This is a genomic window from Pseudomonas mosselii, assembly GCF_003205295.1.
GTDB classification, from domain to species: Bacteria; Pseudomonadota; Gammaproteobacteria; order Pseudomonadales; family Pseudomonadaceae; genus Aquipseudomonas; species Aquipseudomonas mosselii_B.
Map to the genome: position 1 here is coordinate 1 of NZ_QJRP01000022.1, position 57,671 is coordinate 57,671.

Below are 57,671 nucleotides of genomic sequence, written 5' to 3' on the forward strand. Positions count from 1 at the left end.
TCGACTGGTGGCTGGAGCAGCCGCTGCAAGTGAGCTTCCTGCCGACACCGGTCGCCGAGCAGGCACTGCGCCGCGAACGCCAGCACCCGACCCTGCGCACGCTGCTGGTCGGCGGTGATCGCCTGCGCCAGTTCGACCGCGATCCGGGCTTTGCGCTGGTCAACAACTATGGCCCGACCGAGACCACCGTGGTGGCGACGTCGGGGCAACTGCAACCGGGCGGCGCGCTGCATATCGGCAAGCCGACCGCCAACACCCGCGTCTATGTACTCGACGAGCAACGCCAACCCGTGCCGGTGGGGGTGACCGGCGAGCTGTACATCGGTGGCGCGCAGGTCGCCCGCGGTTACTTCAACCGTCCCGAACTGACCGCCGAGCGCTTCCTCGACAATCCGTTCAACAGCGGCCGGATGTACCGCACGGGCGATCTGGTGCGCTGGAGTGCCGACGGCACGCTGGACTATCAGGGCCGCAATGACGACCAGGTGAAGATCCGTGGCGTGCGGGTCGAGTTGGGCGAGATCGAAGCCGCGCTGAAGGCCCAGCCGGGTATCGCGGACGCCGTGGTGCTGGTGCGTGACGAGCGTCTGCTGGCCTGGTTCACCGAAGCTGCCGTGGTCGATCTCGACACCTTGCGCCAAGGCTTGCAAGCCAGCCTTCCGGGCCATTTGATGCCGCAAGCCTTCGTCCGCCTGGACGAGCTACCACTGACCAGCCACGGCAAACTGGACCGCAAGGCGCTGCCGGACCCTGATCCTGCAGCCCTGGCACGCCAGGCCTATGTCGCTCCAATCGGCGCGGCCGAGGAGGCCATGGCCGCGATCTGGGCTGAAGTCCTGGGCATCGAACAGGTCGGTCGCCACGACAACTTCTTCGAACTCGGTGGTCACTCGCTGCTGGCGGTGAGCCTCACCGCGCGCCTGCGTCAGGCCGGCCTGCAAGCCGACGTGCGCACTCTGTTCGGTCAGCCGACGGTAGCGGCACTGGCGGCGACCCTGGGCCATGGCCGCCAGGTCGAGGTCCCGGCCAACCGGATCCCGGCCGGCTGCACCCAGATCACCCCGGACATGCTGCCGCTGGTGGACCTTGAACCGGCCGCCATCGAGCGCATCGTCGCCACGGTGCCGGGCGGCGCGGCCAACGTGCAGGACATCTACCCGCTGGCGCCGTTGCAGGAAGGTATTCTCTACCACCACCTCAGCTCGCCGGAGCACGACCCCTATGTGCTGCAATCGCGCATGGCCTTCGCCAGCCGTGACCGGCTGCACGCCTTCGTCGATGCCCTGGGCAAGGTCATCGCCCGTCATGACGTGCTGCGTACTTCAGTGCTGTGGGACGGCCTGCCGCAGGCATTGCAGGTAGTCTGGCGCCAGGCTGGGCTGGCGCTGTTCGAGGTGGCCGATGAGACTGCGGTGCCCCATGCACTGGCCCTCGACCGGGCGCCGCTGGTGCGCTTGGACCACTGGCCGGACGCGCAGGGCGCCGGACGGCATGCCGTGCTGCAGTTCCACCATATAGTCCTCGACCATACCGCGCTGGAGGTGCTCGGCCGGGAACTGGTCGGCTATCTGCAAGGTGCGCCGGTGCCCGCCGAACAAGGCGCGGCGTACCGCAACTACGTGGCCCAGGCGCGGCTGGGCGTCAGCCAGGCCGAGCACGAGGCGTTCTTCCGCGAGCAGTTGGGCGATATCGACGAGCCGACCCTGCCGTTCGGCCTGGGTGATGTGCAGGTCGATGGGCTCGGTATCGAAGAGGCTCAACTGTGGCTGGACGAACCCCTGGCCAGCCGTCTGCGCCAGCAGGCCCGGCAGCTGGGTATCAGCGCCGCCAGCCTGTTCCACTTGGCCTACGCCCGCTTGCTGGCCGCCGCCAGTGGCCGTGACAGCGTGGTATTCGGCACCGTGCTGCTCGGTCGCCTGGAAGGCGGAGCTGGAGCGGACCAGGCGCTGGGCATGTTCATCAACACCTTGCCTCTGCGCCTGGACCTTGCAGGCACCAACCTGCAGGACGCCGTGCGTCAGACCCAGCAGCGCCTGAGCGCCTTGCTCGCCCACGAGCATGCCTCGCTGGCTCTGGCCCAACGCTGCAGTGGCGTGCCGGCCCCGGCGCCGCTGTTCAGCGCCATGCTCAACTACCGCCACGGCAGCCAGGCGGACGAGGACCAGCGCCAGGCCCTACAAGGCATTGAGACCCTCGACAGCAACGAGCGCAGCAACTATCCGCTGAGCCTGAGCGTGGACGATATCGGCGAACGCTTCCGACTGGTTGCCCTGGCCCCGGCGGCGGTCGGTGCCGCGCGTGTTTGCGAGCAGATGCACCGGGTGCTGGAGGCCGTGGCCGAGGCCTTGGCCCATCAGCCACGGCAAGCGCTGCTGCAACTGCCAGTGCTGTCGGCCGAGGAACGCGACCAGTTGGTGCACGACTTCAACCGCACGGCGCAGCCCCACGACCTGAACCGGACCCTCCAGGAATTGTTCGAGGCCCAAGTCTTGCGTAGGCCTGAGGCCGTTGCGCTCAGCGCCGAGCACGGTGAACTCAGCTACGAGCAGCTCAACGCCCAGGCCAACCGCCTGGCCCATCAACTGATCGCGCTGGGCGTGCGGCCCGACGATCGGGTGGCGATCTGTGTCGAGCGCGGTCTGTCGCTGGTGGTCGGCCTGCTGGCGATCCTCAAGGCCGGTGGCGCCTATGTGCCGCTCGACCCGGATTACCCGGTCGAACGGATCCGCCACATGCTGGTCGACAGCCAGCCACGGGCGGTTCTGGTGCAGGCGGCCACCCGGGCGCTGATGGGGGATCTACCCCTGACGCAAGTCGACCTCGACCAGCTGGACTGGACCCGTCAGCCGAGCCACAACCCGCAGGTGCCGGGCCTTACCGCCGCCAACCTGGCCTATGTGATCTACACCTCCGGTTCCACCGGGCTGCCCAAGGGGGTGATGGTCGAGCACCGCAACGTGGTCAACCTGGTGCACTGGAGCGCCGGGCTGTTCCCGGGCGAGGGCGCGTTGCTGCACAAGACCCCGGTGAGCTTCGACGCCTCGGTGTGGGAGCTGTTCTGGCCGCTGTGCAGCGGCGTGCGCCTGGTGTTGGCGCGTCCGGACGGCCAGCGCGACCCGCAGTACCTGGCCGAGCTGATCCGCCAGCAACAGGTCGGCGTGGTGCAGTTCGTGCCGGCGCTGCTGCAGCAGTTCCTCGAACACGACGCCAGCGCGGCCTGCGCCAGCCTCAGCGATATCGTCTGCGGCGGTGGCGAGCTGTCCGAGGCCTTGGTGCGCCAGGTGCGCGAGCGCCTGCCACGGGCAAGGCTGCACAACGTCTACGGCCCCACCGAAACCACGGTCGATTGCAGCGTCTGCACCTTGCACCCGCAGGATCCGTTGACATTGGGCGCAATGCCGATTGGCCGGCCGATCGACAACACCCGCCTGTACGTGCTCGACGGCCACGACCAACCCGTGCCGCTGGGCGTTGCCGGTCAGCTGCATATCGGCGGCGCCGGGGTGGCGCGTGGCTACCTGGGGTTGCCGGAGCAACAGGCCGAACGCTTCATCGCCAGCCCGTTCGCCGACGGCGAGCGGCTGTACCGCAGCGGCGATCTGGTACGCCAGGCCGCCGACGGCAGCCTGATGTTCCTCGGCCGCACCGACCACCAGATCAAGCTGCGCGGCCTGCGCATCGAGCCGGGCGAGATCGAGGCCTGTCTCACTCGGATACCTGGGGTGCGCGACGCCGTGGTGCTGGTGCACGACGCCCAGCCGGCCGGCCCGCGCCTGGTGGCCTATGTCACCGGCGCCGCGCCGCCCGCCGAGGTTCTGCGCGAGGCGCTGCTGGGGCAACTGCCCGAGTACATGGTACCGGCGCTGTTCATGGCCCTCGACGCCTTGCCGCTGACCCCCAATGGCAAGCTGGACCGCAAGGCGCTGCCGCAGCCGGACCTGCCGGCGCGGGCCTACGAGGCGCCGCAAGGCGATACCGAGCAGCTGTTGGCGCGTATCTGGGGCGAGCTGCTGGGCGTGGAGCAGGTAGGCCGCCACGACAACTTCTTCGAACTGGGCGGCCACTCGCTGCTGGCCGTGACCCTCACCTCGCGCTTGCGCGAGGCGGGCCTGGAAGCCGACGTGCGCAGCCTGTTCGAACACCCGACGCTGGCAGACTATGCCGCCATCACAGACAGAATGGAGATCGTCCTGTGAGCATCAACGAACTACTGGCGACCCTGGCCGCCAACAATGTCCAGCTGGCCCTCAAGGATGGCCAGCTGGTGGTCCAGGGCAATCGCCAGGCCCTGAGCGACGCCGCGCTGGTGGCGCGGCTGCGCGAGCACAAGCCGGCGCTGCTGGGGATGCTCGAACGTGGCGAGTACGTGGCGGCGCGCCAGGGCAGCGTCGAGGTACCGGAAAACCGCATCCCCGCCGGCTGCGCGCGGATCACCCCGGCCATGCTCAGCCTGGTCGAGCTCGACCAGGCCAGCATCGACCAACTGGTCGAAGGCGTGCCCGGCGGCGCGGCCAATGTGCAGGACATCTACCCGCTGGTGCCGTTGCAGCAAGGCATGCTGTTCCACCATGCCAGCGCCGGCGACCACGATCCCTACGTGATGCAGGCGCGCTTCGTGTTCGCCAGCAGCGCCCGGGTCGAGGCCTTCGCCCAGGCCCTGCAAGGGGTGATCGACCGTCACGACATCCTGCGCACCTCGGTGCACTGGAAGGCCCTGGAGACGCCGGTGCAGGTGGTCTGGCGCCAGGCCCGCCTGCGGGTCACCCAGCTTGCCGAGGGCCAGCTGCCGGACAGCGGCTTCGACCTGACCCAGGCACCGTTGATCCGTCTGCAATGCCAGGCGGCGCAGGCGGACGGGCAGGTCCACGCGACCTTGCAGTTCCACCACGTGGCCATGGACCACAGCGCCCTGGAAGTGGTGCGCCACGAGATGCTCGCCTTCCTGCTCGGCGAAAGCGCCCGGCTGGGCCGTCCGCTGCCGTTCCGCAATCATGTGGCCCAGGCCCTGCTGGGCGTCGGCGAGGCCGAGCACGAGGCGTTTTTCCGCGACATGCTCGGCGGTGTGGACGCGCCGACCCTGGCCTATGGCCTGGCCGATGTGCAGGGGGATGGCGCGGCGCTGAACGAGCACGCGCTGGACCTCGACCTGGCGCTGTGCCGCGAGCTGCGCGCCCAGGCCCGCAGCCAGGGGGTGAGCGTCGCCAGCCTGTTCCACCTGGCCTGGGCGCGGGTGCTGGGCGGCCTGACCGGGCGCGACCAGGTGGTGTTCGGCACCGTGCTGATGGGCCGTCTGCAAGGCGCCGAAGCCACCGACCGGGCGCTGGGCATCTTCATCAATACCTTGCCGCTGCGGGTGGACCTGGACGACGCTGACCTGGCCAGCGCGATCAAGGCCACCCACCAGCGCCTGAGCACGCTGATGCGCCATGAGCACGCGCCCCTGGCCCTGGCCCAGCGCTGCAGCGGCGTGGCGGCGCCGACGCCGCTGTTCAATGCCTTGCTCAACTACCGCCACAGCGCGGCCTCGGGGTCCGAAGCGGTGCTGCGCGCCGGCTGGGCCGGGATCGAGATCGTGCACGCCGCCGAGGCCACCAACTACCCCTTGACCCTGAGCGTCGACGACTTCGGCGAAGCGTTCCGCCTGACCCTGCTGGCCAGCCCCGAGGTGCCGGCACGGCGCGTCTGCGCCTACCTGGAGCAGACCCTGCGCAGCCTGCTCGCGGCGACGCCCACCGCTGAAGTCAGGGCGTTGCCGATGGTGCCTGCCGACGAGCGTGAGGAGCTTCTGGAAACCTTCAACCAGACCCCGGGCATCGAACAGCCGCACGGTCCGTTGCATCGGCGTATCGAGGCCGTGGCCCAGGCCCATCCCCACGCCCTGGCCGCCACTGCCAATGACCATTCGCTGACTTATCAGCAACTGAACCAGCGCGGCAATGCCCTGGCTCACCACCTGATCGGCCTCGGCGTGCGCCCCGATGACCGCGTGGCAGTGTTCGCCCGCCGTGGCCTGGACACGCTGATTGGCCTGGTCGCGGTGCTCAAGGCCGGCGCCGGCTACGTGCCGGTGGACCCGGCCCATCCGGACGAGCGTGTGCGCTACCTGCTCGACGACAGCGCGCCAGTGGCCGTGCTGACCCAACAAGCGTTGCGCGGCCGCCTGGATGGGATCACGGTGCCCGTGCTGGCGCTCGATCAGCCTGACTGGCCGCAGCGGCTGGATGATCCAGCCGTCGCCGACCTGGGACCAGAACACCTGGCCTACGTGATCTACACCTCGGGCTCCACCGGGCAGCCCAAGGGGGTGATGGTCGAGCACCGCACCCTGAACAACCTGGTGGACTGGCACTGCCGGGCCTTCGACCTGTGCCTGGGCCGGCACACTTCAAGCCTGGCCGGTTTCGGCTTCGACGCCATGGCCTGGGAGGTCTGGCCGGCGTTGTGCGCCGGGGCCACCTTGCACCTGGCACCCGCCAGCGAGGGCCACGAGGACCTCGATGCGCTGCTGGCCTGGTGGCGCGCCCAGCCACTGGATGTCAGCTTCCTGCCGACGCCGGTGGCCGAATACGCCTTCAGCCATCAGCTCGGGCACCCGACCCTGCGCACCCTGCTGATCGGCGGCGATCGCCTGCGCCAGTTCAACCGCACCCAGACCTTCGCCGTGGTCAACAACTACGGCCCGACCGAGACCACCGTGGTGGCCAGCTCCGGAGTAGTGGAGGCGGGGGGCGCGCTGCACATCGGCGGCCCTGTGGACAATGCCCGCCTGTACGTGCTCGACGCCGGGTTGCAGCCGGTGCCATTGGGCGTGGCGGGCGAGCTGTACATCGGCGGCGTCGGGGTCGCCCGTGGCTACCTTGGCCGCCCGCAGCTGACCGCCGAGCGCTTCCTCGATGATCCGTTCGCGGCAACGCCGGGCGCGCGCATGTACCGTACCGGCGACCTGGTGCGCTGGCTGGCCGACGGCACCCTCGATTACCTGGGGCGCAACGACGACCAGGTGAAGATCCGTGGGGTGCGTATCGAACTGGGCGAGATCGAGAACCGGCTGAACAGCCTGCCGGGCATCGGCGAGGCCGTGGTGGTGGCCCGCGAGGACCAGCCTGGCCAGCCGCGCCTGGTGGCCTACTTCACCGCGCAAGCCGGCCTCGAGGCACCCTTGCCCGAGGTCCTGCGCACGCAACTGCTGGCCCATCTGCCGGAGTACATGGTGCCGGTGGCCTTCGTCGCCCTGCAGGCGCTGCCGCTGACCGCCAACGGCAAGCTCGACCGCCGCGCCTTGCCGGCGCCTGAGCGTTCGGCGCTGTTCGAGCGTGGCTACGTGGCCCCCGAGGGCGAACTGGAAACTGCCCTGGCCCAGCTGTGGGCCGAACTGCTGCAGGTGGAGCAGGTTGGCCGGCATGACCATTTCTTCGCCCTGGGTGGCCATTCGTTGCTGGCCATGCGCATGGTGTCCCAGGTGCGCCTGCGCCTTGGCGTCGAGCTGACCCTGGCCGAGCTGTTCGCCAACCCCGAACTGGCCGCCGTGGCCCAGGTGCTGGCGAGCGCCGGGCACAGCGCGCTGCCGGCCATCGTCGCGGTGCCCCGCGAGCAGCCCCTGCCGTTGTCGTTCGCCCAGCAGCGTCTGTGGTTCCTGGCCCAGCTGGAGGGCGGCAGCCAGGCCTACAACGTGCCGCTGGCCCTGGGCCTGCGTGGCTCGGTGGATGCCGACGCGCTGGAGCGTGCCCTGCTGTGCATCGTCGCGCGCCACGAAGGCCTGCGCAGCCGCTTCGTACCCGCAGGCGACAGCGCCGAGGTGCACGTCGCCGCCACGCCGCTACCGGGCTGGCTGCGGCGCCTGAGCCTGGCGCCCGATGACCTGGCCGCGCACCTGCAGGCCGAGGCCACCGCGCCGTTCGACCTGGTCGAAGGACCACTGTTGCGCGCCAGCCTGCTGCGCCTGGAGGATCAGCACCATGTGCTGCTGCTGACCCTGCACCATATCGTCGCCGACGGCTGGTCCCTCGGCGTGCTGACCCGTGAGCTGGGCGCGCTGTACCCGGCCATGTGCCAGGGCCTGGACGATCCGTTGCCGGCCCTGGCCATCCAGTACGGCGACTATGCCGTGTGGCAGCGACGCTGGCTGGCCGGTGAGCAACTGCAACGCCAGGCCGACTACTGGCGCCAGGCCCTGGATGGCGCGCCGACCCTGCTGAGCCTGCCGAGTGACCGGCCACGACCGCCACGCCAGGACTTCAGCGGCGCCAGCCTGGCGCTGCAGCTGGATGCGCGCCTGGGGGCCGGCCTGCGGGCCCTGGCCCAGCGGCATCAGGCAACTCTGTACATGGTGCTGCTCAGTGCCTGGGCCGCGACCCTGGCGCGCCTGTCCGGGCAGACAGAGGTGGTGGTCGGCTGCCCGGTGGCCGGACGCGGCCATGCCGAGCTGGAGCCGCTGGTGGGGTTGTTCGTCAACACCCTGGCGCTGCGCATCGACACGTCGGGTGCGCCGAGCAGCGAGCGCCTGCTGGTCCAGGTCAAGGCCCGCCTGCTCGATGCCCAGGCGCATCAGGACCTGCCGTTCGAGCAGGTGGTAGAGATCGTCCGCCCGGCGCGCAGCCTCGGCCATACGCCGTTGTTCCAGACCACCCTCAACTGGCTGGCCACCGAGGGCGCCGCGCCGAGCCTGGCGGGATTGCGCCTGGAGGGCGTGGCCCAGGCCAGCCAGGTGGCCAAGTTCGACCTGTCGCTGAGCATGGGCGAGCAGGGCGAGGCGTTGGTCGGCAGCCTCGAGTACGCCACGGCGCTGTTCGATGAAAGCACCGTGCGCCGTTTCGCCGGTTACTTCGAGCGCCTGCTGCGGGCCATGGTCGCCAACGACCAGGCGCCCCTGGCCGAGGTCGAACTGGTCGGTGACTTCGAACGCCGGCGTCTGCTGCATACCTTCAACGGCAGCACCCGGGCATTCCCGGCCGACCAGACCCTGCCGACCCTGATCGAGGCCCAGGTGGCCCGTGCCCCGCAGGCGCCGGCCGCCGTGGCCGGCGATGCACGCCTGAGCTATGGCGAACTGAACCAGCGCGCCAACGCCTTGGCCCATCACCTGATCGAACGCGGCGTGGGGCCGGACGACCGGGTGGCGGTGGTCGCCCGGCGCGGCCTGGACACCCTGGTGGCGCTGCTGGCGGTGCTCAAGGCCGGTGGTGCCTATGTACCCGTGGACCCGGCGCATCCGGATGAGCGCCTGCGCTACCTGCTCGAGGACAGCGCCCCCGTGGTGGTCCTGGCCCAGCAGGCGCTGCTGGCGCGCCTGGACGGGCTGACCGTGCCTGTGCTGGCCCTGGACCGGCCGGACTGGCCGGCGCGCACGGACAATCCCGAGCTGCCCGGCCTGCTGGCCAGCCACCTGGCCTACGTGATCTACACCTCCGGCTCCACCGGGCAGCCCAAGGGCGTGATGGTCGAGCACCGTACCCTTGCCAACCTGGTGCACTGGCACTGCAAGGCCTTCGAGCTGGGCGCCGGCGAGCACACCGCCAGCGTCGCCGGCTTCGGCTTCGACGCCATGGCCTGGGAGCTCTGGCCGGCCCTGTGCGCCGGCGCGGTGCTGCACCTGCCGCCGGCCGAGCTGGGCAACGAGCAGCTCGACGGGCTGCTGGCCTGGTGGCTGGAGCAACCGCTGAAGGTGGCCTTCCTGCCGACACCGGTCGCCGAATATGCCTTCACCCAGGGGCTGCGCCATCCGACCCTGCGCACCCTGCTGATCGGTGGCGACCGTCTGCGCCAGTTCACCGGCGACCCGGGCTGTGTGGTGGTCAACAACTATGGCCCCACCGAAGCCACGGTGGTGGCCACCTCCGGCCTGGTGTTGCCGGGCGGCGCGCTGGACATCGGCCGGCCGATCGCCAACGCCCGTGTCTACCTGCTGGACGAGGCACGGCAACTGGTGCCTTTCGGCGTGACCGGCGAGCTCTACGTGGGCGGTGCTGGCGTGGCGCGCGGCTACCTGAACCGGGCGCAACTGACGGCCGAGCGCTTCCTCGACGACCCGTTCAGCGAGCAGCCCGGCGCACGCATGTACCGCACCGGCGACCTGGCTCGCTGGAACGCCGACGGTACCCTGGACTACCTGGGCCGCAACGACGACCAGGTGAAGGTGCGCGGCCTGCGCATCGAGCTGGGCGAGATCGAGGCGCAGTTGCTGGCCTTGCCTGGCGTCGCCGAAGCGCTGGTGCTGGCCCGCGAGGACCAACCCGGCCAGCCGCGGCTGGTGGCCTACTACATTGCCAGCACCGAGGCGCAGCCGGTCGGCGCCCTGCGTGCCGCCCTGCAACAGCGTCTGCCGGCTTACATGGTACCTGCCGCGCTGGTGCGCCTGGATGCCTGGCCATTGACCGCCAACGGCAAGGTCGACCGTCGGGCGCTGCCGTTGCCCAAGCGCGAGGCATTGGCCAGTCAGGCCCACGAGGCCGCCGAGGGCGTGCTGGAAACGGCCCTGGCCGAGCTCTGGTGCGAGCTGCTGCAGCTGCAGCGGGTAGGGCGTCAGGACCGCTTCTTCGAACTGGGCGGCCATTCGCTGCTGGCCATGCGCATGGTCGGACAGGTGCGTGCACGACTCGGCCGGGAGTTGTCGCTGGGCGAGCTGTTCGGCGATGACCGCCTGCTGGCGGTGGCGGCGACCCTGGCCGAGCGCGGCGGTGAGGTGCTGCCGGTCATCGAACCGACGCCCCGTGGCCAGTCCCTGCCGCTGTCGTTTGCCCAGCAGCGCCTGTGGTTCCTGGCGCAGATGGACGATGCCAGCGCCGCTTACCATATACCCCTGGGCCTGGCCATGCGCGGCCCGCTGGACCGTGCGGCGCTGGAGCGGGCACTGGCGCGCATCATCGAGCGTCACGAAAGCCTGCGCAGCCACTTCACCCAGGAAGGCGCCGAGGCGCGGGTGCGGGTGGCCCCAGGGCGTGGCGGTTTCGCCCTGGCCTGGCACGACCTGCGCGGTGCCGCGCAGCAGCTGCCCGAACTGATGCAGGCCGAGGCGCTGCTGCCCTTCGACCTGGCGCACCAGTTGCCGGTGCGTGGCCGCCTGCTGTGCCTGGAGGCGGAGCATCATGTGCTGCTGCTGACCTTGCACCATATCGTCGCCGACGGCTGGTCGATGGGTGTGTTCACCCAGGAGCTGGCGGCGCTGTACCAGGCCTTCAGCGAAGGGCGCGACGACCCGCTGCCGGCGCTGGCGATCCAGTATGGCGACTATGCCCTGTGGCAGCGCCGCTGGCTGGCCGGCGACGCGCTGCAGCGCCAGGGCGAATACTGGCAACAGGCACTGGCCGGCGCGCCGGTGCTGCTGACCCTGCCCACCGACCGGCCGCGGCCGGCCCGCCAGGACTATCAGGGTGACCGGGTCGAGATACGTTTGGACCGGCGTCTGAGCGAAGACCTCAGGGCGCTGTGCCTGCGCCATGGCGTCACCCCGTTCATGCTGTTCGGCGCCGCCTGGGCGGTGCTGCTGGCGCGCCTGTCCGGCCAGGCCGAGGTGGTGATCGGCACGCCGGTGGCCAACCGTCGGCAGGCCGAGGTCGAAGGGTTGATCGGGCTGTTCGTCAACTCCCTGGCCCTGCGCATCGATACCGCCGGGCTACCCGATGTCGGCGCGCTGCTGGCCCGGGTCAAGGCCTGCGTCAGCCAGGCCCAGGACCATCAGGACCTGCCGTTCGAACAGGTGGTGGAACTGCTGCACCCGCCGCGCAGCCTGGCCCATACCCCGCTGTACCAGGTGTCGCTGGCCTGGAACGGCGTGCCGGGCGAGGCCTTGCAACTGGGCGACCTGCAACTGGAGGCGCTGGGCGGCGCGCAGATCTTCGCCAAGTTCGACCTGACCCTGAGCCTGGGCGAGACCGCCGACGGCTACGGCGGCGCCCTGGAGTTCGCCACGGCGCTGTTCGACCGAGCGACCATCGAACGCCATGTCGGCTACCTGGAGCAACTGCTGTGGGCGATGGCCGGCAGCGACCAGGCGGTGCCGGCGAAGGTCGAGCTGCTGGGCGCCGCCGAGCGTCGCCAGGAGCTGGTGACCTGCAATGCCAGCGAATTGGTCGGTGGCCTGCAGCAACCGGTGCAGGCGTTGTTCGAGGCGCAGGTGGCGCGTACGCCGCAGGCGTTGGCGGTGCAGGCCGAGGACGGCCAGATGAGCTACCGGCAACTGAACGAGGCGGCCAACCGCCTGGCCCATCAACTGATCGCCCAGGGCGTGGTCGCCGACAGCCGGGTCGCGGTGTGCCTGGCCCGTGGGCCGCAGCTGCTGGTGGGGCTGCTGGCGGTGCTCAAGGCCGGCGGCGCCTACGTGCCGCTGGACCCGGGCTACCCCGACGAGCGCCTGGCCTACATGCTTGCCGACAGCGCGCCGCTGGCGTTGCTGGTGGATGCCGGCAGCCGCGGGCGCTTCATCGACAGTGCCGTGCCACGCCTGGACCTTGGCCAGCCGACCTGGACCGGCCAGTCGCCGGACAATCCGCAGGTGAGCGGCCTGGGTGCCCGCCACCTGGCCTACGTGATCTACACCTCCGGCTCCACCGGCACGCCGAAAGGGGTGATGGTCGAGCACCGCAGCCTGTGCAACCTGGTGCATTGGAGCTCGCGGCTGATCGCCCCGACCGTCGAGGGCGCGCTGCTGCACAAGACCCCGGTGAGCTTCGACGCCTCGGTGTGGGAATTGTTCTGGCCGCTGTGCGCCGGCCTGCGCCTGGTGCTGGCGCGTCCGGACGGCCAGCGCGATCCGGCCTATCTGGCGGCGCTGATCCAGCGCCAGCAGGTCAGCGTGGTGCAGTTCGTGCCGGCACTGCTGCAGCAATTCCTCGCCCTTGAGGCCAGCGCGGCCTGCGACAGCCTCACTGATATCGTCTGCGGCGGCGGCGAGCTGACCACGACGTTGCTGCAACAGGTGCGCGAGCGCATGCCGCAGGTGCGGCTGCACAACGTCTATGGCCCGACCGAGGCCACCGTCGATTGCAGCGTCTGGACCCTGGAACCCTGGCAGCCGCTGCCTGAAAGTGCGCCACCGATCGGCCGGCCGATCGCCAATACCCGGCTGTACGTGCTCGATCGCAATGGCCTGCCGGTGCCCCGTGGCGTGGTGGGCGAGCTGCACATCGGCGGCGTCGGCGTGGCCCGTGGCTACCTGGGCCTGCCGGAACTGGACGCCGAGCGCTTCGGCGACAGCCCGTTCGTGGTCGGCGAGCGCCTGTACCGCAGCGGTGATCTGGTGCGCCGCCGCGCCGACGGCGAGCTGGAGTTCCTCGGCCGCGACGACTTCCAGGTCAAGCTGCATGGCCTGCGCATCGAACTGGGCGAGATCGAGGCCTGCCTGGCCAGTCATCCCGCCATACGTGAAGTGGCGGTGCTCCTTCGTGGCGAGCGGCTGGTCGCCTGGTTCACCGCCCATGACGATGCGCCTGGGATCGAGTCACTACGCCGGCATGCCCTGGCGCAGTTGCCGGACTACATGGTGCCGTCGGCCTATGTGGCGATGCCGGCCATGCCGCTGACCGCCAATGGCAAGCTCGACCGCCAGGCGCTGCCCGAGCCCGGCGCCGAGGCCGTGCTCAGTCGTGCCTACGAGGCGCCGCAAGGGGAAGCCGAAACCCATCTGGCGGCGCTGTGGGCCGAGCTGCTGAACGTGCCGAGGGTAGGGCGCCAGGACCACTTCTTCGAACTGGGTGGCCACTCGCTGCTGGCGGTGACCCTGATCGCCCGTCTGCGTGCCGAGGGCCTGGAGGCGGATATCCGCGTGCTGTTCGCCGAGCCGACCCTGGCCGCCCTGGCCGCGACCCTGGGCCAGCATGGCGGGACCCGGGTGCCGGCCAACCGTATTGGCGCCGACTGCCGCCGCATCACACCGGACCTGCTGGCGCTGGTGGCGCTGGAGCAGGCGGCCATCGACCGCATCGTCGCCCAGGTCCCGGGCGGCGCCGCCAACGTGCAGGACATCTACCCGCTGGGGCCGTTGCAGGCGGGGATTCTCTACCACCACCTGGCCAGCGAGGGGGATGATCCGTACCTGTTGCAGGCGCGTTTCGCCGTGGCCGACCGCGCGCGGCTGGAGGCGCTGCAGCGGGCCTTGGACCAGGTGATCGCCCGTCACGATATCCTGCGTTCCTCGCTGTACTGGGACGGCCTCGCCGAACCCGTGCAGGTGGTGTGGCGCCAGGCATCGCTGCCGGTACAGGAGGTGGCGCCGGGGGCGCCGCAGGTCTTGCGCCTGGACCTGACCCGCGCACCCATGCTGCGCTTGCTGCACAGCCAGGACCCGGCCAGCGGGCGCATCACCGCGACCCTGCTGTTCCACCACCTGGTCATGGACCACGTGGCCCAGGATGTGCTGCGCGCCGAACTGCAGGCCTGCCTGCTCGGCGAGCAGCGCCAGTTGCCCGCGCCGGTGCCGTACCGCAACTACATCGCCCAGGTGCTGCAAGGCGCGGGCGAGGCCGAGCACGAGGCGTTCTTCCGTGAACAGCTGGGCGACATCGACGAGCCGACCTTGCCCTATGGCCCGCATCCGCGGGCTCATCAGGGCGCCGAGGCCGAAGCCCGGATACTGCTGGACGACGGCCTGGCGCGGCACCTGCGCGAGCAGGCGCGGCTGCTGGGCGTCAGCGCCGCCAGCCTGATGCACCTGGCCTGGGGGATGGTGCTGGGGCAGTTGTCGGGGCGCGACAGCGTGGTGTTCGGCACCGTGCTGCTCGGTCGCCTGCAGGGTGGCGAAGGCGTGGAGCGCGCCTTGGGCGTGTTCATCAACACCTTGCCGCTGCGCCTGGAGGTGGGCCGCCTGCCGGTGCGCGAGGCGCTGCTCGACACCCACCGCCGGCTCACCGGGCTGCTTGTGCACGAGCATGCGCAACTGGCCCTGGCCCAGCGTTGCAGCGCGCTGCCGGCCGGCGCGCCGCTGTTCAGCGCCTTGCTCAACTACCGACACAGTGCCACGGCCCTGGTCCGTGACAGCGCGGCCGGGCGCGCCTGGGAAGGCATCGAGCTGCTGCATGCCGAGGAACGCAGCAACTACCCGCTGGCCCTGAGCATCGACGATCTGGGCGAAGGCTTCGGCCTGACCGCGCAGTGTGCGCCGGGCCTGGATGCGCGACGCCTGTGCGGCTATCTGCAGCAGGCCCTGGAAAACCTGGTCGAGGCCCTGACTCAGGATCCCGAACGAGGCCTGGAACGGCTGGATATCGTGCCGGCCGGGGAACGCCAGCGGTTGCTGGTGGGCTTTAACGCCACGCAACGTGATTACCCGCGAGCGTTGCCGGTGCAGCGCCTGTTCGAGCAGCAGGTGGCGCGGCACCCGCTGGCGCTGGCGGCGCGCCACGATGAACGCCAGCTCACCTATGGCGAGCTCAACGAGCAGGCCAACCGCCTGGCCCATTGGCTGATCGGCGAGGGCGTGGCGGCAGGCGATCCGGTGGCGATCCTGCTGCCGCGTTCGTTGCCCTTGCTGGTGGCGCAGCTGGCCGTGCTCAAGTGCGCGGCCATCTATGTGCCGCTGGACATCAACGCCCCGGCCGAACGCCAGGCGTTCATGGTCCAGGACTGCCAGGCCGTGGCGCTGCTGACCCTCGGCAGCCTGGCGGCGGAATGCGAGGCGCGGCGCATCGACCTGGACTGCCTGGCCCTCGACGACCAGCCGGCGCACAACCCGAACCTTGCGCAGGACGCCGACGCGGTGGCCTATGTGATGTACACCTCGGGCTCCACCGGCACGCCGAAGGGGGTGCGGGTGACCCACCGCGGCATCACCCGGCTGGTGCTGAACAACGGCTATGCCGACTTCGATGCCAGCGACCGTTTCGCCTTCGTCTCCAACCCGGCGTTCGATGCCGCCACCCTGGATGTCTGGGGCGGCCTGCTCAACGGTGGCCAGGTGCTGGTGATCGATCACCAGACCCTGGTCGAGCCAACGCAGTTCGCCACCGCGTTGCGCCAGGGTGGCGCCAGCGTGATGTTCGTCACCACGGCGCTGTTCAACCAGTATGTGCAGCTGATCCCCGAGGCCCTGGCCGGGCTGCGGGTCCTGCTGTGCGGCGGCGAGCGCGGCGAGCCCGCCAGCTTCCGGGCGTTGCTGGCGCGGGCGCCGAACCTGCGCCTGGTGCACTGCTACGGGCCCACCGAGACCACCACCTTTGCCACCGCCTGCACCGTGCGGGCCGTGGCCGACGGCGCCGAGCATGTGCCGATCGGCGGCCCGATCGGCAACACCACGGCCTATGTCCTCGATGCGCACGGGCGGCTGTTGCCCGAAGGCGTGACCGGCGAGCTGTACATTGGCGGCGACGGCGTAGCGCTGGGCTACCTGAATCGCCCGCAACTGACCGCCGAGCGTTTCCTGGACGACCCGTTCGGTGCTGGGCCTGGCGCGAGGTTGTACCGCACCGGCGACCTGGCCCGCTGGCGTGATGACGGCCAGCTGGAGTGCCTGGGGCGCACCGACGACCAGGTGAAGGTCCGTGGTTTCCGTATCGAGCTGGGCGAGATCGAGCAGCACCTGGCCCAGTGCCCGGGCGTGGACGAGGTCGTGGTCATGGCCCAGCGCCTGGAGCAGGGACCGCTGCGCCTGGTGGCCTGGTACACCCGTACCGACGCGGCCCTCGACGGCGTGGCGTTGCGCGGTTTCCTGCGCGAACGGCTGCCGGAGTACATGCTGCCAGCGGCGTTCGTCGCGCTCGAGGCGTTACCGTTGACCAACAATGGCAAGGTCGACCGCCGGGCGCTGCCGCTGCCGGGCGCGCAGGACCTGGCCGTGACGCTGTTCGAGGCTGCGGCCACGCCCGTGGAGCAGGCGTTGGCCGCGCTGTGGGCGCAGGTGCTGGAGGTCGAGCGGGTGGGGCGGCATGACAGCTTCTTCGAACTGGGCGGGCATTCGCTGTCGGCGATCCGCCTGGTGGGCGAGATGCGCCAGGCCGGCCTGCACACGACCCTGGCGGAGCTGTTCCAGCACCCGACCATCGCCACCCTGGCACCGCGCCTGGGCGACGGTGCGCACGAGGACGAAGGCCTGGTCACGGTGCGCGCCGCGGGCAGCCAGCCTGGACTGTTCCTGATCCACGAGTTCAGTGGCCTGGACCTGTACTTCCCGGTCCTGGGACGGCATATCGAAGGTGATTTCCCCGTCTACGGCCTGGCTGGCGTCGCCCCCGGGGAAGCGCAGCTGAACACCATGGAGTGCCTGGCGGCACGCCTGGTAGGGCGGATCCGCGCTGTGCAGCCGCACGGGCCGTATCGGCTGGCCGGCTGGTCGTTCGGCGGCGTGCTGGCCTACGAGGTGGCCGCGCAGTTGCTGGGCGCGGACGAGCCGGTGGCCTTCGTCGGCCTGATCGACACCTACGTGCCGCGCCTGAGCGACCAGGGCAAGGCACGTTGGCAAGGGCCGCACCTGCTACAAGGGCAGCTGTTGTTGCATTGCCGGGTGCACTGGCAGGCGCAGGGCGAGGCGGGGGCCGCGCAGTTGGCCGAGATCGAGGCATTGCAGCCCGGGGCGTTGACGTTCGAAGCACTGCTTGCCCACTGCCGTGATCGCCAGCTGCTGGTGCCCGGCCTGGTCCAGGCCAGCGACGGGCAATTGCGCCACTTCTTCGAGCGTCACCTGGCCCATGGGCATGCCCTGGCCCACTACCGGCTGGCACCGTTGCCGGTGCCGCTGCACCTGTTCGTGGCCGAGCAGCGCAGCGCCGGCATCGTCACCGACAGCCCGACCCTGGGCTGGGCCGAGGCCTTGCCGGGGCAGGCGTTGCATTGCCTGAGCGTGCCGGGTGATCACCAGAGCATGGTGCAGGATCCGCAAGCGGCGGTGCTGGGCCAGGCCATCGCGCAGGCGTTGCAGACCGCACCTGGTGGCGTTCGGCCGACACACCAGCCGCTGCTGGCGATCCAGAGCGGCACGCCGTCCCATGTCCCGGTGTTCTGCGTGCCGGGGGCCGGCGACAGCGTGACCAGCTTTATCGGCCTGGCCGAGGCGCTGGGGCCGGATTGGCCGGTGCATGGCCTGCAGGCCCGGGGCCTGGCCGCGGGCGAGGTGCCGCACAGCACAGTGGAGGCCGCCGCCGACTGCCATGTCCGGGCCATCGAGGCGCTGTACCCCGAGGGCCCGTTGAACCTGGTCGGGCATTCGTTCGGTGGCTGGGTGGCCCACGCCATGGCGGCACGCTTGCAGGCCAAAGGGCGCGAAGTGCGCTCCCTGACCCTGGTCGACAGCGAGGCGCCGGGCGCAGGGGGCAGTTGCGGCAAGCCGTACACCTTTACCCAGGCCCTGCAGCGGCTGATCGAGTCGCTGCAACTGTCCACCGGCAAGTCGTTGGGCATCGAACCTGCGGCCTTTGCCGAAGCCGACGATCAGGAGCAACTGCGCCAGTTGCACGCGGCCATGGTGCGGGTCGGCCTGATGCCGTCACGCTCTTCGGCGCAGGCACTCGAGGGCGTGGTGCGGACCTTCGCCACGGCCCTGCGCACGGTGTACCGTCCCGAGGGTGGGTTCAACGGCCTGGCGCGGCTGGTGCTGGTGGCTGATCCGAGTCTGGACGTCGCCGGCAACCAGCGCGAGCAGCAGGCCATGGAGGAGGGCTGGCGCGATTGGCTGCCGCAACTGGAGGTGTGGCAGGGGCCGGGTAACCATTTCAGCATCCTCAAGGTGCCGGATGTGTTCAGCCTGGCGGCGTGGTGGCATGACGGGCAGGCCCTGCATCACGGCAGGGTGAAGCAGTAACACCGTCGTGGGCGCGGGGCATGCCCGCGCCCACGGGACCTCATCGGATTCTGGAAGAACGGTTTTATGGAAAAGACGAAGTTTCGCAAGATCACCCTTGGGGTCGCCGCAGTCCTGGTCGCCGGCATCGTGCTGTACGCGGTGCAGGCCCCGGCCAAGCCGCCGCAGTACATCACCGCCACGGTCGAGCGTGGCGACATCGAGAACGCGGTGCTGGCCACCGGCACCCTGGAGGGCATCCGCCAGGTGGATGTCGGCGCCCAGGTCTCCGGGCAGCTCAAGTCGCTGAAGGTCAAGCTCGGCGACAAGGTCAGCGAGGGCCAGTGGCTGGCCGAGATCGACCCGCTGGTGCCGAAGAACACCCTGCGCCAGGCCGAGGTCGACGAGGAGAAACTACAGGCTGAGCGGCGCTCGGTGCAGGCCAAGCTCAAGCAGGCGAAGCGGGTCTACGAGCGTTACGAGGTGCTGCAGGACGACGAGTCGATCTCGCGCCAGGACTTCGAGAGCGCCGAGTCCGAGTTCGAGGTGCAGCAGGCCAACCTGCGCTCGCTGGACGCGCAGATCAAGAGCGCCCAGGTACAGATCGACACCGCCAGGGTCAACCTCGGCTACACCCGCATCGTCGCGCCGATCAATGGTCATGTGGTGGGCATCGTCACCCAGGAAGGCCAGACGGTGATCTCCAACCAGCTGGCGCCGGTGATCCTCAAGCTGGCCGACCTCGACACCATGACCATCAAGGCCCAGGTGTCCGAGGCCGACGTGATCCACATCAGCCCCGGCCAGCAGGTGTATTTCACCATCCTTGGCGACGACCAGCGCTACTACGCCAAGCTGCGCGGCACCGAGCCTGCGCCGCAGAACTACCTGGAAAGCAGCGACAAGAGCAGTGGTGCGGCCAAGCAGGCCAGTGCGGTGTTCTACAACGCGCTGTTCGAGGTGCCCAACCCCGAGCACCGCCTGCGCATCTCGATGACCGCCCAGGTGCGCATCGTCCTCGACACCGCCCAAGGCGTGCTCACCGTGCCGGTGGCGGCGCTGGGGCCGCGCGACGCCGACGGCAGTTTCCCGGTACGGGTGATCGACGGCAAGGGCTTCGCCCAGGTGCGCAAGGTCCAGGCGGGGATCAACAACAACGTCAAGGTGCAGGTCAAGGACGGCCTGGCCGAAGGCGACCGGGTGGTGATCGGCGAGCCGGTGTCGGGCGAGGCGGGGGCGTGAGCATGAACATGACCGTCGAGCTTTCACCGCACCTGGCGCGGCCCGCGGACCAGCAGCAAGCGCTGCTGCGCCTGCAAGGGGTCAGCCGCAGCTTCATGGCCGGCGACCGCGAGTTCCTGGCGCTCAAGGGCATCGACCTGGAGATTCATGCTGGCGAGCTGGTGGCGATCATCGGCGCCTCGGGCTCGGGCAAGTCGACCCTGATGAACATCCTCGGCTGCCTGGACCATGCCAGCGCGGGCAGCTACCAGGTCAGCGGCCAGGAAACCCGCGACCTGAACGACGACGCCCTGGCCGCGCTGCGCCGCGACCATTTCGGCTTCATCTTCCAGCGCTACCACCTGTTGCCGCACCTGGATGCCCTGCGCAATGTGGAAATTCCGGCGGTGTATGCCGGCGTGCCCCAGGCCGGGCGCCATGCCCGCGCCCGCGAACTGCTCGGCCGGCTGGGCCTGGCCAGCCACCTGGCGCACCGCCCGAGCCAGCTGTCCGGCGGCCAGCAGCAGCGGGTGAGCATCTGCCGGGCGCTGATGAACGGCGGCGAGGTGATCCTTGCCGACGAACCCACCGGCGCGCTCGACACCGCCAGCGGCAAGGAGGTGATGAATATCCTGCTGGAGCTGCACGGCGCCGGGCACACGGTGATCCTGGTGACCCACGACCCCAAGGTCGCCGCCCATGCCGAGCGGATCATCGAGGTCAGCGACGGGCAGATCGTCAGCGACCGCCGCACCCGGCCCGAAGCGCCGACGCCGGCCGCCGGGGCCACACCGGCCCGCGAGCAGGCGCCGCGGCGGCTGGTGGCCAGCCTGGGGTTGTTCCGCGAGGCCTTCAAGATGGCCTGGATCGCCCTGGTCTCGCACCGCATGCGCACCTTGCTGACGATGCTCGGGATCATCATCGGCATCACCTCGGTGGTTTCGATCTCGGCCATCGGCGAAGGCGCCAAGGGCTACGTGCTCAAGGACATCCAGGCGATCGGCAGCAACACCATCGACATCTACTCAGGCACCAGTTTCGGCGACAGCCGGGCGAAAGCCATCGAAACCCTGATGCCGGCGGATGTGACGGCGCTCAACGAGCTCTACTACGTCGACAGCGCCACCCCGGTGATCGGCCAGAGTTCGCTGGTGCGTTACCGCAACATCGACGCCGACGTGCAGCTCAACGGCGTCAGCGAGCAGTACTTCCAGGTACGCAACATCCCGCTGGCGTCGGGGATCGTGTTCAGCGCCGACGATGCCCGGCGTCAGGCCCAGGTGGTAGTGATCGACCACAACACGCGCAAGCGCCTGTTCGGCGACGGGGTCAACCCGCTGGGGCAGGTGATCCTGGTTGGCAAGCTGCCTTGCACGGTGATCGGTGTGACCGCCGAGAACAAGAACCTGTTCGTCGCCGGCAACTCGCTGAACGTGTGGATGCCCTATGAGACCGCCGCCGGGCGCGTGCTTGGCCAGCGCCATCTGGACAGCATCAGCGTGCGGATCAAGGACGGCATGCCGAGCAAGCGGGTCGAGGAAGAGGTCAACAAGCTGATGCTGCAGCGGCATGGGACCAAGGATTTCTTCACCAACAACCTCGACAGCATCATGCAGACCGTGCAGAAGACCAGCCGCTCGCTGACCCTGCTGTTATCGCTGATCGCGGTGATCTCGCTGGTGGTGGGGGGGATCGGGGTGATGAACATCATGCTGGTGTCGGTTACCGAGCGGACCCGGGAGATCGGCATTCGCATGGCGGTGGGGGCGCGGCAGTCCGATATCCGCCAGCAGTTCCTGGTGGAGGCGGTGATGGTCTGCCTGATCGGTGGGGTGATCGGGATCGGTCTGTCCTATGGGATCGGTTATCTGTTCGCGTTGTTCGTCAAGCAGTGGGAAATGGTGTTTTCGCTGGGGTCGATCATCACGGCGTTCGTGTGTTCGACGCTGATCGGGATCGTGTTCGGCTTCGTGCCGGCGAGGAACGCGGCGCGGCTGGACCCCATCGAGGCGTTGGCGCGGGATTAGACGGCCTTGCCCCTGGCGCACGGCAATGGTTCATCATGTCGCATATGGCATTCGTGCGTTTCTCGTGCACACTGTGTAAGGCCATGTTGTCAGTGGCGTAATCCATGGTACGAGGGACGCAATGAGCGGACGTTGTCTGGGCCTGTCTGTGTTGTTGTCGTTCGCCTTGGCGGTGGTGCCCAAGCTCGCCGGTGCCGCTGACGCCTGCCAGCACCTCACCGCCACCGGCAACCCGGACTATCCACCCTACCTCTGGCGTGATCCGCATGACCCTGAACGGCTGATAGGCGCCAACGCCGACCTGCTCAAGCAGGTGGCCAAGGAGCTTGGACTGGTGGTGGATGTGGTGTATGTCGGGCCTTGGTCCAGAGCCCAGGAAGAGGTGAATACCGGGCGTATCGACATGCTCGCGGGGTATTTTCGCACCCAGGCTCGGGAGCAACTGGTGGATTTCGTCAGCCCGCCGTTCCTGTTCAACTCCAGCGTCGTCTGGGTACGCAAGGGCGAGGGCTTCGCCTACCGCGACTGGTCCGACCTCAAGGGGCGACGCGGCGGGACGCTGGTCAACAACAGCCACGGCCAGGCCTTCGACGACTATGCCCGGGCGCAGCTCAACCTCGAGGCCGTGCCCAGCGTCACCCAGGCCTTTCAGAAGCTGCTGCTCAAGCGCAGCGAGTATGTGATCTTCGAACACTACCCCGGGCTGGCCCTGGCCCGCACGCTGGGCAAGGAACAGGCGCTTGAAGTGCTCGAACCGCCGGTCTCCAGCGAGGGGTTGTACCTGGCGGTGTCGCACAAGTCCGGCTGCAACAAACCGGCGTTGCGCGACCAGCTGGCGCGCAAGATGAAGGCGCTGGCCGCAGGCCCCTTGCCCGAGCAACTGGTGGCCGAAAATCTGCAACGCTGGCAACGCCAGCAGGCCGGCCAATAGGCTTTGCGTCATTTGCGCGCTTGCGGTCCAGTGCCTTTGATCTAAGGCGTGGCAGCCGATGGCCTATGCTGTTGCGGCGAACCACATCCCTGTTTCCCTAGCGAAGGTGTTCATTCATGAGCAAGCCTACTGTCGTACTGGTACACGGTTTCTGGGGCGGGGCCGCCCATTGGGGCAAGGTGATCGTCGAGCTGGCGCGCAGGGGCATCACGCATGTCCGCGCCGTGGAGCTGCCGCTGACCTCACTGGCGGATGACGCCGAGCGCACGCGCAAGATGGTGGCGCAGGTCGGCGGGCCGGTGCTGCTGGTCGGCCACTCCTATGGCGGAGCGGTGATCACCCAGGCGGGCAACCAGGCCAATGTAACGGGGCTGGTCTACATCGCGGCCTTCGCACCCGATGCGGGCGAAAGCCCAGGCGCACTGACCCAGCAGCATCCCCCGCTGGCGGCTCCGAACCTGGCGCCGGACAGCGACGGCTACCTGTGGATCAAGGCCGACAAGTTCCATGAGAGCTTCTGCCAGGACCTGTCGGCGGACGAGGCGCTGGTCATGGCGGTGACGCAGAAGGCGCCGCTTGCGAGCACCTTTGGCGACACCATCGTTGATCCGGCGTGGAAGCACAAACCGTCGTGGTACCAGGTCTCCAGCCAGGATCACATGATCGCACCGGCCAACCAGCAGATGATGTCGGCGCGGTTGCAGGCGCGCAAGGTCATCACCCTGGATGCCAGTCACGCGTCGCTGGCCTCCCGGGCCAAGGAAGTCGCCGCGTTGATCGAGGAGGCGCTGGGCTAGCTCAGCCCTTGCACCTGGCCACGACCACCTGGCAGGTGTGCGGCGTGCCGCCCGACCTGCCAGCGTAGCGCACGCAGCTGTCCAGCGACTTCTTGCTGGCCATGGCGAGGGTGGGGCCGAAGGCCAGGCCACCCTCGCCGCTGCTGGGCAGGGCCTTGGCATAGCAAGCGGAGCCTTGTGCTGCGTAGCGGGTGGTGGCGTGTTTGCTCGAACAGCCTGCGCTCAGGGACAGTGAGGCGGCAAGCAGGGTGAGCAGCACTGCCTGCCTGGGGCGGGTGGCCATGGCGAGCTCCTGGGGCGGCGTGGTTTCAGGGTGTGGGCCTGTTTAGATTAGCTGGAGTCGCTTCGCTTGGCGTGGGTTTCGTCATGACGCTGTCGCGGGGCAAGCCCGCTCCCACGCTATCTTCCAGGTCATTCAGGCATGTTTCACAGCGTGGGAGCGGGCTTGCCCCGCGATGAGGTCCGAGACGACCAATGGCAATATGCCTTCAATTACTGGGCAATGCGCTCTAGCCCAGTCCCTGCGGCGCCTCCGGTCAATCATTGGATCCACTCAGACCCGCGAAAACCCCGTGCGTTTCGCCAAAGCTTGAGTACAATTATCGGCTTTTCCCGGGCCGTTCTTCGGCCTGCTCCTGGAAGTGCGAATGCTGATCGGTAGTTACTCCTCCTCGCTGGTGTTGATCTCGCTGTGCGTGGCCATCCTTGCCTCCTATACGGCCCTGGACCTCACCGGGCGCATTGCCACGGCCAAGGGGCGGGCGGTGTACTTGTGGATGGGCGGCGGGGCGTTCGCCATGGGCATCGGTATCTGGTCGATGCACTTCATCGGCATGCTGGCGTTCAGCTTGCCGATCGAACTGGGTTATGACACCACACTTACGGTCCTGTCGCTGCTGATCGCGGTGGCCTCCTCGGGCTTTGCCCTGTGGTTGGTGAGCCAGCCGAAACTGCCGTGGCTGCAGTTGGTATTCGGCGCCTTGATCATGGGCACCGGCATTGCCTGCATGCATTACATGGGCATGGCCGCACTGCGCATGCAGCCGGGTATCGACTACGATCCGACGCTGTTTGGCGCATCGCTGGCCATCGCGGTGGGTGCCTCGGCGGCGGCGTTGTGGATCGCCTTCCGCCTGCGCCAGCACACCCCCTATGTGCGCCAGATCCGCGGCGTCGCGGCGGTGGTGATGGGCATCGCCATCGTCGGCATGCACTATACCGGCATGGCCGCGGCCAACTTCCCGGCGGGCAGCTTCTGTGGCGCGCTGACCACGGGCCTGGCTGGCGACGGCCTGGACTACCTGGTGCTGATCACCACCCTGGCGGTGCTGGCGGTGGCCCTGCTGACCTCGGTGCTGGATGCCCGCCTGGAGGCGCGCACGGCGGAGCTGGCACGTTCGCTGACCCTGGCCAACCAGGAACTGACCCAACTGGCCCTGCACGACACCCTGACCGGATTGCCCAACCGCACGCTGCTGGCCGACCGTATCGACCAGGCCATGGGCCGGGTGGCGGAGCAGGGCGGCTGCTTCGCCCTGATGTTCATCGACCTGGACGGTTTCAAGCCGGTCAACGATGCCTTTGGCCACCATGTCGGCGACCTGCTGCTCAAGGCCGTGGCGGCGCGTCTGCGCGGCCACCTGCACAGCCAGGACACCCTGGCGCGGATCGGCGGCGACGAGTTCGTGCTGTTGGTGGAGCTGGACGAGCCGGACGACGCCATGAACGTCGCGGTCAAGCAGGTCAACCTGATGGCCAGGCCGTTCCGCGTGGCCGAGCACGACCTGCAACTGTCGGCAAGCCTGGGCATCGTGTTGTACCCGGGCAACGGGCTGGACCAGCACGAGCTGCTGCGCAACGCCGACGCGGCCATGTACCACGCCAAGAGCGCCGGTAAGAACGGCTACAGCTTCTTCGACGCCTCGATGAACAGCAACGCGCGCCAGCAACTGCAATTGCTGCAGGATCTGCGCACGGCCCTGGAGCACCAGCAGTTCCGTCTGCACTACCAGCCCAAGTTCGACGCCGTGCAGCGCCAACCTATCGGTGCCGAGGCCCTGCTGCGCTGGGAGCATCCGCAACATGGCCTGATGCTGCCGGACCGCTTCATCGGCCTGGCCGAGAAGACCGGCCTGATCATTCCGATCGGCGAGTGGGTGCTGGGCGAAGCCTGCCGGCAAATGCGCCAGTGGCTGGATGAGGGCAACGACGGCTGGCGCATCGCGGTCAACCTGTCGGCCATCCAGTTCTGCCATGCCGGGCTGGTCGACAGCGTGGCCCAGGCGCTGAACGAGAACGGCCTGCCGGCCAACCGCCTGACCCTGGAAATCACCGAGACTACCGCCATGCGCGATGCCGACGCCAGCCTGCATGTGCTGCAGCGTCTGTCGGACATGGGCGTAGACCTGTCGATCGACGATTTCGGTACCGGGTATTCCAGCCTGATGTACCTCAAGCGCCTTCCGGCCAACGAGCTGAAGATCGACCGCGGCTTCGTGCGCGACCTGGAGCAGGACAGCGACGATGCGGCGATCGTCTCGGCCATCGTCGCCCTGGGCCAGGCGCTGGGCTTGCGGATTGTCGCCGAAGGGGTGGAAACCGACCGCCAGCAGGACTTCCTGACACGTCTGGGGTGCGACTCGCTGCAGGGCTACCTGCTTGGCCAGCCGGTGCCGCCCGAACAATTCATGAAGGGATTGCAGGTGTTGAAGGCACGCCAGGAACAGGCAAGCTAGACGGCGCTGCGCATGGGGCTGGTCAGCAGGTCGAAGGTTTCCATCTCGGCCTCCACCGCCTCGATGATCCGCTCGACATCGGCGGCGGGCATGATGGTGGCGCAGGGAATGCCGGCGATCGCCAGCAGGGTTTCGCCAGTGGCCCGGTCGAACAGCCGGGCAACCATGCTGCGCGGGGCGTCCATGCTGGCCTCGAAGCCCAGCGGATGGAAATGCCAGCGCATCACCTGGCAGGCGTTGGGGAACGTCATCTTGTTCATGCCAGCCTCCTTGTTCGGATCCTGAACGCGGTGATTCCGTAGCAATAGCACTGTGGCCGTCCTGGCCTGTCGGGACTCTAACCATAGCACCTGCCATGGCAGTATTCGCTGGAAAATATGGCAGATGTACTAATACATGACGCCAGTCACAGTCCTGTAACGATGAACGGTGGGTGTTCATTGGCTGGGGCAAACGTTTTCCCCGCAGGTGGGCGGCTGGCAGCGATGGTCGCTCTGCTATGGTTACCGGCAGTGCTTTTCGGACCAGCGGTGCCGGCCGGCAGACAGGGAGACAGTCATGCGTTATTCCACGCTCACCCAACGTATCGCCGGTCACGCGGTCACCGCCTGGGACATTCACTACCAGGCGCTGGAACAACGCCGGCAGGGGCGCGAAATTTTCCTGCTGTCGGTGGGCGACCCCGACTTCGACACCCCGGCCCCGGTGGTCGAGGCTGCTGTGGCCAGCCTGCGGCGCGGCGATACGCATTACAGCGATGTGCGCGGCAGCCTCGCCCTGCGTGAAGCCGTGGTGCGCCATAGCCTACTGCCTCTGGACCCCGCGCAGGTAGTGGTGACCGCTGGAGCGCAGTGTGGTCTGTTTGCGACCTTCCAGTGCCTGTTCGAACCTGGCGACGAGGTGATCGTCGCCGACCCCATGTATGTGACCTACCACGGAGTGTTCGGCGCCTGCGGTGCCGTGCCCATACAGGTCGCGACAAGAGCGGAGCAGGGGTTTCGCCTGGACCCTGCGGCGGTGGCCAGGGCGATCACCCCTCGCACCCGGGGCCTGTTGCTCAACAGTCCGCACAACCCGACGGGCGCTGCGATCGCCCTGGCCGACCTGGAGTGCCTGGCGCGGTTATGCCGGGCGCACGACCTGTGGCTGATCTGCGACGACGTCTACCAGTCGCTGCTGTACGACGGCGAGGCGCCAAATCCGCTGGATTTGCCGGGTATGGCCGAGCGCTGTGTGTCGATCGGTAGCCTGTCCAAGTCCCATGCCATGAGCGGCTGGCGCGTCGGTTGGGTGATCGGCCCGCCGCTGTTCGCCCGGCACCTCGGTACCTTGGTCATGAACATGCTGTTCGGCCTGCCGGAGTTCGTCATGCATGCGGCCTGCGTGGCCCTGGACCAGACCAGGGATGACGTGCGGCGGATGCGCGAGATATACCGGCAGCGACGGGACAGGGTGTGCGCGGTGCTGGAAGGCTGTCCCGGCATTCTCGTCCATCGGCCGGTCGGGGGGATGTTCGTGATGCTCGACATCCGTGGCACCGGGCTTGGCGCCCAGGCGTTCGCCCAGCACCTGCTGGACGAGGAGGGCGTGGCGTTGTTGCCGGGGGATGGTTTCGGGCCGAGCGCGGCGGGGCATCTGCGCCTAGGGCTGGTGCTGGAGGCCGCTGTGCTGGAGCAGGTGTGCCGACGCATCGCCGCTTGCGCGCTGCGGGTGCTAGCCGAGCAGCCCGGCGGCGATGTTGATGGTGAAGCCGAGGATCGCCGTGTTGAACACGAAACCTACCAGTGAGTGGGCCAGCACCACCCTGCGCATGGCCCGCCCGGCAACGCCGATGTCCGAGGTCTGCACGGCGACGTTGATGGTGAACGAGAAGTAGTGGAAGTCCCAGTAGTCCGGGTTGCGCTCGCCATCGGCGAAACGCAGGGGCGGCTCATGGCGGTCGCCGGTGTAGAACAGCCGGGCGTAGTGCAGGCTGAAGATGCAGCCGATCAATAGCCATGACCCGGCCACCGTCAGCCCGGTGTACAGGTAGTGCAGGGCCAGTGCGCCGCCCTCCAGGCCGCGGCTGGACACCAGTTGCAGGGTGACGGCGGCCAGGCTGGCGATGGCCGAGACACAGACGGTGATCAGCACCAGGCCGGCGTTTTCATCCTCGATGCGGGCGACCTTGCGTACCCGCTCGGCATTGGCCCGCAGGCTCAGCCACAAGGCCATCGCCAGGTACAGCCAGACGCCGAGGTTCCAGCCGGCGAGGATATGCTGCACGGTGTCGCCGGCGGGAATCAGCCAGCCGCCGAGCAGGCCGGCCAGGGTGGCGACGCTCAGACGGGGATGGGTGCGGGTGAGGTGGTGAAAGGCCATGCGGTCCCTTGGCGGATGGGCGTGGGTTGAACTGTAGACCAGATGTGGCCCTATCGCGGGGCAAGCCCGCTCCCACGCAACTCATTCAATGCGCGCAGCCCATACAGGTCGTTCAGCCCGGCATGCCATCCACCCGTGCCCGCAACAGGATCGGCAGGTAGTGCCAGAGGAACAGCAGCAGCGCCGCGCTGCCGAACAGCACCGACAACCCCAACCCCAGGGGCGTGAACGGTGTCACAGCGACCCGGGCCAGCGCCGCCAGCTGGATCAGCGCGAACGCCCAGCCAATGCTGCGCGGCACCGCCAGCGGCCGCCCGGTATGCCCCAGGCTGACCCGGGCCATCATCGCCACGATCAGCCCGGTCATGGCGCCGACCGTCAGGGCGTGGGCGGCCAGGCTCGGATTGATCGCCACCCCGGCATGCCACAGGGCCAGGCCCAGGCAGGCCGGGATCAGCCACGCGTAGGCCAGGTGCAGCGACCACAGCAGCGGCACCCGCCACAGGCCTCGGTCATGCCACAGTGCCAGGCGCACGCCGTGCAGCACCGCCAGGGCGGCGAACAGTGCGGCCATCAGTGGTTGCGGCGCATCGTTGAGGCCAAGTACGTAGGTAAGTGGCAGCGCCACGCTGCCCAGCAGGCAGGTGCGGTCCAGCCATGGGCGGGCTGGTGCCGGGCTCATGTTGCCCAGGCCGCGCCGGGTGAAGAATGGAATCACCCGGCCGCCGATCACGCTCATCATCGCCGCCACCAGCCACAGCCCGGCCAGCACGCCGCGCCGTTGCCACAGCTCGCTGCCCTGCAGCCAACCTGCCAGGGTCAGCCACTGGCAGGCGGCGATCAGCAGCACCAGGGCGACGATGGGGTAGTTGTTGCGCAACCGTCGCTGGATGATCGGTCGCGCCAGGGCCAGCGCCACCAGGGGCAGGAAGGCGCCTTCGATCAGCACCAGCAGCCAGGCCGGCAAGGGCAGGAACCAACCGAGCCGGCCCAGCAGCCAGAGCAGGAACAGCCCCTGCAGCGGCCGGCCGCTCAGGCCCGGGATGCCGCTCCAGTTCTGCACGGCGGTGAGCAGGAATCCGGCGACGATGGCCACGGCGAAGCCGAACAGCATTTCATGGCGATGCCAGGCGAGCATGCCGCCGGCCGGGTCGAGTTCGAGCGCGCCGGTCAGCACGCCAGCCCACAGCAGCAGGGCGAGCAGGGCGAACAGGCTGCCGCCGAGGAAGAACGGACGAAAACCCAGGGCCCAGAGGGCCTGGCGGGGGCGAGCGGTGATCGGCTGGACGAGCATGGCGGGGACCTTGGTTCGATCGGAGCGGTTGAATGGGGTACCATCACGAACCATGCCAGCGTTCAAAGGCCTTGAATATCAAGGTGATGGCACCGCGTGAAGTCATTATGACTCTTTTTGCTTGTAGTCTTTTTGACCTTTATCAGGGTTTAAATGACTCGCTTTACGCCGCCTTGCGCTCGCCGCGCATTCGGCTTCGCTACAGGATCCCCGCTGTGACCGACCTCCTGCGCAATCCGCTGTTGCAGTACCTCGCCCGACTGGCCCCGTCCAGCCAGCTGACCATGCGCTACATCCTGCAGGACGCCGCCGACCGCCTGGGCTTTGCCGATGGTGATATCGCCGACGTACCCTGGCACCGCCTCGAGCCCGGCCATGTGATTGCCCTGGTCGCGGCGCTGCGCGCCGATGGGTACGCGCCCAATACCTCGTCGCTTTACGTCAATGCGGTGCGCGGGGTGATGAACGAGGCCTGGCGCCAGGGGCTGATCGACCACGAGCAACTGCTGATGATCCGCGAGGTCAAGCCGGCCGGCGGCAGCCGCCTGCCGCCGGGGCGCAACCTGCGGCGCAACCTGATCCGCGAACTGATGGATGTGTGCGCCGCCGACCCGCGGCCACAAGGCGTGCGCGACGCGGCGATCCTGGCGTTGCTCTACGGCACCGGCATGCGCAAGTCGGAATCGGTGGACGTCGACCTGGACCAGGTGGACTTCCAGGAGCGCAGCGTGCAGGTGCTGGCCAAGGGTAACCGTCAGCTGGTCAAGTACGCCCCGGGCTGGGCCTTCGACAAGCTGCAGGCCTGGCTCGACCTGCGCCGCCAGCACCTGCCCGCCGGCGAGCGCGACGACAGCTTCCTGTTCAACCGCATCCGCCGCGGCAGCCATATCACCCGTGCGCGCATCACCAAGCACGCGATCTACTACATCGCCCGCCAGCGCGGAGCGCAGGTGGGGGCCAAGATCATGCCCCATGATTTTCGCCGGGCGTTCATCACCCGGGTGATCGAGGAGCACGATCTGTCGATCGCGCAGAAGCTCGCCCACCATGCCAACATCCAGACCACGGCGAGCTATGACCGGCGCGATGACAACGAGCGGCGGCGGGCAGTGGAGCGGTTCGACTACTGACCAGGACCGAGTCCGTCAGTACACCTCGGCATAGCGCAACACCCGCCCACGTCCCTGTTGCTTGGCTGCATACAATGCACGGTCGCCCATCGACAGCAGCCGCGACAGCTCACCTTGCGCCGCCGGCCGGCTGACGATGCCTATGCTCACGCCCAGCAGCCCCGGCTCCAGCAGCTCGAGCCCTGCGAATCCGGCGCAGATCCGCTGCGCCACCCGTTCGGCCTCGAGCTCGCTGGCGCCGCGCAGCAGGCAGGCGAATTCCTCACCGCCAATGCGCGCAAACAGGTCGTCCCGGCGCAGGTGGCGAGCGGTTTCGCGGGCGAACGCCAACAGGACCTCGTCCCCGACGGGGTGGCCGAAGCGGTCGTTGATCCGCTTGAAGTGGTCCAGGTCGCACAGCAGCAACGCCACCGGCAACTGGCTTGCCGCGCCGTGATCCAGCAACTGAGCGCCGCGCTCCATGAATGCCCGACGGTTGTCGATGCCGGTCAGCGGGTCGCTGTAGGCTGCGGCGCGCAGCAGGATCTCGGCGCGCTCGCGGACCATCGCCAGGGTCACATAGGAGATGCCGATGGCGAACAGCATCGACTCGAACAGGATGAAGGCGAAGAAGCCCGGGCTGGCGCCGCCGCTGTTGATGGCGTGGTCGAGGGCGACACCGTCCTCGAGCAGCGTGCGCATCAGGTAGAGCGCTGCATGCAGGGTGGTCAGGATCAACGCCGGGGTATAGGACACCTGCAGGCGCACCCGTGGGCGCAGCAACTCGCCGATGCTCAGGCAGGTGTAGCCCAGGGTCAACAGTGAATACGCCTTTACCCGCAGGCCGAGATCGCCGTAAAAGCCCGGCCACAGGCTGAACAGCCACCAGAGTACGGCACCGGCCAGCAGCAGCGGCCAGTGCGGCTTGCGCCCGCCGAGCACGCGCATGGCTGTCCAGCCCAGGCCGGTACCGACCAGCAGGACGATGTTGCCCAGCACCAGGGCCAGGTAGTCCATGTCAATGCCACGCAGGGCATTCAGGCTGACCCCCAGGGCCGAGAGCAGCAGCATCGCGCCCAGGTAGCCCAGGCTCGGATCGCTGGCGCAACGCCGCCAGGCGTGCAGGGTCAGGATGCCCATCAGGGCCAGGATGAAAACGGCGACCAGGATCAGGGTCGGCAGGCTAAGCGGCACGATACAAGGGCTCAAAGGGCAAACCGGCGATGCTAAGCCATGCGCATGGCCATTTGCTACCTTGCTCAGTGAATGCTCGACGCCAGCTCGAAGATCGGCATGTACATGAGGATCACGATCAGCCCGATCAGCAGGCCGATAAAGGTCATCAGCAAGGGCTCGAACAGCTTGACGAACCATTCGACCCAGCGGCTGATCTCCTGGTCGTGGAAGTCCGCGCAGCGCTCGAGCATCTCGCCGAGGTTACCCGACTGCTCGCCAGCGCGCAGCAGCCTGAGTGAAACCGGCGTGATCAGTTGCCCGGCCTGCAGCGCATCGGACAGCGGCAGGCCCTCGGCGACCCGCCGACTGGCCTGTTCCAGGCCTTCGGCCGCGCTGCTGCCCAGCAATCCCCGGGCCATGCCCAGGGCGGTGAGGATGGGAATGCCGCCTTGCAGGAGAATCCCCAGCGAGCGATAGAAACGCGCCAGTTCGTACATCACCAGGCGCTGGTGCAGGGCCGGCATCCGCCGCAGCAAGCGGCCGGCGCCACGGCGCAGCGCCGGATGACGACGCAGGGCGACCAGCGCGCCGATGCCGATGAGCGTGCCCAGCCCCAGGGGCAGTTGCTGGGCATGCAGGAACAGGCCGATGCGCATCAGCACCCGCGACAGCCAGGGCAGTTCGGTGCCCATGCCCTCGAACACCAGGCTGAAGCGCGGCACTACATAGCCGAGCAGGAACAGCACCACGCCGCCGCCCACCAGCAACAGCAGCAGGGGGTAGACCGAGGCGCCGACCAGCTTCTGGCGCACCAGGTCCAGCCGCTGGCGATAGCCGATGTAGCGGTTCAAGGCGTCGGCCAGGGCGCCGGTGCGTTCGCTGGACTGCACCAGGGCCACGTACAGGGCGGGGAACACCCGTGGCTGCTGGGCCAGGGCCTGGGACAGCGAGCGCCCCTCGTACAACTGACGCACCAGTTGCTCCAGGGTTTTGCGCGTGGCACCGCCCGGAGCTTTTTCGGCCAGGCTTTCGAGGGCATCGATCAGCGGCAGGCCGGCGCCGAGCAGGGTGGCCAGTTCCTGGCTGAACAGCATCAGGTCGAACGCCGCCTGGCGGCGGCGCAGGGCCAGGCCCTGGCTGCGCACGCTGAGCACGCGCAGGCCCTGGTCCTCGGCCTGGCGCCGAGCCTGGTCGCTGTCCTCGGCTTCCACCTGCAATTGCACCACGCCCTGGCTGCCCAGGGCCTTGAGCTGATAGCGCATGGCCGGGCTCCTCATTGCCAGCTGGTGATCTCGGCGTTTTCCCCGTCACCGCCGGGCTGGCCATCCTTGCCCATCGACAGCAGGTCGTACTCGCCGCCGTTCTCGCCGGGCTGCTTGTAGATGTAAGGGCGCCCCCAGGGGTCCTGGGGCACCGCTTTCTGAAGGTACGGCCCCGACCAGCGCGCTTCGCCACCGGGCGCGACCACCAGGGCTTGCAGGCCCTGTTCGCTGCTGGGGTAGTGGCCGACTTCCAGGCGATAGAGGTCCAGGGCCTTGCCCAGGCCTTCGATCTGCGCCCGCGCCACCTTGGCCTCGGAGCGGCCCAGCTGGCTGAAGTACTTGGGTGCGACGATGCCGGCCAGCAGGCCCAGCACCACCAGCACCACCAACAGTTCGAGCAGGGTGAAGCCGCGTTGGCTGTGGATCTTGCGCTGCATGGTGAAACCCTCCCGTGCGTTTGTCCCTGCCATGCAACAGCCGTGCACGTCTGCACCGAGCCCTTGCGCCATGCGCGCTGGCGGGCGGCACGACCCTTGCCTCATAGCCGTAAAGCCCGGGTCGACGGGGCATTTCCCCCACATCGGGGGCCACTCTTGATCTTGTGCGACGGGAGGCAACCGACATGCGTGGACTGATCCTGGGACTGGCGGCGGGGCTGATGGCGTTCGGCGCCCAGGCCGACATCTACATCGCCAGCGATGGCAAGGGCGGCTTCGTGCTGTCCAACGTGCATCGGCCTGGACGGCACTATGAGCGGGTGATCAAGGAGAGCGGCTTGGCTGGCAGGCCGGTCAACGCCCAGCTGGTCACCGGCCGGCCATACGCCGACCTGGTGGCCGCCGCCGCCCTGGCCAACGATGTGTCGCCGGCGCTGTTGCATGCGCTGATCAAGGCCGAGTCCGGCTACAACCCCAAGGCCCGCTCGGCCAAGGGGGCGGCGGGGCTGATGCAGCTGATGCCGGACACGGCGAAGGAGATGGGCGTGGCGGATGTGCTGGATCCGGCGTCCAACGTGCAGGGCGGGGCGCGCTATATCAAGCGCATGCTCAAGCTGTTCGACAACGACATCACGTTGGCGGTGGCGGCCTACAATGCCGGGCCCGATGCCGTGCTCAGCCGGGGGCGGGTGGTGCCGCCGTTTGCCGAGACGCGGCGGTATGTGCCGGCGGTGTTGCGTGAGTATCGGTTGCTGCGGGGGTTGGCTGAGGATGCGCCGCTTTGAGTGGGGTGGGGTTTCTAGGTGTTCGCCGTAAGTTTTGCAGCGCCTATGAGATCGAGCGCTGCAAGGTTACGACAAGCCCCTGGCAGCCCTCACACGATCAATAGCTCCCCCAACACCCCATGCTTCCCCCAACTCTGGGCTATAACCTCTAGAGGTGCCCAGCCGCGGAGCCCGCCATGGACCTCGCCCCACGTCCCGACACGTTGCCGCTCGCCGACACCGGCCCGGCGCGCAAGCCGTTCAACATGCTGCGCTGGTACGCCTGGGTGAGCCTGGCCATCATCCTCTCGGTGGGTGTCGGCCTGGGCCTGATCTCCAGCCGCTTCATCATCGACGAAAGCGTCGAGCGCGACGCCTTGCTCACCGCGCAGTTCATCACCTCCATCGCCGACGCCGAAGTGCGCCATGTGTCGATTCCCAACGTGCGGACCATGGGCGAGCTGCTCGACCCGCGCACCGACCATGCCTTGTCGGACGTCGATCCCGAGGCCCGACGCCGGGCCCGGGGCGAGTTTCTCGACCATATCGCCCACCTGCCGGACATGCTCCTGGCCAACATCTACGCCCCCGATCGCACGGTGATCTGGTCGAGCAACCCGGCGCTGATCGGCAAGCTGATCGAGTCGGATGACGACCTCGACCGGGCCTTCGAGTACAAGATGCGGGTGTCGGCCAGCTACCACGACTTCGAGCAGGCGCGCAGCGAACAGAAGTTCGTCACCCCGCCCGAGCAGCTGTTCATCGAGAACTACATCCCCCTGTTCGATGCCGACGGCAAACATGTCACGGCCATGGTCGAGATCTACAAGGAGCCCCATGACCTGATCGTGCGCATCGAGCATGGATTGCTGTTGATCTGGCTGGCCATCGCCGTGGGCGCAGGGCTGGTCTACATCGGCTTGTACGGCATCATGCGCCGCGCGGCGCGGCTGATGGCGGTGCAGCAGAAGCGGCTGATCGGCAACGAAACCTTCGTCGCCCTGGGCGAGGTATCGTCGGCGGTGGCGCACAGCCTGCGCAACCCGCTGGCGAGCATCCGCTCCAGCGCCGAGCTGGCCCAGGCCTTCGACGAAGGCCTGGCGCAGAAGAACATCAGCGATATCATCAACCAGGTCGATCGTATGTCGCAGTGGGTGCGTGAGCTGCTCCAGTCGCTGCGCCCGCTCGGCGACGAGGCCGTGCCGGTGGATGTGGCCCAGGCCCTGCGCGACAGCCTCCAGGCCTATGGCCAGGCGCTGCAGCGCGGTGGCGTGCGGCTGGTGCTGGCCGAGCTGCCGTCGGTCCGGGTGCTGGGCCAGCCGGCCTTGCTCGGGCAGATCTTCAACAGCCTGATCGCCAACGCCCTGGAGTCGATGGAGGCGGGCGGAGAGTTGCGCGTGGAAGTGGTGCGCCACGACCGGCGCACCCTGAACCTGCGCCTCTCGGACACCGGCAAGGGCATGAGCGAGCAGCAGCAGCGCATGGCCTTCCGGCCATTCTTCACCACCAAGCAGGGTGGCGTGGGGGTGGGGCTGATGCTGGTCAAGCGGATCATGGAGCGCTTTGGCGGTTCGGTACGGTTGAGCAGTCGCGAGGGAATGGGGACTCGGGTGTTGCTGAGTTTTCGAGTCGCTGTTGCGTGATAAATTGCTTGATGTGTATCTATTAAGTTTTTGTTTTTATAGAGTTTTTTGAATGTGGGTATTAATTCCCCAAAAGCGGGGGATTTTTCACCGTTTAACATCAGATATCTAATGTAAATATATGTTTTATAAGCCAAAACTAATTTTTAGTTGTCCTGGCTGAGTTTTTGCTACACCCGATTCAGGCCTGAGACAGCACTGTCTGTCCGGCCTCGATGGAGTCACGTTGCTACCACCGGTAGCAAGCGTATGCCGATAGTCCTCATCGGCCCCAGGCGGGAGCGACGCGATGCAGACGCTCGAAAACGATGTCCCCGACAAGCCCGGCACCTCTGCCAGTGGGTTGGCCGTGCCGCTGCGCGAGTTCAACCTGCTGCGCTGGTTCTCGCTGGTCAGCCTGCTGATCATCGCCTCGGTCGCCGGCGGACTGGGGTACGTCTCGACGCGTTTCGTGGTGCGTGACAGCGTCGAACGCGACGCCATGCTCACTGCCCAGTTCATCCAGGCCATGGCCCAGGCCGAGGTGCGCCATTCGCAACTGCCGCCGGGCACCACCATGGGCGAGCTGCTTGACCCGCGCCTGGATCAGCAACACCTGCAGTTCACCCCGCAGCTGGCCGAGTCGACCCGGGTCGAGTTTCTCGACCACGTCGAACACCTGCCCGACACCCTGCTGGCCAATGTCTATGCCCGCGACCGCCTGGTGGTCTGGTCGACCAACCCCAACCTGATCGGCAAGCGCATCGACGAGGACGACGACCTGGAGCATGCCTTCCACTCGCGCAAAGCGGTATCGGCCAGCTACCACAAGGCCGACGAGGACCGCGAGGAGCAGAAGTTCCAGCGCGAACCCCGGCACCTGTTCATCGAGAACTACATACCGTTGTTCGACAGCCAGGGCGAGCAGGTGCTGGCGATGGTCGAGATCTACAAGGAACCCCAGGACCTGGTGCGGCGCATCCAGCGCGGCTATGTGCTGATCTGGGCCTCGACCCTGGTCGGCGGGGCGTTGATCTACTTCGGCCTGTTCTGGATCGTGCGCCGCGCCGCCAGCCTGCTGCGCCACCAGCAGGACCGCCTGGTGGCCAGCGAGACCTACGTGGCCCTGGGCGAGATGTCCTCGGCGGTGGCCCACAGCCTGCGCAACCCGTTGGCCAACATCCGCTCCAGCGCCGAACTTGCGCAGGACATCGCCAGTCCGGCGGCGCAGAAGAACATTGGCGACATCATCACCCAGGTCGACCGCATGTCGCGCTGGGTCCGTGACCTGCTGGTGTCGCTGCGCCCGACCAGCGACGAAGCCGAGTCGGTGGACCTGGTGGCGGCCATCGAGGATGCGCGCCAGGCCTTCGCCCCACAGATAGAGCGCAACGGCGTACGTTTCGCCTTCGACGGGCCGCCGGCGCAATGGGTGGCCAGCCAGCCGCTGCAACTGACGCAGATCCTCAACAGCCTGTTCGCCAACGCCCTGGAGGCCATGCCCCAGGGCGGCGAGCTGCGCGCCGAGGTGCGCCAGCTGGAGGGCCAGGCCCAGCTGCAGCTCAGCGACACCGGCAAGGGCATGAGCGAGCAGCAGCGGCGCATGGTGTTCAAGCCGTTCTTCACCACCAAGCAGGGCGGGCTGGGTGTCGGCCTGGCCCTGGTCAAGCGGATCATGGAGCGCTTTGGCGGCGCGGTCGAACTGACCAGCCGCGAAGAGGAAGGAACCCGCGTCAGCCTGACTTTCAACATTGCAGCGGGAGGGGACCATGGAGCACAGCATCCTGGTGGTCGAGGATGATGAAATCCTCGCCGACAACATTCGCACCTACCTGGGCCTGAAAGGCTTCGAGGTCACGGTGTGCCACAGCGCGGAGCTGGCGCTGGAGCAGATCAAGCGCGCCCGGCCCGACGCCGTGCTGACCGACAACTCGCTGCCCGGCATGAGCGGCCACGACCTGCTGCGCACGCTGGTGGCGCAGGCGCCGGAGCTCAAGGTGATCATGATGACCGGCTACGGCAACGTCGAGGACGCCGTGCTGGCGATGAAGGAGGGGGCGTTCCACTACCTGACCAAGCCGGTGGTACTGGCCGAGCTCAAGCTGATGCTGGACAAGGCCCTGGCCGCCGAACGCATGGAGCGCACGCTGTCGTTCTACCAGGAGCGCGAGGCGCAGAAGTCCGGGTTGCAGGCGCTGATCGGCGAGTCGCCGGCCATGCTCGAGCTCAAGCACACCCTGCGCCAGTTGCTCGACGCCGAGCAGCGCATGGCCAGCGGCGACCTGCCGCCGGTACTGGTGGAGGGTGAGACCGGCACCGGCAAGGAACTGGTGGCCCGCGCCCTGCATTTCGACGGCAGCCGGGCCAAGGGGCCGTTCATCGAGTTCAACTGCGCCTCGATTCCCGCCAACCTGCTGGAGGCCGAGCTGTTCGGCCATGAAAAGGGCGCCTTCACTGATGCCAAGGAACGGCGCGTGGGCCTGGTCGAGGCGGCCGATGGCGGCACCTTGTTCCTCGACGAGATCGGCGAGATGGACCTGGTGCTGCAGGCCAAGCTGCTCAAGCTGCTGGAGGACCGCACCATCCGCCGCATTGGCGCGGTCAAGGAGCGCAAGGTCGACCTGCGGGTGATCAGCGCCACCAACTGCAACCTCGAGCAGATGGTCCAGCAGGGCAAGTTCCGCCGCGACCTGTTCTTCCGCCTGCGCATCATCGCCCTCAAGGTACCGCGCCTGTACGCGCGCGGGCAGGATATCCTGCGCCTGGCCCGGCACTTCCTGGCCCACCACGGGCGGCGCTACGGCAAGCCCAACCTGCGTTTCTCGGCCGAGGCCGAGGCGCTGATGCTGGGTTACGGTTGGCCGGGCAATGTGCGCGAACTGCGCAACATGCTCGAGCAGACGGTGCTGCTGGCCCCCAGCGAGGTGATCGGCGCCCATCAGCTGAACCTGTGCCTGACCCTGGTCGACGAGCCGCCGGCGCAACCTGCGCAAGTACTGGCGTTCGAAGCGCCGCGCCAGGAGCCCCCGGGTACCGCAAGCCTGCCGGACATGGAGCGCGACATGGTCTGCCGCACGCTTGATCGCACCGACTGGAACGTCACCAAGTCGGCACGGCTGCTGGGGCTGTCGCGGGACATGCTGCGCTACAAGATCGAGAAGCTAGGGCTGACCCGTCCAGACAAGCGCCAGTGGTGACCAGCCCTACGCGATCCCTGTAGGAGCGGCCTTGTGTCGCGAAAGGGGTGCGAAGCGCCCCCAGGATTCGCGCATCAAGCTGATATCGCCGGGGCCGCTGTGCGGCCCTTTCGCGACATAAGGCCGCTCCTACAGGGATCCGCGAAATGGGCTCAAGGTTTCCCAGTGCTTCCTGACCCACCACCGTCACGCCCCATCCCTTCCGACCCACTGCCCCCCATCCCCGGCAGATCACGATCATCGTTCTGCTCGGCCGGCGGACTGTCCGGGTCATTGCCCTTGATCCGCGGGTCGGTATCCCGCGGCATGGGCTTCTCGATCGGATTGAGGGTGCTGTCGACCCCCGGCTGTGGCGCCGGGTTGTGCGGGTCATCAGGGTAGGTGGCGCCGGTACCGGCGGCCAAGGCCAAGGGCGAGGCGAGCAGGGCGGCCAGGAGGAAGGCGTGTTTCATGGGGCAGGCTCCTTTGCGACGGAGAAAGCGGCCCTGCCAGCGCAGGGCCTCTGTCTCACTTGGGCCTGTGGCCCGTCAGCAAGGTGCCATGACGGCGACCAACGGTCACACCACCAGCGACAGCAGCATGATGAAGATGATGCCGACCACCGAAAGGATGGTCTCCATCATGCTCCAGGTCTTGAAAGTCTCGGCCACGGTCATGTTGAAGTACTGCTTGACCAGCCAGAACCCGGCGTCGTTGACGTGGGACAGGATCAAAGAACCTGCGCCGGTGGCCAGCACCAGCAGCTCGCGGTTGACCCCAGGCACCAGGTCGATCACGGGGGCGACGATGCCGGCGCCGGTGATGGTGGCCACGGTGGCGGAGCCGGTGGCGATGCGGATCACCGCCGCCACCAGCCAGGCCAGCAGGATCGGCGAGATCTCGGCCTGCACCGCCATCTGCCCGATGACGTTGCCGACGCCGGTGTCCACCAGCATCTGCTTGAAGCCGCCGCCGGCGCCGACGATCAGGACAATGGCGGCGGTTGGGGCCAGGCTCTGGTCGAGCATCTTCATGATCTGCTGGCGGTTGAAGCCACGGGCCGAACCAAAGGTGTAGAAGGCCAGCAGCAGGGCGGCGAGCAGGGCGGTGATCGGGTGGCCGATCAGGTCCATCCACTGGCGCACGATGTGCTCGGCCGGCAATACCACGTCGGCGAAGGTTTTCAGCAGCATCAGCGCCACCGGCAGCAGCACGGTGATCAGGGTCACGCTGAAACTCGGCAGGTTCTGCTGGTTCGACTCGCGGGCAATCTGGTCCATCAGCTCCTGGGACGGGTTGCCCGGGATGTAGCGCGAGATGAAGTTGCCGAACAGCGGGCCTGCGATCACCGCGGTCGGCAGGGCCACCAGCAGGCCGTAGAAGATGGTCTTGCCGATGTCGGCGTGGAAGATGCCGATCGCCAGCAGCGGCCCCGGGTGCGGCGGCACCAGGCCGTGCACCACCGAAAGGCCCGCCAGCAGTGGGATGCCGATCTTCACCAGCGACACGCCGGAGCGGCGGGCGACGATGAACACCAGCGGGATCAGCAGCACGAAGCCGATCTCGAAGAACAGCGGGATGCCCACCAGGAAGGCGGCGAACATCATCGCCCAGTGCACCTTCTGCTTGCCGAAGGCGCGAATAAGCGTCTGGGCGATCTGGTCGGCACCGCCGGAGTCGGCCATCAGCTTGCCGAGCATGGTGCCCAGCGCCAGGACGATGCCGACGAAGCCGAGCACGCCGCCGAAGCCGTCCTGGAACGACTTCATCACCTTGGCCACCGGCATGCCGGAGGTCAGGCCGAGAAAGCCCGCGGCCAGGGTGAGGGCGACGAAGGGGTGAACTTTGAAATGGGTGATCAGCAGGATGAGCCCGACGATGGTGACCAGTGCGTCGAGCAACAGGAAGGTATCGGTAGCCAGTCCGAACATGGTTCGTGAACCTCGGTCTTTTCGTTGTTGTTTTGGTGTCGCGTGTCTTGCGTCATTACGCCTGCGAAGGCATGGAGACAGCGCTGTCTTTGGTGAGCCGGAAAAACCGCCGGATCAGGCAGTCCGCGCCAGCACCTGCTCACCGCAAGGCTTTAGCCATTGGTGCACGTCCTCGGCCAGCGTAATCAGCGGGCGGGTGGCATCCAGGGCCAGGGTCAGGGGTTCTGCGTGCGGCGGTTCCAGCGCGGCGAACTGGCTGTCGATCAGGCTGGCCGGCATGAAGTGGCCGGGACGGGCCAGCACGCGCTTTTCCGCTTCCTGCGGGGTCAGTTCGAGGAATACGAAGCACAGTTCGGGCACGGCCTGGCGCAGGGTGTCGCGGTAGCGGCGCTTGAGAGCCGAGCAGGTCAGGATCGGGCGTTCGCCGGCGGCCAGGGCGTCTTGCAGTTCCTGGCCCAGGCGCACCAGCCAGCCGGCGCGGTCGTCGTCGTCCAGGGGAATGCCGGCACTCATCTTGGCGATGTTCGCGGCGGGGTGGAAGGCATCGCCTTCGATCAGGCGGCCGCCGCTGCGGGTGGCGATGGCGGCGCCGACGCTGCTTTTACCACAGCCGGCTACGCCCATGACCACGATCGCGGACAGGGAAGGGTTCATCTGTACCTCCTGCTGGGTGAGATAGCGCTGTCTTGGCTGGGACGAGCCGAAAGCCATGCGCCACCCTCCCGGGTGTTATTGATCTTGTCTTTGGCAGTATGGACGCTGAACGCATGCCTGCCAGGCTCTGTCCGAAATGTACCTGCACTCGCCCATACTGCGTTGAAACGGGGCTCGGAATGCTCATGTACTCCAGTACACTCCGCTTCCTCCCCCCCGTTTCGCCTTGTCTGGCCTTCGCGCAGACACATTTCGCACAGACCCTACCAAGATTGCATTGCCTGCATTCAGAGACAGCGCTACCTTAGTGACCGTTCCCCATTCCTGCAAGCGGTAAAATTACAACACTCATGTCCCGCACTGGCTCGCGCACTACCGGTCGTCCCACCCTGGCGGAAGTCGCCAGGCTTTCCGGGGTTTCCCCCATCACCGCCTCCCGCGCCCTGCGCGGCGTCAGCACGGTCGCGCCGGAACTGGCGCAGAAGGTCATGGCCGCGGCGGCCAGCCTGGGCTACGTCGCCAACCCGGCGGCGCGGGCCCTGGCCTCGGCGCGCAGCCAGTCGGTGGTGGTGTTGATCCCGTCGCTGTCCAACCAGCTGTTCATCGACACCCTCGAGGCCATCCACGAGGTGATGCGCCCCCGTGGCCTGGAAGTGCTGATCGGCAACTATCACTATGATATCGCCGAGGAAGAGAATCTGATCCGCAACTACCTCGCCTACCAGCCGTGCGGCATGCTGCTCACCGGCTTCGAGCGCAGCGAAGCCTCGCGGCAGATGCTCGTCGCCAGCCGGGTGCCGTGCGTACATATGATGGAACTGGGCGGAGAGACGGATGCCCTGTCGGTGGGCTTCTCCCAGCACGAGGCCGGGCGCGCCGCGGCACGCCACCTGCTCGAGCGTGGCCGGCGGCGCCTGGGCTTCATCGCCGCGCAGCTCGACCCGCGGGTGATGCAGCGCGCCGAGGGCTTCCGCCAGGCCCTGGCCGAGGCAGGGCTGCAGGCGCCCGAGCTGGAAATGCTCGATCCGCAGCCCTCGTCCATCGGCCTGGGCGGCACACTGTTCAGCCGCCTGCTGGCCAAGGCGCCGGATGTCGACGGCATCTTCTTCTGTAACGACGACCTGGCCCAGGGCGCCGTGCTGCAGGCCCTGCGCGAAGGTATCGAAGTGCCGCGCAGGGTGGCGATGGTCGGTTTCAACGACTTGCCGGCCTCGGCGCACATGGTGCCGCGCCTGACCTCGATCCGCACCCCGCGCGCGGCGGTCGGGCGTGGCGCGGCGCAGGCGTTGCTGGCGCTGCTCGATGGCAAGCGGGTGGCCACCGGGCAGCAGGACCTGGGGTTCGAGCTGATGGTGCGGGAAAGTTCCTGACACGGTAGACGCTGGGCCGTATTGCCGTAGGGAAAACCGGCAATTGCCCATGTAGTCGGTAGCCGCCTGATACTTTTGCCAGTTGCCTCCGCCCTTCTGGCGGACGATGCTGTCATCAGATAACAGGGGGACTAAACCATGGCGGTAACAACCCGTTTGTTGCAATTGGATAGCCAGGGCACTGTAACGCGAGCACGCGCTAACTCAGGTAATGTAGATCTTGGGTACTCCGCTTATGGTCTGAATGCAGTGCCTCTGGCTTCCACCCCGTTATCGAGGTTCAACGGCCAATTCCTCGAATCGTGCAGTGGTCACTATCTATTGGGAAACGGCTATCGAGGATATAACCCGATACTGATGCGTTTTAACTCTCCAGACAGTTACAGCCCGTTTGGCACCGGAGGATTGAACGGTTTTGCCTACTGCGCCGGCGACCCCGTCAACCGATCAGACCCGTCCGGGCATATGCATCGCATCAAGTCATCGGTGAACGGCCTGATTGCGAACAAGACAGGCAACGCGAAACCCAAGGCTGCCCTGACGGGTTATCGGCGCCTGTCGGAGCAATTCGAAAGTGTATACCCGTTCTCTGCGGGGGCTCTCGCGAATCCCACCGCTCCGGCCTTCGATGAGTTAAGTTGGCGCGGCTCACTATCATCTCTCGCTTCGGACTATGCACCCAGCGCGCCACCCGTCTCCGAGTTTGCCAGACGCCATTCGAGTGCGTCACAGGTCTCGGATCAAGTACCTTCTGCGCCACCGGTAAGTGAATTTGTGCGACGTGCTTCCTTGGAGTCGGTCATTTCAGCCTACCTACCATCAGCTCCGATGCTCGAAGACGCAGCAGATCGGCCCTTGCAAACGGGGGGCGTGCAGCTTCCAAAAGCTCCAACGTCCGCTGTTCAGTCCTCCCTGGCAGTAACTGGACAAAAAGTAAGAGAGGCTGATTAGCCTCTTCTGAACTCGCCCGCACAAAACGGATAGCACTTTGCACAGTCTGGATATCACCATCCCACCAAGGGACCTGACTTGACCCGGCCTGAACCAGCGCAAGCAGGGCGAGGCGGGCGACGAGATCAAGACCATGAGCGCCGGCGCCTGGGCCAGGCAGGGCGGCGGCTTCTCCTCCTTCGAGCACACGGCCGTCTGCTGCTCTGGACCCGCTGGGCCAACCCCGAGAACCACCCGGCCACTAAGCAAAAAGTCGGGGTCAGGGCAATGCGACAGCGAAAAACGATGGGCGGATAGCGGACAGCTCAAGGGCTGGTGCGTGCGATCAGCGGACACGGCTCACTGCACCGGCAGGAAGTTCATCAGCAGCAGGCTCTGCGCATAGTTCAGGCCGATTCGCCGGTAGCGTTCGTCGAGCATCTGCGCCACCAGGTCCAGGCGAGCGACGACCTTGCCGAACTCCACCGCGAAGCTCAGGTTGCTGCCCTGCTGGGAGATCTCGTTGGAAAACAGCAGGAGCACGCCATTGGCATCCTGGCGCTGGCTCAGCATCCAGGTGGCTTTCTCGATGTTGCGGGCGGCATTGTTGATGAACAAGGGGTCCAGGGTGTCCGTCATGTAGAACTCGGTGCGTCCACCATGGGCGGTGACCAGCATGCTGCCAATGGCGTAGATGAACGCGCCGACCCGGTCGCCGCGAAACTCCGGGCTCAGGGCATGGCTCAAGGCGGCCAGGTCGCGGCGTTGGCCCAACTGCGGCAGCGGTTGGCGCTGTTCGATGGCAATGCGAATCTGCCGCGCCGCCGTGGTGGCGTCGAGGTAGCCGGACAGCTTCCACTGGCTGGGGTTGCGCAGGTAGAGCTTGTCCATCAGCAGGTACAGGCTCTGCAGGTTGTCGCGCATGGCCAGGGTGGCCATGCGGTCGACACTGGTCTGGAACAACTCGTCCGGTTTGCCGTTGCCGATCTGGGTGAGCATGTCGCGTCCTTGCTGTTGAGTGCAGGCAGCCAGGCACATGAAAGCAGTTGCCAACAGCAGGCGGCGGGGAAACTGAGCGGGTGGTCGTACGGCCATCGGCACCGGTGGGAGTCGTCGGTCCTGCCGGGGATCGGCGGGACCTGGCCATCGATAGAGCGCAGGAAGGCGAAAAAGTGCGATATCGCAGCTCTTGCCTCACGACAATTCGTGAGGCAAGAGCTGCGCGGGTCAGGCGACATCGACCAGCACGATCTCGCTGTCTTGCAGTGCCATTACTTTCAGCACCGTCTCCTGCTCGATCGCCACGCCGTCGCGTGCCTTGGCTTGGAGCCCGTTGACTTCGACCAGTCCCTTGGCCGGTACCAGGTAGCCGCGTCGACCCTCATCAAGGCGGTACTCGGCGCTTTCCCCGGCGCGCAGGGTGGCGGCCACCAGGCGTGCGTTGGTACGGATGCGCAGGCTGTCCTCATCGCCCTCGCGGCCGCTGGCCAGGGTCACGAAGCCCTCGCCACGCTCGCCCTTGGGGAACGGCCGGGTGCCCCATGACGGCGCGTCGCCGACCTTCTCGGGAATGATCCAGATCTGGAAGATCCGCGTGTCGACCTTCTCCAGGTTGTACTCGCTGTGGACGATGCCGCTGCCGGCACTCATTACCTGGACGTCCCCGGCCTCGGTACGGCCTTTATTGCCCAGGCTGTCCTGATGGGTGATGGCACCTTCGCGCACATAGGTGATGATCTCCATGTCACGGTGCGGGTGGGGCGGGAAGCCGGCACCGGCGGCGATCAGGTCGTCGTTCCAGACCCGCAGGTTGCCCCAGTTCACCCGAGCCGGGTCATGGTACTCGGCGAAGGAGAAGTGATGATGGGCGTCCAGCCAGCCGTGGTTGGCGTGGCCAAGGCTCTGGAAGGGTCGCAGTTGCAGCATGATGATGCTCCTCAGATTCGGTGGAATGGGGCCATGATGCGGCTTTGAAAGATCGATAAAAAGCGTAAATATCGGCTGTATATTATCTATTAATTCGATTTAAATTGATGTGAATCAGCATGCGTTTCATCGCCTAATTGACTGATACATAAGCATTCGCTGGCACTTTCTTGCGGATGAGGCGAACATGCCCGCTGTTCTGATTCTCAATGGAGTGACCGTGCCTCACGAGCATCCCCAGGCCCCGGCCGACCTGACCCCGCCCGCCCAGTTGCCCTGGCTGCGCCGCCTGGCGGCCCGCCTGTTGGGGCGCGGCCTGTCGCGGCTGCAGGCGCAGCACCGTGACTCCTGGTTCCTGGGCCACGCCACGGGCCAGCGCAACGGCCATGCCGATGGCCTGCGCGAAGGCTACGAGCGGGGCCGGGTGGACGGCTACGAGGCCGGGCGCCAAGTCCTGGTGATCCGTGATACCCGTCCTGAGCATGTTGCCGTGCCGGGCCAGGACGACAACCTGTTCGACGATTGGCGCCTGCCGCTGACAGCCGAGCTGAAGAAGCGCTTCAAGGCCGACGTCGCCCAGCGCCTGCCGGCCGAGGCGCAACCGAGCGCGGCGCAGTGGAAGCTGATCTTCAGCGATACCCCGTCCACCTGCGTGGTGGCCGGCGCCGGGGCGGGCAAGTCGACCTCGCTGGTGCTGCGCATCCTGTTGCTGCGCCATTACCTGGGCTTCGAGCTTGATGCCCTCACCGTGGTGACCTTTACCCGCGAGTCGCGCAAGGACTTCATCCAGCGTCTGCTGCAAGTGTTCGCCCAGTGGCAGGTCGAACTGTCGCCGGCCCAGGGTCGCGAGCTGGTGCGCACCTTCCACTCGCGCATCCTGCCGCTGGTACGCAGCCTGCCGGGCTTTGCCCAGGTGCGGGCATTCGAGACCCTGGGCAGCGAGATGCCTGTCGGGGGCGAAGCCAACGCCGACAGCAACCCGTTCGACCTGCGCCTGAACGACGCCCAGCGCCAGCAGCTCAACCTGTGTTACCGCGACCTGATGGGGCAGAGCCCGCGTTTCGCCGAGTTGATCGCTGCGCTGCGCCAGGAAGCCCTGCTGCTCAAGCCGCTGGACCCGGATCACCCGGATGTGCAGAAACGCGCCCAGGTGACCCAGCTGGCGGCCCAGCGCGACGAAGAGCTGTGCGATGTGATCGAGGATCTGTGGTTCGCCGCCGGGGCCTGGCCGATCAAGGGTATCGAACCTTGCCGGGACACGGTGCAGATCCGTGGCAGCCGCTTTCATGTGCACGGCCGCCTGGAAGGGCTGGATGCCTGGGTGGTGTTGGGCTTCGACCCGGCCGAGAGCGGCCAGTACCAACGCCCGGGCGCCAAGCTGGCGGTGCGTGCGGAGTGGGCGGTCAAGCGAACCCTGTTTCAAGCCTTTTGCGACAAGCCATTGATATGGCTGGATAACTATTCTTCTGCAAAACGGCTGGCGGCGTCTCTGGCGGGTGATGCCGTGGCGGGGCCGGGCTTCGAGTACAAGGTCAAGGGCGAGCTCGCTCCGGCGCCGCTGCTCGACGCCTTCGTCACTGCGGCCAGTTTCATCGAGAACCTTGGCCTGGACGTGAATGCCGCGGTGGCGGCCATGAGCTTCCCGTCCGGCGACACCGACGCGACCTTCTTCGAAGCCCTGGCCCTGTACTGGAAGGCGCTGGAGGCGCACCTGCTGGCCCAGTCGCCGCCGGTGATGACCTACAACCGCATGTTCGCCCTGTTCGGCGAGAACAACCCGGAGAACCTTGGGCTGTTGCCCGACCCGTTGCTGCGCCCACTGGCGCACCTGATGATCGACGAGTTCCAGGACGTCTCGCCGCAGATTGTCAGTTGGCTGCGCGCGAGCCTGGTCGAGATCCGCCGCCGTGGCCCGGCCCTGCATGTCGGGCGGGTGGCGCAGCATTCGTCGCTGATGTGCGTGGGTGATGACTGGCAGTCGATCTACGGCTGGCGCGGCAGCTCGCCGAAATACTTCATGGAGTTCACCAAAGCGTTCCCGTCACCCACCAACACGCGGGTGATGCTGGTGGAGAACTACCGCAGCCAACAGCACATCATCGATGCCGCCGAACACCTGGTCAAAGGCGCGCCGGCCATCACTGGCAAGAAGGCCAGGGCCGCAGGGCTGGCGGCTGAGCTGCCGCTCGCGCCGGTAAGGGTCTTCGATCGGGACGAGGCGGCACTGGCCGAGACCGTGATCGAACACTACGAGCGTGGCGAAACGGTCATGATACTGTTTCGAAAAACTAGCGATAAGTTATTGATAAATCAATATTTATTGTCAATTATCAAGGCTGATTCTGGCCTGCCGCCCGGCCAGCGACGTCTACGCCAGCTGACCTATCACAGCGCCAAAGGTCTGCAGGCTGACGCGGTGTTCATGCTGGGCGATTGCCAGTACCTGACCAGCTCGCCGTACAAGAACCAGGTCTACCGCCTGGCCGGCCTGGGCAAGCCAGGTGACGCCCAGGCGTTCGACACGGCGCAGAAGGAAGAGGTGCTGCGTCTGGCCTATGTCGCGGTGACACGAGCAGTCCGGCATTGCTACTGGCATGTGGAAAAGGCCAGCGGCGAGGTGGCCTGCCAGCCGCGTGCGTCGAACCAGGTGCAGGGGCGGCAGGTCTTCTTCGAAGACCTGCGGGGCCAGTAGGTTCAGTTGTTGGGGTCGCGACGCCTGGTCAGGCGAAGGTAAAGCGCGTCTTCGTCCTCCTCCAGGCCCAGAGCCATGCGGTTCATGCCCGCGACATACTGCTCACTGGTGATGCTCTGGCGCAGGGGCTGGCCATCTTCACCCAGGGGGCTTCGGCCCAGGGCCTGGGACAGCGCCTCGATCACCGGGGGTTCGAGCGAGCCGTCCAGCTCGTTGCCTTCCAGGTAGTCCATGCCCACGTCCCAACGGCGCCTTAGCGAGTTGAAGCGAGCACTGAACTCACGGCGCAGCAAGCGACGCCAGGTAGGGTGACGTGAAATCCACTGGCGGCGCATGACGGCGTTGTCATCCCGGATCTCGACCTCGTCACGTACTGCTTCCTCGGTCCTGTTCGAGACCTCGGCGATCTGTCGATACAGCATGTCCTGCTGGGGCTCGGGGAAATCCAGTGTCGTCGACAGGCGGGTGCGTAGGTCCAGACGAATCTCGATCAGGTCCAGGCCTTGGCCCAGACCGTTGTGCAGCACGTCGTCCGACAGAGTGTCGAAGCGATGCAGGGGCGGCAGCGCTGGCCTGGCGCCCCGTTGGCCCAGCGGTCGGGCGCGCCAGGTATCCACCGCGCGCAGGGCATCGCGTCGCGCCAGCCTGGCGCTGTACAGATCCTGAGCCAGGGCATTTACCTGGTCACGCCGGAACAGGCGCCGAAAGAACTGGAACAGCGGCGGTGTGGCAACCTCGTCCCCTGCGATCCCGTAGCCGGTCTTGATTTGCGCGGCCTCATCGAAAGCCATGACTTCGACTTGCAGGGAGCTGAAACCATCGGCACCGGCATCGCCACAGCTCGCCGGGAATTCAGAGGCCACCTCGTTCAACCGCGTGCGCAAGCGGGTATTGGCGGCGGCGCGGTCAAGCAGTGTCCAGACCTGGCGGGCGAAGGCCCTGGGCTGGCGCAGCGCGCTGGCCGACATGCCGACCTGTTCGATCACCTCGCGCAGGCTGGTATTGTGGTTCTCTTCAAACAGCCTGTCCCAGGTGGTCTGTTGGGTTTCGCTCGCGCCGCCCAGCCAGTCGATGCGCTGCGGGGTAGCAGGGAGATTCGCCTCGAGCATTTCTTCTTCGACGCAGGCGCCAATCACTCTCAGGCTTTCGCGGGTGCGCTCATCCAAAGGGTTGTAGTTGAAGCGCCAGTGATAGGCGGGACGTCTGGCCAGCAGTTCGTCAAAATAGGCTGAATTGAGGAGAGTGTCGTAATCGGGGACTTGCGCGATGCGATTCGCGCTCAGGTCCACTTCGCGCAGCATGCATGGATTGCGCTGCATCAAGGCACTCAGGCCACTGGGCCACTGCTGCAACTGGCCGTTATCCAGACGCAGGGTGGCCAGGTTCTCCATGCCGCTCAGGTCTGGACTGAGGCCCAGCGGATTCAGGCTCAAGTGCAAGTGTCGCAGCTCGCGCATCGAACCGAACGCACCTGCCATGTCCGCATCCAGCACAATGCGGTTGACCCGCAGGTCCAGGATCTCCAGGCGCAGGCCGGCGATCATCTGCAGGTCCGGCTGGGTAAGGGTCAGGCGGTTTCGGGGCAGCTCCAGGCTGCGCAGGTTGATCAGGGTCGGCAACACTTCATGGGCGGCAGCCGGCAGTTCGCCCAGGCGCGCACCGCTCAGGCGCAGTTCCCGCAGTTGCGGGGCGTTGCGCAGCGCTTGCAGAACGGAGGTGGCGCTCAGTTGCGGGCTGCTGCGCACATCGATTCGCCGCAATGCCGGGAAGGCCTGCAGGAAGTCTGCGGGCATCTCGATCACATTGAGATTCTCCAGCGTCAGCGTGGTGATGTGGTCGAAACGTGTCGAAAGTGTTGGCAGCGCATCGAGGGTGAGGTTGGACAGGCTGAGCATCTCGCCGTCCAGACGCTGCCAGGCCCGGATCAGCACGTCGGCGGTCCTGTTGAAGTGCGCGCCGACTTCCTCGCCCCAGTCATCGGCACCCGTGCTGGCCCAGGTGTGGAGCTGTTCGCGCAGTCCCGCCAGTTGGGCACGTAGCGCTTGAATCTGTTCGGTCACGTTGCCTCTGGCGCGCAGGGTGCCTAACATCTGGCGAACCTCGCGACTGCTGAGTCCGGGGTACAGGGCATGCAGCTCGCGTTCGGCCCGGGAGGCGAACACGCCGGGGCTCAGGGGGTAGCCATACCTGCCATCGCTCAGGCGCAGTGGCGAGCGAACGCCGGAAAGTGAGGGTTGCTGGCCAATCAGTCGGGCGGTGGCGGAGCGATCGGCGAGTGCCGCGTAATAGCGTTGTTGCACAGTCCAGTCTGGGTGTCGATACAGAAGACTGTCGCTGATGAACTGACTATCGGTGTTGGCCAGGCTGCTGCGATACAGCCCAAGGATTGCACGGTCCAGCCGCGCGCGCGCCTGCAGTAGCCGTGCTTCCTCGGCAATACGCAGAGGAACCCGGCCTGCAAGCAGATTGTCCTGTTCGGCGGAGTTGGCTTGATTGGCGAGTTCGTCGAGTGCCTGTCGAGGGAGGTTGGGAAACTGACGACCGATGGCCAAGCCTGCAGGGTTGGATGCCTTGGGTTGGCTGCTGTAGAGGCTGTCGAACAGTGACGCCCGCTTTGCGCTCAATTGATCGGCCATCAGCGTCTGCAGGGCCTGTTGGCGCCGCTCGCCTGGGGTACCTTCGGGCAGTAGCGCCGCCACCGTTTCTTCGTCCAGGCCCTGCAGTATGATCCTGGCCAGGTCGCCGTTCTCCAGATCGCTGCGGGTGACCTGTATCACACGTTCACCGAGCCGGTTGCGTCCATAGCGGGTGGCGCTGCCCGTCGGTTTGTCGCCATCGAACACCTCCAGCACCACATCCTCGGGCCAGCCAGGCAGTTCGTCGAGAACGCTGATGGCGAACTGTTTGTAGGCAGCCAACGGACGACCCTGGCGGGTTCGGGCGATAATGTCGCCGGCGGTGATGTCGGCCTTCAGCCGTCGCAGGGCGTCCTCGAGCAGCGCCGGAGGACGCCTGCCGTCGGCGTGGACTTGCTCCAGCACACCACGGTCCAGTGCGCTGCTGTCAAGTGCGGCCAGCAGTTCGTCATCGGTCAACCCTTTGCAAAGTGGGCCGAGACGGCGCATCAACTTGACCCGGGGCCATTCTTGCGGCTGCTCGTGCGCCATGCGCCAAGCCCCTTTGCCATTGCCGTGCAAACGTGGCTGGTAGGCCTTGGGGGCTTGCGGATGGAGGATTCTCCAGTTCTCGGCGACGTCTTTGCGGACCTCGTGGAGGATGTCGTCCAGCTCCACGAAATGCCGGTCGTCATACTGCAGGATGCCTTCGTCATCCGGTTGCAGGTCCACCGGCAGTTTGACCGGACTGCGGTACGACTCTAGCTGCGGGTGCCATAACCGCTCCTCGCCATCGAGCCAGAGACTTTCCATCCAGTCGACGAATCCGGAAGCTTTCGCCAGCTTGGCGGCGCCGGCGATGGCGGCCACGCTGCCGAAGTTGACGAGCAACGATTCGAGCTGGCTCACGGCCTCAGCGTTGTCACCTTCGGACCAGGCCTCGAAACCGTGGAAGATGCTGCTCATGACCTGGCCGGCGCCCACGGCCAGCATGGCGACGTCCAGGCCGGGGACGAACATGGCCGCCACCCCCAGCAGGGTCAGGCCGCGGTCGCCCCACAGCATCAGGCGTTCGCGCCGGGCCTTGGCGTCGATGTCCGCTGTGGGTACTGCCACGCCGCGAGCGTCGTCGTGCAGGCGTTGCACATGGTCGTTGAACAGCTTGGGCCAAACCGGAAAGGCAATGGCGGTCTCACGAATTGCCAGCGCCGGGAAGCCGGCCGGGCGCGCAGGCGATGAGTCACCTGTCTTGCCAGCTGTTTCCTGTTCTTGCCAGGGATGCGTGCCGGGCTCTGTCTCGCCAAAGGCGGGGGAAGGTGTTTCGAGGGGGATCACGTCGTCCCGGTGGCTTTCGAACAGCCTGGCCTTGAGCTTTCTCGCCATTTTCGGTCGATCCTTCAGGGCGACATGCTCGAGAAAACGTTCGAGATAGTCGGGCTCCAGCAGCCGACGACGCAGGTACCTGCCGAAAGCCAGCCGGTTGATGAATTCCTGTACAGGTTGATCGTCGTCGAAGGGCAGGTAGGCGATACAGGACGGATTGGGCTGGCCGTTGGAGGTCAACAGCCACAGATCGTGCAGTTGGATGCCCAGCATGCTCAAGGTTTGCACCGAGGCCGTTGCCGTGCCGAAGCTCGGTGCTGCGTCGGTGGCGCAGAGCTGGCGCAAAGCTCCGAGGCCCTCATCCGTCAGGTGCCCGCGCAGACGGGCGATCAGCGCCTGTACGGCAAGCTCATCGCGCCGGGACTGGCTCCACAATGGTTGCAGTACGGTTTTTCGCGAACCGCCATAGATGCCTTGCAGGTGCTGCTGATAACGTGTGCCCAGGTCGAGCGCACGGCAGTGGCTGACGAAGGCGCTGGTATTCAGACCTGGAATCGCGCTGCTGTCGTCGACGCTGACCTGCAGGGTGCTGAAGGGGCCGACTTCTGTCATGCCTTCGAAGTTGTGCAGGGCGGCTTCGAGCAGGCTGGTGAGGGTGGCGGCGCCGGACGGTAGCTCGGTCAGGACAGTTGGGCGAGGCATTTCATGGGAGGCATCCGGATCAGGGAACTCGCCCTCAAGGCTGTGTGTGAAAGGCTGGTGCCTGAACTGCGCTTGCGTGACAGATACCTGGACACCCAATCGCGCCTTCAGCAAAGGTTCACAGAATTCGGTGATGCCCTGCAGGCCTTGCAAGGCCTCGGTCAGAGCCTTGCCGCTGACCGTTCGCTGTTTGATGGCCTCGCGCAAATCGTCCTGTTGGACAGGGGGCGCCTGCACGAACCAGTCCTCGAGCTGCCCGTCCGGCTTGACGTGCTCTCGATGTGCCCGACGCAACAGCCTTTGAGCATGGATGGGATGCAGGTGCCTGGCCCATCCTGGCAGGTTGCGCAGGATCTGCTGCTGGTGGAAGGGAGGATCGATGCTGTGCATGGTCGCATTCCAATGAGGGTGGGCGACCATTCAAGGGCAGGAGCAAGGGCCTGAGGCGGTACATAGTTGAGTCGCCTCCAGGGCGATGGCTGACATGCTCGGCACCGTTTGGCCCACAGCGCCTGCGGTGGACACACCGTCGGCCATTGACGGCGACGGCCTAAGGTCAGCCAGCGGGGACGCTGCTATGGTCTAGACAAAGCCTGAACGTGGAGCACTGCCATGCCAGCTTTCACCATCCTGCATATCGACCATCTCGTCCTGCGCGTCGGCGACCTGGAGCGCAGCCTGGCCTTCTATCATGAACTGCTCGGCTGCCCGGTACGCAAGCGCCGGGACTCGCTGGGCATGATCCACCTGGGGGCCGGCGACGGCCTGATAGACCTGGTAGCGGTCGACGGCCCGCTGGGACGCCAGGGCGGCGAGCATCCCGGCCCGACCGGGCACAACGTCGATCACTTCTGTCTGCGCGTCGAGCCGTTTGACGAGTCGGCGCTGAGTACACTGCTGCGCGATGCCGGGGTACGGGTCGAGGCCGCGGAGAAACGCTACGGGGCTGAAGGCGAGGGTATCTCGCTGTACTGCTACGACCCCGATGGCAACCGTGTCGAACTCAAAGGGCCGCCAATTCAGGCATAAAGGTGCTGCAACGCTCACGCAGCCTGCTGGGCGACATGATGAGCGCAGCAACCTACGGTGCGTCCGGCCCGAGTAGCAATCCAGCCTGCTGGCGCTTGGGCAAGCGTCGCACCACCAGTTGGTGCGACCGGCGCAGCAGGTCGCTCAGCTCGTCGCGGCCCATGGGGTAGGGTGGCAGCATGCTGATCCACTTCGCCCGCGCCAGGTACGGAGCCGGGCGAATGCCGGGGCGGTCGCAATAGCCGAGGAACAGCTCGTCGGCCACCTTGAACGACAAGCCGGCGCCGCCCAGGTCCTGCACGGCGAACATCTTGTTGCCGGCGACCGAGAACACCCGGATGCCGCCCCATTTATAGTCCTCCCGCGCCCCGGGCAGGGCCAGGCACAGGGCCGCCACCTGCTCTTCGGACATCCTTTTCTCAGACATAACGCTCTCCACAGGCCTCGAACGAGGCGGCCAGGTGATCGATCCACGCGCGTACCGCCGGCAGCAGGCCACGGCGGTGCGGATAGACGGCCTGCAGGTAGCCGCCGGGCAGCGACCAGTCTGGCAGCAGGCGCACCAGTTCGCCACGGGCCAGTTCCTCTTCGCAGAACATCGACGGCAGGGCGGTGAAGCCCAGGCCGGCGCGTACCGCGGCGTTGCGCACGACGAAATCGTCGATGGCCAGCCGTGGCTCCAGGGCGACATCCTCCTGGCGGCCTTGGGGACCAATCAGACGCAAGTGCACCAGGCGATCGGCTTCGGCCGCGCCGAGCACCGGCAGGCTGGCCAGTTCGGCAGGTTCGCGGATGTGGTCGGCAAAACCCGGTGCGGCCACCAGTTGCATCTGTGCCTGGCGCAGGCGCCGGGTGACCAGGGCCGGGTCTTCGTCGCCCAGGTCGCGCACCCGCAAAGCCACGTCGATGCCCTCGGAAATCAGGTCGACCCGGCGGTTGATCAGCACCATGTCCAGTTGTACCTGGGGATACTGGGCGAGAAAGCGACTGATCACATCCGGCAGAAAGGCGTGGGCCAGGGCCACCGGGCAGGACACCCGCAGGCGGCCTCGGGGTTCGCTGGACATGCTGGCCACGACCTCGTCGGCCATCTCCGCCTCCAGCAGCATGGCCTGGCAATGGGTCAGGTAGCGCTCGCCAACGGCGGTGAGCTTGAGCTGCCGGGTGGTGCGTTGCAGCAGGCGGGTGCCCAGGCGCTCCTCCAGCTCGGCGATACGCCGCGACAGGCGCGACTTGGGAATACCCAGCTGGCGCCCGGCGGCGGCGAAGCCACCGGCTTCGACCACCCGGGCGAAGTAGAAGAGGTCGTTGAGGTCTTGCATTTGGCTGTCTCATTGTTCTATCAGTGGAACAAACTAACGCGTTTTTACCGACTTATCAGCTATTCGATGTGCCGATAGGATTGCCCCCATCGTGATCGCCCACCGCCGCGGTCTTCATTCACAGGAGAGTCCCATGAAACTGTTGCATATCGATTCGAGCATCCTGGGCGACAATTCCGCCTCCCGTCAGCTGAGCCGCGAAGTGGTCGAGGCCTGGAAAGCCGCCGACCCGAGCCTTGAAGTGGTCTACCGCGACCTGGCCGCCGACGCCATCAGCCACTTCTCCGCCGCCACCCTGGTGGCCGCCGGCACCCCGGAAGAGATGCGCGACGCCGCCCAGGCCCATGAGGCCAGGCTGAGCGCCGAGACCCTGGAAGAATTCCTCGCCGCCGACGCCGTGGTGATCGGCGCGCCGATGTACAACTTCACCGTGCCGACCCAGCTCAAGGCCTGGATCGACCGCGTGGCGGTGGCCGGCAAGACCTTCCGCTACACCGAGGCCGGCCCTGAGGGCCTGTGCGGCGACAAGAAGGTGATCCTGGTGTCCACCGCCGGTGGCCTGCACCAGGGCCAGCCGACCGGTGTCGGTCATGAGGACTTCCTCAAGGTGTTCCTCGGCTTCATCGGCATCACCGACCTGGAAATCGTCCGCGCCCATGGCCTGGCCTATGGCCCGGAGCACCGCGCCAAGGCCATCGACGCCGCCCAGGCGCAGATTGCAGGTGAGCTGTTCGCCGCCGCCTGATCGCCACTGCGCACCCAAAGCCGACTGCCGCCCAGCGCGCCAGTCGGCTTTTTTCATCCATTTTTCATGTGCCGCCAGCCAACCGGGTTCTATGCTGGCATCCATACCTGAGCACCGCGCAGTGCCTTGCGACGAGGAGCGCCCTGCGATGAAGCGAACCCGCATGCTGATGGCGCTGTTGCTGCTGGGCAGCCTGCTGGCCCGCGCCGACGCGGCGCCGTGGGCAGCCGGTTTGCACCGCCTGACCCTCAGCGACCCGGTGGACGCCCGGCCCATGCAGGCGTTGGTGTTCTACCCCTCCAGCGGCGAGCCGCGTCCGGTGCGCATCGAGGGCTATCAGACCCGTGTCGCCGAAGAGGCGCCGGTAGCCATGGGCCAGTTCCCACTGCTGGTGATCTCCCACGGCAACACCGGCAGCCCGATGGCCTTGCATGACCTGGCCAGCGGCCTGGCCCGCCAGGGGTTCGTGGTGGTGGCGGTGGTCCACCCCGGCGATAACAGCCGCGACCACAGTCGTTTGGGTACCCTCAGCAACCTCTATGGCCGCCCCCTGCAGATCAGCGCCGCGATCACCGCGGTGCGAAACGACAGGCTGCTCGCGCCGTACCTGAACGACGGCAAGGTCGGGGTTATCGGCTATTCCGCCGGCGGCGAGACCGCGTTGATTCTGTCCGGTGCGCGGCCCGACCTCGAGCGCCTGCGCCGCTATTGCGAGCAACGCCCCACCGACGCCGATGCCTGCAAGACCCACGGCGTGCTGATTGCCGACCACAGCGAGCTGGCGCCTCGCGCCGATCCCCGAGTGGGCGCGGTGATGCTGATG

General features: G+C 67.0%; 34 protein-coding genes and 1 pseudogene (1 of these 35 running past the window's edge). 20 read left to right on the top strand and 15 right to left on the bottom strand.

What is annotated here, in order from left to right; translation table 11 throughout:
* From DMX06_RS18855 to DMX06_RS18880, 6 genes are all read left to right on the top strand, one after another.
* On the top strand, positions 1-4,196 hold a 4,196-nt coding region (locus DMX06_RS18855), incomplete at its 5' end, for a non-ribosomal peptide synthetase (RefSeq protein WP_146232217.1).
* On the top strand, positions 4,193-18,718 hold the full coding sequence (locus DMX06_RS18860; protein ID WP_110738840.1) for a non-ribosomal peptide synthetase: 14,526 nt from the start codon (positions 4,193-4,195) through the stop codon (positions 18,716-18,718). The genes DMX06_RS18855 and DMX06_RS18860, both read left to right, overlap by 4 nt.
* A gap of 66 nt (positions 18,719-18,784) precedes the next feature.
* Entirely contained in the window at positions 18,785-19,939 is a 1,155-nt protein-coding gene (gene macA, locus DMX06_RS18865; protein ID WP_110738841.1) for a macrolide transporter subunit MacA, read from the top strand.
* A 2-nt stretch (positions 19,940-19,941) separates the two neighbouring features.
* Complete coding sequence (locus tag DMX06_RS18870; RefSeq protein ID WP_110738842.1) at positions 19,942-21,945, top strand: MacB family efflux pump subunit; 2,004 nt, start codon at positions 19,942-19,944, stop codon at positions 21,943-21,945.
* A 121-nt stretch (positions 21,946-22,066) separates the two neighbouring features.
* Positions 22,067-22,876 carry a substrate-binding periplasmic protein gene (locus tag DMX06_RS18875; protein WP_110738843.1) on the top strand — a complete coding sequence of 270 codons (810 nt, stop codon included), beginning with the start codon at positions 22,067-22,069 and terminating at the stop codon, positions 22,874-22,876.
* A gap of 116 nt (positions 22,877-22,992) precedes the next feature.
* Complete coding sequence (locus DMX06_RS18880) at positions 22,993-23,673, top strand: alpha/beta hydrolase (RefSeq protein WP_110738844.1); 681 nt, start codon at positions 22,993-22,995, stop codon at positions 23,671-23,673.
* A gap of 1 nt (position 23,674) precedes the next feature.
* Here DMX06_RS18880 and DMX06_RS18885 read toward each other — a convergent pair whose 3' ends face one another.
* Positions 23,675-23,956: a hypothetical protein gene (locus DMX06_RS18885; protein WP_110738845.1), complete on the bottom strand. Its 282-nt coding sequence runs from the start codon at positions 23,954-23,956 to the stop codon at positions 23,675-23,677.
* Between the two features lie 364 nt (positions 23,957-24,320).
* Between DMX06_RS18885 and DMX06_RS18890 the strand changes: the two genes are divergently transcribed.
* Positions 24,321-26,408: a putative bifunctional diguanylate cyclase/phosphodiesterase gene (locus DMX06_RS18890; protein ID WP_110738846.1), complete on the top strand. Its 2,088-nt coding sequence runs from the start codon at positions 24,321-24,323 to the stop codon at positions 26,406-26,408.
* On the opposite strand, the gene DMX06_RS18895 is transcribed toward DMX06_RS18890, so the two are convergent.
* Complete coding sequence (locus tag DMX06_RS18895; RefSeq protein WP_110738847.1) at positions 26,405-26,668, bottom strand: DUF1652 domain-containing protein; 264 nt, start codon at positions 26,666-26,668, stop codon at positions 26,405-26,407. The two genes, DMX06_RS18890 and DMX06_RS18895, sit on opposite strands and share 4 nt — an antisense overlap.
* 298 nt (positions 26,669-26,966) lie before the next feature.
* Between DMX06_RS18895 and DMX06_RS18900 the strand changes: the two genes are divergently transcribed.
* Complete coding sequence (locus DMX06_RS18900) at positions 26,967-28,196, top strand: pyridoxal phosphate-dependent aminotransferase (protein WP_110738848.1); 1,230 nt, start codon at positions 26,967-26,969, stop codon at positions 28,194-28,196.
* On the opposite strand, the gene DMX06_RS18905 is transcribed toward DMX06_RS18900, so the two are convergent.
* Together DMX06_RS18905 and DMX06_RS18910 are read right to left on the bottom strand one after the other, a co-directional pair.
* Positions 28,122-28,769 carry a DUF1345 domain-containing protein gene (locus tag DMX06_RS18905; RefSeq protein WP_110738849.1) on the bottom strand — a complete coding sequence of 216 codons (648 nt, stop codon included), beginning with the start codon at positions 28,767-28,769 and terminating at the stop codon, positions 28,122-28,124. The genes DMX06_RS18900 and DMX06_RS18905 overlap by 75 nt on opposite strands.
* A gap of 112 nt (positions 28,770-28,881) precedes the next feature.
* Positions 28,882-30,063, bottom strand: coding sequence for an NnrS family protein (locus DMX06_RS18910; protein WP_110738850.1), 1,182 nt, complete (start codon positions 30,061-30,063; stop codon positions 28,882-28,884).
* Between the two features lie 215 nt (positions 30,064-30,278).
* On the opposite strand from DMX06_RS18910, the gene DMX06_RS18915 reads away from it, so the two are divergent.
* Positions 30,279-31,193, top strand: a complete 915-nt coding sequence (locus DMX06_RS18915; protein WP_110738851.1) for a site-specific integrase — start codon at positions 30,279-30,281, stop codon at positions 31,191-31,193.
* 15 nt (positions 31,194-31,208) lie between these two features.
* On the opposite strand, the gene DMX06_RS18920 is transcribed toward DMX06_RS18915, so the two are convergent.
* From DMX06_RS18920 to gspG, 3 genes are all read right to left on the bottom strand, one after another.
* Positions 31,209-32,366 carry a GGDEF domain-containing protein gene (locus DMX06_RS18920; RefSeq protein ID WP_181427863.1) on the bottom strand — a complete coding sequence of 386 codons (1,158 nt, stop codon included), beginning with the start codon at positions 32,364-32,366 and terminating at the stop codon, positions 31,209-31,211.
* 65 nt (positions 32,367-32,431) lie between these two features.
* Positions 32,432-33,610, bottom strand: a complete 1,179-nt coding sequence (locus DMX06_RS18925; RefSeq protein WP_110738852.1) for a type II secretion system F family protein — start codon at positions 33,608-33,610, stop codon at positions 32,432-32,434.
* Positions 33,611-33,621: 11 nt separating this feature from the next.
* Positions 33,622-34,047: a type II secretion system major pseudopilin GspG gene (gene gspG, locus DMX06_RS18930; protein WP_110738853.1), complete on the bottom strand. Its 426-nt coding sequence runs from the start codon at positions 34,045-34,047 to the stop codon at positions 33,622-33,624.
* Positions 34,048-34,232: 185 nt separating this feature from the next.
* Between gspG and DMX06_RS18935 the strand changes: the two genes are divergently transcribed.
* The 4 genes from DMX06_RS18935 to DMX06_RS18950 all read left to right on the top strand — a co-directional run bounded on the left by DMX06_RS18935 (position 34,233) and on the right by DMX06_RS18950 (position 39,630).
* Positions 34,233-34,832 carry a lytic transglycosylase domain-containing protein gene (locus tag DMX06_RS18935; protein WP_110738854.1) on the top strand — a complete coding sequence of 200 codons (600 nt, stop codon included), beginning with the start codon at positions 34,233-34,235 and terminating at the stop codon, positions 34,830-34,832.
* 176 nt (positions 34,833-35,008) lie between these two features.
* Positions 35,009-36,454, top strand: coding sequence for an ATP-binding protein (locus tag DMX06_RS18940; protein WP_110738855.1), 1,446 nt, complete (start codon positions 35,009-35,011; stop codon positions 36,452-36,454).
* 289 nt (positions 36,455-36,743) lie between these two features.
* A complete protein-coding gene (locus tag DMX06_RS18945) occupies positions 36,744-38,234 on the top strand; it encodes a sensor histidine kinase (RefSeq protein WP_110738856.1) in 1,491 nt (496 codons plus the stop codon).
* Positions 38,203-39,630: a sigma-54-dependent transcriptional regulator gene (locus DMX06_RS18950; protein WP_110738857.1), complete on the top strand. Its 1,428-nt coding sequence runs from the start codon at positions 38,203-38,205 to the stop codon at positions 39,628-39,630. Before DMX06_RS18945 ends, DMX06_RS18950 begins: the two co-directional genes overlap by 32 nt.
* 152 nt (positions 39,631-39,782) lie before the next feature.
* Here DMX06_RS18950 and DMX06_RS18955 read toward each other — a convergent pair whose 3' ends face one another.
* From DMX06_RS18955 to DMX06_RS18965, 3 genes are all read right to left on the bottom strand, one after another.
* Positions 39,783-40,082: a hypothetical protein gene (locus tag DMX06_RS18955; RefSeq protein WP_110738858.1), complete on the bottom strand. Its 300-nt coding sequence runs from the start codon at positions 40,080-40,082 to the stop codon at positions 39,783-39,785.
* A 105-nt stretch (positions 40,083-40,187) separates the two neighbouring features.
* Entirely contained in the window at positions 40,188-41,540 is a 1,353-nt protein-coding gene (locus DMX06_RS18960; protein WP_110738859.1) for a GntP family permease, read from the bottom strand.
* Between the two features lie 114 nt (positions 41,541-41,654).
* Positions 41,655-42,194 (bottom strand): gluconokinase, encoded by a 540-nt coding sequence (locus tag DMX06_RS18965; protein WP_110738860.1) that lies wholly within the window; start codon positions 42,192-42,194, stop codon positions 41,655-41,657.
* Between the two features lie 350 nt (positions 42,195-42,544).
* Here DMX06_RS18965 and DMX06_RS18975 point away from each other — a divergent pair, with 350 nt between their 5' ends.
* The 3 genes and pseudogenes from DMX06_RS18975 to DMX06_RS18985 all read left to right on the top strand — a co-directional run.
* A complete protein-coding gene (locus DMX06_RS18975; RefSeq protein ID WP_110738862.1) occupies positions 42,545-43,564 on the top strand; it encodes a LacI family DNA-binding transcriptional regulator in 1,020 nt (339 codons plus the stop codon).
* A gap of 138 nt (positions 43,565-43,702) precedes the next feature.
* Positions 43,703-44,515, top strand: a complete 813-nt coding sequence (locus DMX06_RS26875; RefSeq protein ID WP_110738863.1) for an RHS repeat-associated core domain-containing protein — start codon at positions 43,703-43,705, stop codon at positions 44,513-44,515.
* A gap of 91 nt (positions 44,516-44,606) precedes the next feature.
* Positions 44,607-44,767: pseudogene (locus DMX06_RS18985) on the top strand (benzoate 1,2-dioxygenase large subunit); the annotation flags it as partial.
* Positions 44,768-44,854: 87 nt separating this feature from the next.
* Here DMX06_RS18985 and DMX06_RS18990 read toward each other — a convergent pair.
* A complete protein-coding gene (locus DMX06_RS18990; protein ID WP_110738864.1) occupies positions 44,855-45,589 on the bottom strand; it encodes a hypothetical protein in 735 nt (244 codons plus the stop codon).
* 132 nt (positions 45,590-45,721) lie between these two features.
* Complete coding sequence (locus DMX06_RS18995; RefSeq protein WP_110738865.1) at positions 45,722-46,420, bottom strand: pirin family protein; 699 nt, start codon at positions 46,418-46,420, stop codon at positions 45,722-45,724.
* A 187-nt stretch (positions 46,421-46,607) separates the two neighbouring features.
* On the opposite strand from DMX06_RS18995, the gene DMX06_RS19000 reads away from it, so the two are divergent.
* Positions 46,608-49,112 carry a UvrD-helicase domain-containing protein gene (locus DMX06_RS19000; RefSeq protein ID WP_110738866.1) on the top strand — a complete coding sequence of 835 codons (2,505 nt, stop codon included), beginning with the start codon at positions 46,608-46,610 and terminating at the stop codon, positions 49,110-49,112.
* Between the two features lie 2 nt (positions 49,113-49,114).
* Here the strand turns inward: DMX06_RS19000 and DMX06_RS19005 are convergent, their stop codons facing one another.
* On the bottom strand, positions 49,115-54,142 hold the full coding sequence (locus tag DMX06_RS19005; RefSeq protein WP_181427864.1) for a dermonecrotic toxin domain-containing protein: 5,028 nt from the start codon (positions 54,140-54,142) through the stop codon (positions 49,115-49,117).
* 222 nt (positions 54,143-54,364) lie between these two features.
* Between DMX06_RS19005 and DMX06_RS19010 the strand changes: the two genes are divergently transcribed.
* A complete protein-coding gene (locus DMX06_RS19010) occupies positions 54,365-54,781 on the top strand; it encodes a VOC family protein (RefSeq protein WP_110738868.1) in 417 nt (138 codons plus the stop codon).
* A 52-nt stretch (positions 54,782-54,833) separates the two neighbouring features.
* Here the strand turns inward: DMX06_RS19010 and DMX06_RS19015 are convergent, their stop codons facing one another.
* Positions 54,834-55,208 (bottom strand): MmcQ/YjbR family DNA-binding protein, encoded by a 375-nt coding sequence (locus DMX06_RS19015; protein WP_110738869.1) that lies wholly within the window; start codon positions 55,206-55,208, stop codon positions 54,834-54,836.
* Positions 55,201-56,103 (bottom strand): LysR substrate-binding domain-containing protein, encoded by a 903-nt coding sequence (locus DMX06_RS19020; protein WP_110738870.1) that lies wholly within the window; start codon positions 56,101-56,103, stop codon positions 55,201-55,203. Before DMX06_RS19020 ends, DMX06_RS19015 begins: the two co-directional genes overlap by 8 nt.
* 133 nt (positions 56,104-56,236) lie before the next feature.
* On the opposite strand from DMX06_RS19020, the gene DMX06_RS19025 reads away from it, so the two are divergent.
* Together DMX06_RS19025 and DMX06_RS19030 are read left to right on the top strand one after the other, a co-directional pair.
* Positions 56,237-56,848 (top strand): FMN-dependent NADH-azoreductase, encoded by a 612-nt coding sequence (locus DMX06_RS19025; protein ID WP_110738871.1) that lies wholly within the window; start codon positions 56,237-56,239, stop codon positions 56,846-56,848.
* A 148-nt stretch (positions 56,849-56,996) separates the two neighbouring features.
* Positions 56,997-57,671 carry the 5' portion of an alpha/beta hydrolase family protein gene (locus tag DMX06_RS19030; protein ID WP_110738872.1) on the top strand. The gene runs 375 nt beyond the window's last position, so the window shows 675 of its 1,050 coding nt (coding positions 1-675); it begins with the start codon at positions 56,997-56,999; its stop codon lies beyond the right edge, outside the window.

What these genes read in the sequence shown, in the direction of transcription:
- macA (WP_110738841.1), top strand. Translation starts at nt 18,785, where the DNA reads ATGGAAAAGACGAAGTTTCGCAAGATCACCCTTGGGGTCGCCGCAGTC.
- DMX06_RS18870 (WP_110738842.1), top strand. Translation starts at nt 19,942, where the DNA reads ATGAACATGACCGTCGAGCTTTCACCGCACCTGGCGCGGCCCGCGGAC.
- DMX06_RS18875 (WP_110738843.1), top strand. Translation starts at nt 22,067, where the DNA reads ATGAGCGGACGTTGTCTGGGCCTGTCTGTGTTGTTGTCGTTCGCCTTG.
- DMX06_RS18880 (WP_110738844.1), top strand. Translation starts at nt 22,993, where the DNA reads ATGAGCAAGCCTACTGTCGTACTGGTACACGGTTTCTGGGGCGGGGCC.
- DMX06_RS18885 (WP_110738845.1), bottom strand. Translation starts at nt 23,956, where the DNA reads ATGGCCACCCGCCCCAGGCAGGCAGTGCTGCTCACCCTGCTTGCCGCC.
- DMX06_RS18890 (WP_110738846.1), top strand. Translation starts at nt 24,321, where the DNA reads ATGCTGATCGGTAGTTACTCCTCCTCGCTGGTGTTGATCTCGCTGTGC.
- DMX06_RS18895 (WP_110738847.1), bottom strand. Translation starts at nt 26,668, where the DNA reads ATGAACAAGATGACGTTCCCCAACGCCTGCCAGGTGATGCGCTGGCAT.
- DMX06_RS18900 (WP_110738848.1), top strand. Translation starts at nt 26,967, where the DNA reads ATGCGTTATTCCACGCTCACCCAACGTATCGCCGGTCACGCGGTCACC.
- DMX06_RS18905 (WP_110738849.1), bottom strand. Translation starts at nt 28,769, where the DNA reads ATGGCCTTTCACCACCTCACCCGCACCCATCCCCGTCTGAGCGTCGCC.
- DMX06_RS18910 (WP_110738850.1), bottom strand. Translation starts at nt 30,063, where the DNA reads ATGCTCGTCCAGCCGATCACCGCTCGCCCCCGCCAGGCCCTCTGGGCC.
- DMX06_RS18925 (WP_110738852.1), bottom strand. Translation starts at nt 33,610, where the DNA reads ATGCGCTATCAGCTCAAGGCCCTGGGCAGCCAGGGCGTGGTGCAATTG.
- gspG (WP_110738853.1), bottom strand. Translation starts at nt 34,047, where the DNA reads ATGCAGCGCAAGATCCACAGCCAACGCGGCTTCACCCTGCTCGAACTG.
- DMX06_RS18935 (WP_110738854.1), top strand. Translation starts at nt 34,233, where the DNA reads ATGCGTGGACTGATCCTGGGACTGGCGGCGGGGCTGATGGCGTTCGGC.
- DMX06_RS18940 (WP_110738855.1), top strand. Translation starts at nt 35,009, where the DNA reads ATGGACCTCGCCCCACGTCCCGACACGTTGCCGCTCGCCGACACCGGC.
- DMX06_RS18945 (WP_110738856.1), top strand. Translation starts at nt 36,744, where the DNA reads ATGCAGACGCTCGAAAACGATGTCCCCGACAAGCCCGGCACCTCTGCC.
- DMX06_RS18950 (WP_110738857.1), top strand. Translation starts at nt 38,203, where the DNA reads ATGGAGCACAGCATCCTGGTGGTCGAGGATGATGAAATCCTCGCCGAC.
- DMX06_RS18955 (WP_110738858.1), bottom strand. Translation starts at nt 40,082, where the DNA reads ATGAAACACGCCTTCCTCCTGGCCGCCCTGCTCGCCTCGCCCTTGGCC.
- DMX06_RS18960 (WP_110738859.1), bottom strand. Translation starts at nt 41,540, where the DNA reads ATGTTCGGACTGGCTACCGATACCTTCCTGTTGCTCGACGCACTGGTC.
- DMX06_RS18965 (WP_110738860.1), bottom strand. Translation starts at nt 42,194, where the DNA reads ATGAACCCTTCCCTGTCCGCGATCGTGGTCATGGGCGTAGCCGGCTGT.
- DMX06_RS18975 (WP_110738862.1), top strand. Translation starts at nt 42,545, where the DNA reads ATGTCCCGCACTGGCTCGCGCACTACCGGTCGTCCCACCCTGGCGGAA.
- DMX06_RS26875 (WP_110738863.1), top strand. Translation starts at nt 43,703, where the DNA reads ATGGCGGTAACAACCCGTTTGTTGCAATTGGATAGCCAGGGCACTGTA.
- DMX06_RS18990 (WP_110738864.1), bottom strand. Translation starts at nt 45,589, where the DNA reads ATGGCCGTACGACCACCCGCTCAGTTTCCCCGCCGCCTGCTGTTGGCA.
- DMX06_RS18995 (WP_110738865.1), bottom strand. Translation starts at nt 46,420, where the DNA reads ATGCTGCAACTGCGACCCTTCCAGAGCCTTGGCCACGCCAACCACGGC.
- DMX06_RS19000 (WP_110738866.1), top strand. Translation starts at nt 46,608, where the DNA reads ATGCCCGCTGTTCTGATTCTCAATGGAGTGACCGTGCCTCACGAGCAT.
- DMX06_RS19005 (WP_181427864.1), bottom strand. Translation starts at nt 54,142, where the DNA reads ATGCACAGCATCGATCCTCCCTTCCACCAGCAGCAGATCCTGCGCAAC.
- DMX06_RS19010 (WP_110738868.1), top strand. Translation starts at nt 54,365, where the DNA reads ATGCCAGCTTTCACCATCCTGCATATCGACCATCTCGTCCTGCGCGTC.
- DMX06_RS19015 (WP_110738869.1), bottom strand. Translation starts at nt 55,208, where the DNA reads ATGTCTGAGAAAAGGATGTCCGAAGAGCAGGTGGCGGCCCTGTGCCTG.
- DMX06_RS19020 (WP_110738870.1), bottom strand. Translation starts at nt 56,103, where the DNA reads ATGCAAGACCTCAACGACCTCTTCTACTTCGCCCGGGTGGTCGAAGCC.
- DMX06_RS19025 (WP_110738871.1), top strand. Translation starts at nt 56,237, where the DNA reads ATGAAACTGTTGCATATCGATTCGAGCATCCTGGGCGACAATTCCGCC.